Origin of the sequence: Methylobacterium sp. PvP105, from assembly GCF_017876975.1 — a bacterium.
Lineage (GTDB): Bacteria > Pseudomonadota > Alphaproteobacteria > Rhizobiales > Beijerinckiaceae > Methylobacterium > Methylobacterium radiotolerans.
Genome location: NZ_JAGIPA010000001.1, coordinates 1,841,500 through 1,894,890, shown reverse-complemented (window position 1 = coordinate 1,894,890; position 53,391 = coordinate 1,841,500). Strand labels below are relative to the sequence as shown.

At 71.9% G+C, this 53,391-nt stretch carries 56 protein-coding genes (1 of these 56 only partly in view); 23 read left to right on the top strand and 33 right to left on the bottom strand.

Annotated elements, in window-relative coordinates; genetic code table 11:
- Positions 1–717: 717 nt before the first annotated feature.
- Positions 718–2,097 (bottom strand): RsmB/NOP family class I SAM-dependent RNA methyltransferase, encoded by a 1,380-nt coding sequence (locus J3A75_RS09080; protein ID WP_209650029.1) that lies wholly within the window; start codon positions 2,095–2,097, stop codon positions 718–720.
- 56 nt (positions 2,098–2,153) lie between these two features.
- Between J3A75_RS09080 and J3A75_RS09075 the strand changes: the two genes are divergently transcribed.
- On the top strand, positions 2,154–2,402 hold the full coding sequence (locus J3A75_RS09075; protein WP_245364346.1) for a DUF1674 domain-containing protein: 249 nt from the start codon (positions 2,154–2,156) through the stop codon (positions 2,400–2,402).
- 19 nt (positions 2,403–2,421) lie between these two features.
- On the opposite strand, the gene J3A75_RS09070 is transcribed toward J3A75_RS09075, so the two are convergent.
- Positions 2,422–3,432 (bottom strand): 2-keto-3-deoxygluconate permease, encoded by a 1,011-nt coding sequence (locus J3A75_RS09070; protein WP_024830833.1) that lies wholly within the window; start codon positions 3,430–3,432, stop codon positions 2,422–2,424.
- Between the two features lie 239 nt (positions 3,433–3,671).
- Between J3A75_RS09070 and J3A75_RS09065 the strand changes: the two genes are divergently transcribed.
- On the top strand, positions 3,672–3,980 hold the full coding sequence (locus J3A75_RS09065; protein WP_012318026.1) for a cupin domain-containing protein: 309 nt from the start codon (positions 3,672–3,674) through the stop codon (positions 3,978–3,980).
- Positions 3,981–3,992: 12 nt separating this feature from the next.
- On the opposite strand, the gene J3A75_RS09060 is transcribed toward J3A75_RS09065, so the two are convergent.
- The gene (locus J3A75_RS09060) at positions 3,993–4,502 is read right to left on the bottom strand and encodes a L,D-transpeptidase (protein WP_012318025.1); all 510 of its coding nucleotides are present in this window, start codon (positions 4,500–4,502) and stop codon (positions 3,993–3,995) included.
- A 206-nt stretch (positions 4,503–4,708) separates the two neighbouring features.
- Complete coding sequence (gene bluB / locus J3A75_RS09055) at positions 4,709–5,347, bottom strand: 5,6-dimethylbenzimidazole synthase (RefSeq protein WP_024830835.1); 639 nt, start codon at positions 5,345–5,347, stop codon at positions 4,709–4,711.
- 357 nt (positions 5,348–5,704) lie between these two features.
- On the opposite strand from bluB, the gene J3A75_RS09050 reads away from it, so the two are divergent.
- Positions 5,705–6,079 (top strand): DUF2794 domain-containing protein, encoded by a 375-nt coding sequence (locus tag J3A75_RS09050; RefSeq protein ID WP_012318023.1) that lies wholly within the window; start codon positions 5,705–5,707, stop codon positions 6,077–6,079.
- 63 nt (positions 6,080–6,142) lie between these two features.
- On the opposite strand, the gene J3A75_RS09045 is transcribed toward J3A75_RS09050, so the two are convergent.
- The 3 genes from J3A75_RS09045 to J3A75_RS09035 form a co-directional block, all read right to left on the bottom strand.
- Positions 6,143–7,036, bottom strand: a complete 894-nt coding sequence (locus J3A75_RS09045; RefSeq protein WP_058608276.1) for a dihydrodipicolinate synthase family protein — start codon at positions 7,034–7,036, stop codon at positions 6,143–6,145.
- Between the two features lie 95 nt (positions 7,037–7,131).
- On the bottom strand, positions 7,132–7,902 hold the full coding sequence (locus J3A75_RS09040) for a Bax inhibitor-1/YccA family protein (RefSeq protein WP_012318021.1): 771 nt from the start codon (positions 7,900–7,902) through the stop codon (positions 7,132–7,134).
- A gap of 434 nt (positions 7,903–8,336) precedes the next feature.
- Complete coding sequence (locus tag J3A75_RS09035; RefSeq protein WP_029360557.1) at positions 8,337–8,924, bottom strand: PAS domain-containing protein; 588 nt, start codon at positions 8,922–8,924, stop codon at positions 8,337–8,339.
- Between the two features lie 160 nt (positions 8,925–9,084).
- Here J3A75_RS09035 and J3A75_RS09030 point away from each other — a divergent pair, with 160 nt between their 5' ends.
- Positions 9,085–9,399 (top strand): hypothetical protein, encoded by a 315-nt coding sequence (locus tag J3A75_RS09030; protein ID WP_012318019.1) that lies wholly within the window; start codon positions 9,085–9,087, stop codon positions 9,397–9,399.
- 366 nt (positions 9,400–9,765) lie between these two features.
- Here J3A75_RS09030 and J3A75_RS09025 read toward each other — a convergent pair whose 3' ends face one another.
- Positions 9,766–12,342: an ABC transporter permease gene (locus tag J3A75_RS09025; protein WP_209650027.1), complete on the bottom strand. Its 2,577-nt coding sequence runs from the start codon at positions 12,340–12,342 to the stop codon at positions 9,766–9,768.
- Positions 12,342–13,043, bottom strand: coding sequence for an ABC transporter ATP-binding protein (locus tag J3A75_RS09020; protein ID WP_245337818.1), 702 nt, complete (start codon positions 13,041–13,043; stop codon positions 12,342–12,344). Before J3A75_RS09020 ends, J3A75_RS09025 begins: the two co-directional genes overlap by 1 nt.
- A gap of 177 nt (positions 13,044–13,220) precedes the next feature.
- On the opposite strand from J3A75_RS09020, the gene J3A75_RS09015 reads away from it, so the two are divergent.
- Positions 13,221–13,832 carry an arylesterase gene (locus J3A75_RS09015; protein WP_409518657.1) on the top strand — a complete coding sequence of 204 codons (612 nt, stop codon included), beginning with the start codon at positions 13,221–13,223 and terminating at the stop codon, positions 13,830–13,832.
- A complete protein-coding gene (thpR, locus tag J3A75_RS09010) occupies positions 13,832–14,371 on the top strand; it encodes an RNA 2',3'-cyclic phosphodiesterase (RefSeq protein ID WP_024830842.1) in 540 nt (179 codons plus the stop codon). The genes J3A75_RS09015 and thpR overlap by 1 nt, the downstream gene beginning before the upstream one ends.
- An 85-nt stretch (positions 14,372–14,456) precedes the next feature.
- On the opposite strand, the gene coaA is transcribed toward thpR, so the two are convergent.
- The 3 genes from coaA to J3A75_RS08995 all read right to left on the bottom strand — a co-directional run bounded on the left by coaA (position 14,457) and on the right by J3A75_RS08995 (position 16,856).
- Complete coding sequence (coaA, locus tag J3A75_RS09005) at positions 14,457–15,446, bottom strand: type I pantothenate kinase (RefSeq protein WP_012318014.1); 990 nt, start codon at positions 15,444–15,446, stop codon at positions 14,457–14,459.
- Entirely contained in the window at positions 15,443–15,766 is a 324-nt protein-coding gene (locus J3A75_RS09000) for a phosphoribosyl-ATP diphosphatase (protein WP_024830843.1), read from the bottom strand. Before J3A75_RS09000 ends, coaA begins: the two co-directional genes overlap by 4 nt.
- 142 nt (positions 15,767–15,908) lie before the next feature.
- The gene (locus J3A75_RS08995) at positions 15,909–16,856 is read right to left on the bottom strand and encodes an aspartate carbamoyltransferase catalytic subunit (protein ID WP_041372515.1); all 948 of its coding nucleotides are present in this window, start codon (positions 16,854–16,856) and stop codon (positions 15,909–15,911) included.
- Positions 16,857–17,235: 379 nt separating this feature from the next.
- Here J3A75_RS08995 and J3A75_RS08990 point away from each other — a divergent pair, with 379 nt between their 5' ends.
- Complete coding sequence (locus tag J3A75_RS08990; RefSeq protein ID WP_209650025.1) at positions 17,236–18,099, top strand: cytochrome b/b6 domain-containing protein; 864 nt, start codon at positions 17,236–17,238, stop codon at positions 18,097–18,099.
- A complete protein-coding gene (locus J3A75_RS08985; RefSeq protein WP_209650023.1) occupies positions 18,096–19,055 on the top strand; it encodes a molybdopterin-dependent oxidoreductase in 960 nt (319 codons plus the stop codon). Before J3A75_RS08990 ends, J3A75_RS08985 begins: the two co-directional genes overlap by 4 nt.
- A 4-nt stretch (positions 19,056–19,059) precedes the next feature.
- Here the strand turns inward: J3A75_RS08985 and J3A75_RS37000 are convergent, their stop codons facing one another.
- A complete protein-coding gene (locus J3A75_RS37000) occupies positions 19,060–19,320 on the bottom strand; it encodes a BrnA antitoxin family protein (RefSeq protein ID WP_024830847.1) in 261 nt (86 codons plus the stop codon).
- A 28-nt stretch (positions 19,321–19,348) separates the two neighbouring features.
- Positions 19,349–19,621, bottom strand: a complete 273-nt coding sequence (locus J3A75_RS08975) for a BrnT family toxin (RefSeq protein ID WP_209650021.1) — start codon at positions 19,619–19,621, stop codon at positions 19,349–19,351.
- Between the two features lie 207 nt (positions 19,622–19,828).
- Here J3A75_RS08975 and topA point away from each other — a divergent pair, with 207 nt between their 5' ends.
- Positions 19,829–22,513 carry a type I DNA topoisomerase gene (gene topA / locus J3A75_RS08970; RefSeq protein WP_209650019.1) on the top strand — a complete coding sequence of 895 codons (2,685 nt, stop codon included), beginning with the start codon at positions 19,829–19,831 and terminating at the stop codon, positions 22,511–22,513.
- A gap of 175 nt (positions 22,514–22,688) precedes the next feature.
- On the opposite strand, the gene J3A75_RS08965 is transcribed toward topA, so the two are convergent.
- Positions 22,689–22,877, bottom strand: a complete 189-nt coding sequence (locus tag J3A75_RS08965; RefSeq protein WP_012318006.1) for a hypothetical protein — start codon at positions 22,875–22,877, stop codon at positions 22,689–22,691.
- A gap of 371 nt (positions 22,878–23,248) precedes the next feature.
- Between J3A75_RS08965 and parE the strand changes: the two genes are divergently transcribed.
- The gene (gene parE / locus J3A75_RS08960) at positions 23,249–25,309 is read left to right on the top strand and encodes a DNA topoisomerase IV subunit B (RefSeq protein ID WP_012318005.1); all 2,061 of its coding nucleotides are present in this window, start codon (positions 23,249–23,251) and stop codon (positions 25,307–25,309) included.
- 51 nt (positions 25,310–25,360) lie between these two features.
- On the opposite strand, the gene J3A75_RS08955 is transcribed toward parE, so the two are convergent.
- Both J3A75_RS08955 and J3A75_RS08950 read right to left on the bottom strand, forming a co-directional pair.
- Entirely contained in the window at positions 25,361–25,855 is a 495-nt protein-coding gene (locus tag J3A75_RS08955; protein WP_012318004.1) for a PRC-barrel domain-containing protein, read from the bottom strand.
- Positions 25,856–26,072: 217 nt separating this feature from the next.
- Positions 26,073–26,939, bottom strand: a complete 867-nt coding sequence (locus J3A75_RS08950) for an outer membrane protein (protein WP_209650018.1) — start codon at positions 26,937–26,939, stop codon at positions 26,073–26,075.
- A gap of 447 nt (positions 26,940–27,386) precedes the next feature.
- Between J3A75_RS08950 and J3A75_RS08945 the strand changes: the two genes are divergently transcribed.
- From J3A75_RS08945 to J3A75_RS08935, 3 genes are all read left to right on the top strand, one after another.
- The gene (locus tag J3A75_RS08945) at positions 27,387–27,776 is read left to right on the top strand and encodes a hypothetical protein (RefSeq protein WP_012318002.1); all 390 of its coding nucleotides are present in this window, start codon (positions 27,387–27,389) and stop codon (positions 27,774–27,776) included.
- A 209-nt stretch (positions 27,777–27,985) separates the two neighbouring features.
- On the top strand, positions 27,986–29,569 hold the full coding sequence (locus J3A75_RS08940; RefSeq protein WP_209650016.1) for a DEAD/DEAH box helicase: 1,584 nt from the start codon (positions 27,986–27,988) through the stop codon (positions 29,567–29,569).
- Between the two features lie 101 nt (positions 29,570–29,670).
- Positions 29,671–30,729 (top strand): sensor domain-containing diguanylate cyclase, encoded by a 1,059-nt coding sequence (locus J3A75_RS08935; protein ID WP_012318000.1) that lies wholly within the window; start codon positions 29,671–29,673, stop codon positions 30,727–30,729.
- Positions 30,730–30,774: 45 nt separating this feature from the next.
- Here J3A75_RS08935 and J3A75_RS08930 read toward each other — a convergent pair whose 3' ends face one another.
- Together J3A75_RS08930 and J3A75_RS08925 are read right to left on the bottom strand one after the other, a co-directional pair.
- Complete coding sequence (locus J3A75_RS08930) at positions 30,775–31,152, bottom strand: HesB/IscA family protein (RefSeq protein WP_012317999.1); 378 nt, start codon at positions 31,150–31,152, stop codon at positions 30,775–30,777.
- Positions 31,153–31,284: 132 nt separating this feature from the next.
- On the bottom strand, positions 31,285–32,301 hold the full coding sequence (locus J3A75_RS08925) for a threo-3-hydroxy-L-aspartate ammonia-lyase (RefSeq protein WP_029359951.1): 1,017 nt from the start codon (positions 32,299–32,301) through the stop codon (positions 31,285–31,287).
- A gap of 236 nt (positions 32,302–32,537) precedes the next feature.
- On the opposite strand from J3A75_RS08925, the gene J3A75_RS08920 reads away from it, so the two are divergent.
- Both J3A75_RS08920 and J3A75_RS08915 read left to right on the top strand, forming a co-directional pair.
- Positions 32,538–32,756, top strand: a complete 219-nt coding sequence (locus tag J3A75_RS08920; RefSeq protein WP_024830855.1) for a hypothetical protein — start codon at positions 32,538–32,540, stop codon at positions 32,754–32,756.
- A gap of 168 nt (positions 32,757–32,924) precedes the next feature.
- Complete coding sequence (locus J3A75_RS08915) at positions 32,925–33,098, top strand: hypothetical protein (RefSeq protein ID WP_208861836.1); 174 nt, start codon at positions 32,925–32,927, stop codon at positions 33,096–33,098.
- Positions 33,099–33,152: 54 nt separating this feature from the next.
- On the opposite strand, the gene lpdA is transcribed toward J3A75_RS08915, so the two are convergent.
- The 8 genes from lpdA to J3A75_RS08875 form a co-directional block, all read right to left on the bottom strand.
- Positions 33,153–34,592: a dihydrolipoyl dehydrogenase gene (gene lpdA, locus J3A75_RS08910; RefSeq protein WP_012317996.1), complete on the bottom strand. Its 1,440-nt coding sequence runs from the start codon at positions 34,590–34,592 to the stop codon at positions 33,153–33,155.
- Between the two features lie 55 nt (positions 34,593–34,647).
- On the bottom strand, positions 34,648–34,896 hold the full coding sequence (locus J3A75_RS08905) for a hypothetical protein (protein WP_012317995.1): 249 nt from the start codon (positions 34,894–34,896) through the stop codon (positions 34,648–34,650).
- A 45-nt stretch (positions 34,897–34,941) separates the two neighbouring features.
- Positions 34,942–36,375, bottom strand: a complete 1,434-nt coding sequence (locus J3A75_RS08900) for a pyruvate dehydrogenase complex dihydrolipoamide acetyltransferase (RefSeq protein WP_012317994.1) — start codon at positions 36,373–36,375, stop codon at positions 34,942–34,944.
- 4 nt (positions 36,376–36,379) lie between these two features.
- A complete protein-coding gene (locus tag J3A75_RS08895) occupies positions 36,380–36,973 on the bottom strand; it encodes a Uma2 family endonuclease (RefSeq protein ID WP_209650014.1) in 594 nt (197 codons plus the stop codon).
- Between the two features lie 15 nt (positions 36,974–36,988).
- On the bottom strand, positions 36,989–37,276 hold the full coding sequence (locus tag J3A75_RS08890) for a DUF5076 domain-containing protein (protein ID WP_012317992.1): 288 nt from the start codon (positions 37,274–37,276) through the stop codon (positions 36,989–36,991).
- Between the two features lie 60 nt (positions 37,277–37,336).
- Positions 37,337–38,779, bottom strand: coding sequence for a pyruvate dehydrogenase complex E1 component subunit beta (locus J3A75_RS08885; protein WP_012317991.1), 1,443 nt, complete (start codon positions 38,777–38,779; stop codon positions 37,337–37,339).
- Positions 38,780–38,835: 56 nt separating this feature from the next.
- Entirely contained in the window at positions 38,836–39,813 is a 978-nt protein-coding gene (pdhA, locus tag J3A75_RS08880) for a pyruvate dehydrogenase (acetyl-transferring) E1 component subunit alpha (protein ID WP_234742070.1), read from the bottom strand.
- 267 nt (positions 39,814–40,080) lie between these two features.
- The gene (locus J3A75_RS08875) at positions 40,081–40,392 is read right to left on the bottom strand and encodes an FtsB family cell division protein (RefSeq protein ID WP_012317989.1); all 312 of its coding nucleotides are present in this window, start codon (positions 40,390–40,392) and stop codon (positions 40,081–40,083) included.
- 112 nt (positions 40,393–40,504) lie between these two features.
- On the opposite strand from J3A75_RS08875, the gene J3A75_RS08870 reads away from it, so the two are divergent.
- The gene (locus tag J3A75_RS08870) at positions 40,505–41,707 is read left to right on the top strand and encodes an adenylate/guanylate cyclase domain-containing protein (RefSeq protein WP_029359948.1); all 1,203 of its coding nucleotides are present in this window, start codon (positions 40,505–40,507) and stop codon (positions 41,705–41,707) included.
- Between the two features lie 57 nt (positions 41,708–41,764).
- Here the strand turns inward: J3A75_RS08870 and J3A75_RS36440 are convergent, their stop codons facing one another.
- The gene (locus J3A75_RS36440; RefSeq protein ID WP_281068168.1) at positions 41,765–42,061 is read right to left on the bottom strand and encodes a DUF3574 domain-containing protein; all 297 of its coding nucleotides are present in this window, start codon (positions 42,059–42,061) and stop codon (positions 41,765–41,767) included.
- A gap of 104 nt (positions 42,062–42,165) precedes the next feature.
- On the bottom strand, positions 42,166–43,455 hold the full coding sequence (gene eno / locus J3A75_RS08865; RefSeq protein WP_012317987.1) for a phosphopyruvate hydratase: 1,290 nt from the start codon (positions 43,453–43,455) through the stop codon (positions 42,166–42,168).
- 194 nt (positions 43,456–43,649) lie between these two features.
- On the opposite strand from eno, the gene queF reads away from it, so the two are divergent.
- Positions 43,650–44,102, top strand: coding sequence for a preQ(1) synthase (gene queF, locus J3A75_RS08860; protein ID WP_029359946.1), 453 nt, complete (start codon positions 43,650–43,652; stop codon positions 44,100–44,102).
- A 65-nt stretch (positions 44,103–44,167) separates the two neighbouring features.
- Here queF and J3A75_RS08855 read toward each other — a convergent pair whose 3' ends face one another.
- Entirely contained in the window at positions 44,168–44,506 is a 339-nt protein-coding gene (locus J3A75_RS08855; RefSeq protein ID WP_012317985.1) for a hypothetical protein, read from the bottom strand.
- Positions 44,507–44,839: 333 nt separating this feature from the next.
- Between J3A75_RS08855 and J3A75_RS08850 the strand changes: the two genes are divergently transcribed.
- Complete coding sequence (locus J3A75_RS08850) at positions 44,840–45,529, top strand: class I SAM-dependent methyltransferase (protein WP_058607366.1); 690 nt, start codon at positions 44,840–44,842, stop codon at positions 45,527–45,529.
- Positions 45,530–45,534: 5 nt separating this feature from the next.
- Here J3A75_RS08850 and kdsA read toward each other — a convergent pair whose 3' ends face one another.
- Entirely contained in the window at positions 45,535–46,389 is an 855-nt protein-coding gene (gene kdsA, locus J3A75_RS08845; protein WP_024830864.1) for a 3-deoxy-8-phosphooctulonate synthase, read from the bottom strand.
- Between the two features lie 10 nt (positions 46,390–46,399).
- The gene (locus J3A75_RS08840; protein WP_059409607.1) at positions 46,400–46,888 is read right to left on the bottom strand and encodes a hypothetical protein; all 489 of its coding nucleotides are present in this window, start codon (positions 46,886–46,888) and stop codon (positions 46,400–46,402) included.
- 165 nt (positions 46,889–47,053) lie between these two features.
- Here J3A75_RS08840 and J3A75_RS08835 point away from each other — a divergent pair, with 165 nt between their 5' ends.
- Complete coding sequence (locus J3A75_RS08835; protein WP_209650013.1) at positions 47,054–48,073, top strand: alpha/beta fold hydrolase; 1,020 nt, start codon at positions 47,054–47,056, stop codon at positions 48,071–48,073.
- A 57-nt stretch (positions 48,074–48,130) separates the two neighbouring features.
- Here J3A75_RS08835 and J3A75_RS08830 read toward each other — a convergent pair whose 3' ends face one another.
- Positions 48,131–49,306, bottom strand: coding sequence for an amidinotransferase (locus J3A75_RS08830; protein WP_209650011.1), 1,176 nt, complete (start codon positions 49,304–49,306; stop codon positions 48,131–48,133).
- 210 nt (positions 49,307–49,516) lie between these two features.
- Between J3A75_RS08830 and J3A75_RS08825 the strand changes: the two genes are divergently transcribed.
- The 4 genes from J3A75_RS08825 to hpnJ form a co-directional block, all read left to right on the top strand.
- Positions 49,517–50,629, top strand: a complete 1,113-nt coding sequence (locus J3A75_RS08825) for a flippase-like domain-containing protein (protein WP_029359945.1) — start codon at positions 49,517–49,519, stop codon at positions 50,627–50,629.
- Entirely contained in the window at positions 50,620–51,243 is a 624-nt protein-coding gene (locus J3A75_RS08820; RefSeq protein ID WP_012317978.1) for a phospholipid-binding protein MlaC, read from the top strand. The genes J3A75_RS08825 and J3A75_RS08820 overlap by 10 nt, the downstream gene beginning before the upstream one ends.
- 86 nt (positions 51,244–51,329) lie before the next feature.
- Entirely contained in the window at positions 51,330–52,538 is a 1,209-nt protein-coding gene (gene hpnI, locus J3A75_RS08815; protein ID WP_209650009.1) for a bacteriohopanetetrol glucosamine biosynthesis glycosyltransferase HpnI, read from the top strand.
- Positions 52,539–52,595: 57 nt separating this feature from the next.
- Positions 52,596–53,391, top strand: partial view of a hopanoid biosynthesis associated radical SAM protein HpnJ gene (gene hpnJ, locus J3A75_RS08810; protein WP_012317976.1) — the 5' portion only. Its footprint extends 638 nt past the window's final position; 796 of the gene's 1,434 nt are visible here — the first part of the coding sequence; the start codon lies at positions 52,596–52,598; the stop codon falls past the right edge of the window.

Below are 53,391 nucleotides of genomic sequence, written 5' to 3'. Positions count from 1 at the left end.
CTCTCCCCCGGCCGCTGCCGTCTTTCTCGTCGCGGCGTCTCCGACGTCCCGGTCCTGCGACTCCCCGTTAGCGGTCTCGGGCGAGGTGCGCGCACGCCGTGCCCGCAACCCCCGGAACCCGCATCGGCGCCGTGGCCTTCCAGCCGTCCCCCGCCTCGTCGTGGGCGGGTCCGCAGGTCGCTCAGGGTCGGCCCAGAGGCGGGTCGGCGCGGGGGCATTTCCTCCCCCGCCGGGCAGAGTGCCGCCCGGTCTCACGCCCGCGTCCGAGGCACGCCCCGCACCGGTCCGCCGCCCGGGGCGATGGCGGCTGAGAGCCACCGACGCGGGCGCCGCCCCGTCCCCGGACCCGACCGGTCAGCCACCGGGCAGGCCCCCGAAGGACGCCCCGGGATCGCTCCCGAAACGCCGCGGACAGGTGCGGTCAGGAAGCACAAAATAGGAACATTGTCAAGGCTCGGGGCGCAGTTGGACGTGTCGACGCGCGAGAGTCAGGCGCGGGTCCCCTCTCCCGTGCGGGAGAGGGACAGGGTGAGGGATCAGGTCTGTCCGGACGTGGCTCGACGCGGACGCGCGGTGATGGTCCGCCCGATCCGGAAACGTCTTGTCCCTCACCCCAGCCCTCTCCCGCACGGGAGAGGGGGCACGGTGCGGGTCTGGGTTCCGGGCTCGGGTGCGACCCCCGGTCCGCCCCCAGAGAAACCCGGCGCGCGCGCCCGGTCAGTCCGCCCGCCGGAGGCGGCTCGCGAAGAAGCCGTCGAGGCCGCCGCGGGCGCCGGGGATCTCCGGCAGGTGGCACGGCAGGGTCCGCAGGTCGCCGTGGTCGTCGATCAGCGCCGCGGCGCCGCCGACCTCGTCGGGCCGGACCGGGACGCGCGCGTAGCGGGGCTCGCGGGCCAGGAAGGCCGCCACCTGCGCCTCGCCCTCCTCCGGCTCCAGCGAGCAGGTGCAGTAGACGAGGAGGCCGCCCGGCCGCACCAGCGCGGCCGCGTGGTCGAGGAGCCTGGCCTGGAGCGCGGCGAGCCGGCCGATATCGGCTTCCGCCTTCGTCCAGGCGACGTCGGGATGGCGCCGGATCGTCCCGGTGGCCGAGCACGGCGCGTCGAGCAGCACCGCGTCGTGGTCCTGCGGCTCCAGGGCGAGGGCGTCGGCGACCACGACGTCGACGGCGAAGCCGAGCCGCGCGACGTTCTCGCGCAGGCGCTCCAGCCGCGGCGCGGACCGGTCGACCGCGGTGACCCGGGCGCCGGTGGCGGCGAGCTGCAGGGTCTTGCCACCGGGCGCCGCGCAGAGGTCGAGGACGCGGGTGCCTTCCCGGGGGCCCAGGAGGCGGGCCGGCAGCGCCGCGGCGGCGTCCTGGACCCACCACGCCCCCTCCTGGAAGCCCGGCAGGTCGGGGATGGCCGGGCCGTTCTCCGGCAGGCGCAGGGAGCCGGTCGGCAGGGTCGCGGCGCCGAGCCGCGCGGCCCAGTCGCCGGCGTCGCCCCGCGGGGTCAGGTCGATGGCGGCCCCCGCGAGATGGGCGCGGGCGATCGCGGCCGCGCGCTCGGGCCCGTAGGCCGCGACCCATCGGCGGGCGAGCCAGTCCGGGGTGTTGACCGCCAGGGCGTCGGCGTCCGCGGCCAGGATCGCGTCCCGCTCGCGGGCGACCCGGCGCAGGACGGCGTTGACGAGCCCGGCGAGATGGGCCGTGCGGGTATCCGCCTTGGCGAGCCGCACGGCGAGGTCGACGGCGGCGTGGTCGGGGACCGCGAGGTCGAGGATCTGGGCGGTCGCGGTGGCGAGCAGGGCCGTGAGCTGCGGCTTGGCCGCGGGGAGCCCGCGCTCGAGCCGCGCGGCCAGGGCTGCCCGGATCAGCCCGTAGCGGCGGAAGGTCGCCACCGCGATGGCCCGCGCCAGCCCGGCATCGGCCGGCGCCAGCGCCTCGGCGCGGATCGCCTGGGCGAGGGCGTCGTCGAGGGCGGGGGGGCGCTCCTGGCCGATCAGGGACGCGACCGCCTGCATCGCCGCGCGGCGCGCAGCCAGTCCCGCGATGTCCGGACCGGTTCCGCCCGGTGCCGCTGCGTTCCGCGTGTTGCGGCCTGTGTCCCGCGATGCCACTTCTGCTCCAGATCCGACGTCTTCCGGACCCACGCCCTCACACCCGAGCGAGCGCGATGCAAGAGCCGACCGCACGAGACCCGCACCGACAGAACCCGACCGAGGAGGCCGGAGACGGCGCCGCGCCGCCCCGTATCCTCAGCCCGGCGGCCCAGCGCGCCCTGGCCGAGGCCGCCGAGCGCCGCGCGGCGATCGACGCCCGGGCCGCCGAGATCGGCGCCAAGCCCGAGCGCCAGGGGCGCGGCGGCCTGGAGCCGGTCCGCTACGACGACTGGGAGGTGAAGGGCCTCGCGGTCGACTTCTGAGGGACCTGTCGCGGGATGCCTACTCGGCCGGGACCGCCAGCGGCGCGCCGGCCTCGTCCTCGGCCCGGGCCTCCGCGACGCCCGCCCCGAACCGCCGGTACCAGAGCCCGGTCAGGATCGGCACGAGGATCGAGGTGACGATGATGCAGATCGTCACCAGCACGGTGGCAGTCTGCGCCGACGGGGCGAATTGCGGGGCGACGGCGGCGATCGCCAGCGGGTTGGCGGCGGCGGCCCCGGCCGTCGAGGAGGCCGCCAGCCCCGCCGTGCCGGTCCCGCCCCCGATCGCTCGGTCGGCCAGGATCAGCGGGATGCCGGTCAGGACGATCACCGCCAGCGCCAGCACGATGCCGAGCCCCGCGAGCGGCGAGAGCAGGTTGTTGAGGTCGACCGTGTTCCCGAGCGCGAAGGCGAAGAACGGGATCATCAGCTGGCCGCCCGGGGCGAACAGGGCGCGGAGCTTCGGGTCGAGGTTGCCGAGGGCGAAGCCGACGAGGAAGGGCAGCACCGCGCCCACGAAGATCTGCGGCTCGAAATGCGCCGCCCCGGAGGCCCCCAGGATGATCATGCTCATCAGCGGGCCGGACTCGATCGAGGTCAGGATGAAGGCGCCGGCCTCCTCGCGGCTGCCGTAGGTCTGCATCAGCGAGGCGTAGAGGCCGCCATTGGTCATATCCATCGCGCAGACGATCGCCAGGATCGACAGGCCGGCGAAGAAGCCGGTCCGGATCCCCTCGGGCGGGATGAACAGCCCGGCCACCAGCACGATCGCCCAGGCAGCCACGAGCTTGGTCGCCACCAGCGTGCCGGACTTGCGCAGCACCGTGCCGGTCGCCTTGAGGCTGACCGAGGCGCCCATGCAGAAGAACCAGACCGCCAGGATCGGGATCACGCCGGTCATGATCCCCTGCGTGAAGCCCTTGAAATAGGCCGGGGCGCCCGGCGCGAAGGTCTTGCACAGGGCTCCGAGCAGGAGCGGCACCAGCATCAGGCCGCCGGGAATCCTGTCGATCGCCGCCTTGATCTGCATGGCGCGTCCCTCCCGATCCGGGTCGTCCGCCGACGCGCCGGACCCGGGCGGGCCCGCGGGCGCCGTGCCGGCCCGCGCCTCTGTCGGGCGCCTCTCGGACCGGTGCGTCATCCTGTCGGGGCGCGGCGCGGGCCGTCAAGCGGCGCCCCGGCGCGGGGCTTGCCGAACGTGTCGCGCTGTCGGGCGCGGAACGTCGGGCGCCGGGCCCCGTTGGGCAGGTTCACCCGAGGGAGGACAAGATGGCGACGACAGTATCGGCCCGAAGCGCGGTCGCGGGACCGCACGGCGAGATCCCCCTCGCCCGCGGCGAGCGGCTCGGCATGCGCATGTGGCGGGCCGAGGAGCCGAACGCCGACAAGCCGATGACCACCTCGGCGCACGAGACGGTCGGCTACGTCGTTAGCGGCCGGGCCGAGCTCGTGCTGGAGGGCGAGACCGTGGCGCTCGCGCCGGGCGACTCCTACTGCGTGCCGGCCGGCGCCGCGCACACCTACCGGATCCTGGAGACCTTCACGGCCGTCGAGGCGACCGCTCCGCCGGCCGCGTGAGGCCCGCCCGCCTCAGTGGGTCATGTAGACCTGCGTGCCGACATCGACCCGCGCGTAGAGGTCGACCACGTCCTGGTTGTACATCCGGATGCAGCCGTAGGACGCGTAGGTGCCCACCGAGCTCGGCCGGTTGGTGCCGTGGATCGCGTACTCGCCGCCCGCGAGCGTCATCGCCGCCGCCCCCATGGGATTGTGCGGCGAGCCGCCCGCGATGAGGTTCGGCAGGCGCGGGTTGTCGCGCTTCACCTCCGCGGGGGGTGACCAGGCGGGGGCGACGTACTTGCCGTCGATCGGCTTGATGCCGAACCACTGCTTGCCGGGACGGCCCACCGCCACGGGATAGCGGATCGCCGTGCCGTCGCCGTTCACCAAGTAGAGCTTGCGCTGCGACACGCTGATCACCACCGAGCCCGGCGCGACGCCGTTCGCGAAGGGGACGATCTCGCGCGCCTGCGCAGCCTGGAAACAACCGGCCAGCATCGCGCCGGCCAAACCGAATAGAGCCGCCACCCGACCCGACATCACCGCGATCCTCGCAAAGCTAGACTTGACGCGGGCAAGTAATCCCCGGCCGAGCTTACCGTTCCGAGAAAAGCTATGGTTGATGCGGCGTCATACTGCGGATCCGCGGGCCACGGTAAAAGAGCAACCACGATCCAGGGTGTACGGGCGGTTGCCGGCCGGCCGGGCCGCCGCCCTGCGGGGGCCGGAGCGCGCCCGAGCGCGTCTCAGCGCTCGTGGAGCTCGCTGCCGCGCCGGTCCTCCGGCTGCCAGCCGTGGCGCTCCAGCTCCGGGTCGAGATGCTCCTCCACCGGGTACCCGACGCAGAGATAGGCCACGAGCCGCCACGTCTCCGGCACGGCCAGGATCCCCGTGACCGCCTCCGGCTCCAGGATCGAGACCCAGCCGACGCCGAGGCCGCGGGCCCGGGCGGCGAGCCAGAAGCACTGCACCGCCCCCACCACCGAGTAGGCCAGGGTCTCGGGCATGCTGGCCCGGCCGAGGCCGAGGCCGGTCTCGGTGGCCGCGTCGCAGAAGGCGGCCAGGTGGACCGGCGCCTCCCGCAGGCCGGCGAGCTTCAGCCCGCGGTACTGCGCGGCCCGGTCCGCCGCGTAGCCGGCGGCCGCGGCGGCGTTGCAGCCGGCGAAGTTCTCCGCGACCGCCCGGCGCCGTCCCGGATCCGCGACGCGCACGAAGCGCCAGGGCCGGCTGTTGCCGACCGAGGGGGCGTGGTGGGCCGCCGCGAGGCAGGCGCGCAGGGCGGCCTCGTCGACCGGATCCGTCCGGAAGCGGCGCACGTCGCGGCGCCACGCGAACAGCGCGTCGAGGTCGTGCAGGAAGGCGGCGTCGAAGGCGGGCGGGCCCATGGTGCGGCTGGCATAGCCGCAACTCCGGCCCGACGGGAAACAGAAAAAAGGCCGCCCGAGGGGCGGCCTGAAGTCTTGGGTCTCGAAACCTCGGAGTGCCGGATCCTGGGATCCCGAGCGGCGACCGATGGCTGGGGAGCTGGGTGTCGGTCGCCGACCGGGCAGAACCCGGCGAGGTTCGATGCCTGTTGTCGCGCTGCAACGCGGCCTGCAAAAGGCGTGAATCGGGCCAAACCGTGTTTTTTGTCGCTTGGGCGTGTCTCGCGGGACACGTCTGCCGCCGCCCCGGCCGCGACCCTTGCGGGCCGCGGCGGCGAGGCCCATCATCCGGCAAAGCATCGATGCACGGGAGCCGTGATGACCGAGAGGACGAGCGCCGGGTCGAGGCCCGACGAAGCGGCGGGCCATGTCATTCCCTTCCCCGCCCGCGCGGCCCCTCCGCAGATCGCCTTCAACCGGGACGAGCTCCGCACGATCTTCAATCTCTACGGCCGGCAGGTCGCCGCGGGCGAGTGGCGCGACTACGCCCTCGATTTCCGCCGCGACAAGGCGGTGTTCTCGATCTACCGCCGCTCCTCCGAGATGCCGCTGTACCGGATCGAGAAGGATCCCCGGCTCGCCCGTCGCCAGGGGGCCTACGCGGTCGTCGCCGCGAGCGGCCAGATCCTGAAGCGCGGCACCGAACTCGCCCGGGTGCTCGCCGTGCTGGAGCCGGCGCCGACGGCGGTCTGACCGCGCGCGCAGGCAGGCTCCGGGTGACGCGCGGGCCCGGAACGTCCGGCGCGACGCGGCCGCTCAGGCCAGGGACAGGCTCCGGACCGTCGCGGCGATCTCGGCCACCGCCTCCGGCGCGAGGGGCCGGATCGGCCGCGGCGGCTCGGCGCGGCACAGGCCCATGAGATCGGCCAGGGCGTAGACCACCCGCAGGCTCGAATGCGTCCGGAACAGCGTCCAGAGGGGCTCCAGCTCCGCGTTGAGGGCGCGGGCCCGCTCCGCCTCGCCCGCCGCGACGGCCCGGACGATCGCCAAGCAGGTCCGGGGGAACAGCCCGCCCGCCACGCTGAACCACGCCGCGCCGCCGGCGATCAGCGCCTCGGTCACGTTCCAGTCGCCGCTGAAGCCGACGGGGAACCCCGCCGGGACGGCCTGCCGCAGGGCCGCGACGCCGGACGCGGCCTGCGCCGGCTCCGGCGCCGCGCACTTGGCGGCCACGATCCCGGGGCGGCGGGCGATCCGGCCGATCAGCGCCGGCGTGAAGCGGAAATGCGTGGTCGCGGGGTTGTCGTAGAGGACGAGGGGCAGGCCGCCCGCCTCCGCCACGGCGGCGAAATGCGCCTCGACCTCGGCCTCGGTGAGCGGCGTGTAGGAGACGGGGGCGAGGAGCCCGGCATCCGCGCCGGCCGCCCGCGCGTCCTGCGCGAGGCGGACGGCCTCGTCGGTGCGCAGGGCGCCGATGCCGACGAGGAGCGGCACCCGTCCGCCCACGGTCTCGGCGGCGATCGTCACCGCCCGGCGCCGCTCCTCCCGGCTCAGATACGCGTAGGTCCCGGTGCTGCCGAGCAGGCCGATCGAGTCGACCCCGGCGGCCGCCAGGGGCTCCAGCAGCCGGCGCAGCGCGCCGGCGTCGACGCGGCCGTCGGCGTCGCTCGGGGTGATCGGGAAGGCGGAGAGTCCGGAGATCGCGGGCATGGCCCGAGCCTAGCGCGTCCGCGCGCGGGGGCCAGGCAAAAAGAGACCCCGGCGGTCGCCCGCCGGGGTCTCCACGTCTCGCCGTTCGGGCTGGCTCAGCGGCGGTCGCCGATCAGGCTCAGCAGGAACTGGAACATGTTGATGAAGTCGAGATAGAGCGTCAGGGCGCCGTTCACCGACATCTTGGCCGCCATCTCGCCGTCGAAGCCGCCGTAGAGATACATCTCCTTGAGCTTCTGGGTGTCGTAGGCGGTCAGCCCCGCGAAGATCAGCACGCCCAGCACCGAGATGGCGAACTGGAGGGCCGACGAGGCGAAGAAGATGTTCACCAGCGACGCGAGGATGATGCCGATCAGGCCCATCATCAGGAACGAGCCCATGCCGGAGAGGCTGCGCCGGGTGGTGTAGCCCCAGAGGCTGAGCGAGCCGAAGGCCGCCGCCGTGATGAAGAACACCTGCACCACGCTGCCCCCGGTGAACACCAGGAGAAGCGAGGACAGAGAGGCGCCCATCACCGCCGCGAAGGCCCAGAACATCGTCCGCGCGGAGGAAGCCGACATCCGGTCCATCCGCATGGAGAAGACGAAGATGAACGCCAGCGGGGCGAGCATCAGGACCCACTTCAGCGGGCTGAGGTAGAGGGTCTGACCGAACGGGGTCAGGATCGGGCGGGTGCCCTGGTAGGCCGCCACGGAGGCCATGTTCAGGCCGAGCGCGACGAGACCCGAGATGCCAAGCCCGACGACCATGTTGTTGTAGACGCCGAGCATGAAGGTGCGCAGGCCCTGGTCGACCTCGACCTGGGTGCCGGCGTAGCCGGTCGGCTGCTGGGCGCCGTACCGGAAGGGGCTGTTCTCGAATGCCATGGGAGTTTCCTTGCGGAGGCTCTCTCAGCGTGGTGTTCGGGCGAGGCCCACGCAGGACCTCTGGCGCCAGGCTGGCGCCTCGCTGTGGAATATGTTGCGCCCGCCGCCGCGACACAAGTCCCCGGCCACGGTTCCGGGACCGCTTTTCCGTGTCCGGTTGATGTATTTTTGTCCATCCGGGCCGGGATTAAAATGCATTCCGCTCCGTCGCCGGGTTGTTCGACTGACCGTTGCCGCCATCCAGGCGTTTCGACGCCCCTGCGCGAAGTCTTAACGGCTTCCTTATGCCACGTGCGCCCGCGCGCGTGCCGATTTCTCCGGTGCGGACCGCCGCGGCGCGGCGGGTTCGAGCCTGCGCGGGCGACCCGCGGCCGCCGAGAACCGGTCTCCGGCGCGCGGAATCTGGCGGAGGCTGGCTTGTCCGGAGGGGCGGCTCAGTGCGTCATCCGGCGGGCGAGGGTGCGGCCCAGACCCAGCAGCATCAGGTCTGCGGCGGCCCGCACCTCGGCGGGCATGTCGTCGGTGAGCGTCTCCTTGAGCGCGACGGCGAGGGCGGCCGCCCGCTCCAGCGGGTCTCCGCCCGCCATGGGCTTGCCGACCACGTAGCGGTCGCCGCCGTCGCGGATCTCCGTGATGTCCATCAGGATGCCGTGCGAGCGCTGCGGCTGGCCGTCCCCGTTCCGGTGGGTCCGCCCGCGGCTCAGGAGCCAGCGCACGGAGCCGTCCGCCGTGAACACGCGGTACTCGGCCAGGACCAGACCGCTGGACCAGACGGCCCGGAGCATGTGGTCCATCAGCCACGTCATGTCCTCGGGGTGCACCGCGGCCAGGGCCATCGGTCCGTTGATCGGACGGTCGGCGAGGCCGGGATTGCCGGTCAGCAGCCGGGCCGCGCCCGCGTCGTAGACGACCACGCCGCGGACGTGGTCCCACTCCCAGGCTCCGACGACGCACGAGGCGTCGAGGGCCGCGCGGAGACGGTCGGCGTTCTCCGCGGTGCCGTCGATGACGTTGATGCGCATTCTGGGCGCCCCCCCTGACCGGCCGAAGCTCGAATGTCCAGCTCCGTACCGATCTTGCTGCAGAATGACAAAGAGTTCACTTGCGAATATTCCTTCAGCAGGGCACCCCTTGTCACGGTTGGGAAATTATCCTCCGTCGCGAGTGATTCGAGGGACCGCCATGGATGAGAACGGGCTCGAATTTCTCCGCACGATTGCCGACAGGAAGACGGAATCCTCCGCCGCGCGCGCGCTGAACAGGATTGCGCAGTCCCTCGATTTGCCGGTCGAGGCGTTCTACGAGTCCGAGCGCCGCGGACCTGCGGACCGGCTGACGGTCGAGCGGGAGACGGAGCGGCTGCTGACGCTGGTCGGGGCCCACCTGCGCCGCCTCGACCCGGGCGCGCGCAGGCGTTTCGGCGAGGCGGTCCTCGCCCTGGTCGGCCCCGAATCGGCGGAGGACTGCGCGCGGACCGCCGAGCGCGACGATCCGTGAGCGCCGCGCCCGACGGCGGGACGCCCCTCCCCTGCGGACCGAGGGCACCGACTCCCGGCCGGACCGCCGTCGACCGGGCCGCCGTCGACCGGGCGCTGTCCGCCGCGACGATCGAGGGCCCGCGTCCCGCGCACACGGACGAGGCGCGGTTCATCGCGCGCCATCGCGCTCCGCGGCCCCGATCGCGGCCCCGATCGCGGCCTTCGCCGGATACGGAGCGGCTGCGGCGCCCGCAAGACCGGCCCGCGGCTGGACGGCGAGGCCTGTCGCGTCGTGCCGGCGCTCCGCGCGGCGCCGGCGCTCCGGACGCGCGGCGGTGATCCTCGGGTCCGGCACCGAGGCCGGGCCCGCGCGCGCCGGCGCGCGTCAGATCTGCCGGAGATACGGCGCGGGCTTCTGCCCCAGGATCCGCCACGTGCCGGCGAGCCCGAGGAGGATCGCCAGCGCCACGGCGGCCACGGCCGCGACCAGCGCGCCCGAGAGGTCGAGGCGGAAGTCGAGGTGCATGACCTTGGCGACGATCACCCAGCCGGCGAGCGACCCGGCCAGCAGGCCGAACAGGGCCGTGGCGAGCCCCAGCGCGGCGTATTCGAGGGCGTAGGCGGTGAGCAGCCGCGCCCGGCTCGCGCCCAGCACCTTCAGCACGACGGCGTCGTAGAGCCGCGCCCGGTGCCCGGCCGCGATGGCGCCCGCCAGCACGAACAGGCTCGCCAGGACCGCGACCGCGCTCGCCCCGCGGATCGCCAGGACCAGCCGGCCGACGAGGTCCCCGATCGCGTCCAGCGCGTCCTTCACCCGGACGGCGCTCACCGACGGGAAGGTCTTCGCGACGTCGCGCAGGACGCGGTTCTCGGCGGCCGCGTCGGTGCCGCCGGGCAGCGTCAGCGTGGCGAGGTCCGAGTGCGGCGCGCCGCGGAAGGTGCCCGGCGAGAACACCATCACGAAGTTGATGCCGAGGTTGCGCCACTCCACCCGGCGCAGGTTGAAGATCGTCGCGGTGAGGTCGCGGCCGAGCACGTTGACCGTCACGGTGTCGCCGAGCTTCAGCCCGAGCTGGCGGGCGAGGTCGGCCTCGAAGGAGACCAGAGGCTTCGCGCCCTGCTCGGCGCTCCACCACGCACCCTCGGTGAGGCTGGAGCCGTCCGGCACCGTGTCGGCGTAGGTGATGCCCCGGTCGCCGTCGAGCACCCAGGCGGCGTCCTCCGGGGGCCGGATCTTGCTCGCCGGCACGCCGTTCAGGGCGACGATCCGGCCGCGCATCATCGGCACGTCCTCGATCTTCCCGCTGGGGGCCGCGCGGGCCAGGAACTCCCGGAACTGGGCGGCGTCCCGCGAGGGGATATCCAGGAAGAAGAGATTGGGCGCCCGCGCCGGCAGGGTCGCGCTGATCGTGCGGCGGACGTTGGCGTCGATCAGGCTGAGCGTCACGAGGAGCGTCACGCCGAGGCCGAGCGACAGCACGATGGCCGGCGTCAGCGCGCCGGGCCGGTGGAGGTTGGCGAGCGCCATCCGGGGCGCCGGCCAGCGCGGGTGCGGCATGCGGCGGGCGAGCGCCATCAGCCCGAGCGCCACCAGATGGAGCAGCCCGAACGCGATGGCCGCGGCCGCGATGAAGATCAGCGCCACGCGCCGGTCGAAGGCGGTCGCCACCGACAGGCCGACCAGGGCCGCGAGGCTGGCGGCGAGCCAGATCCGGTAGCGCCAGCGCGGGCTGACGCGCGCCGGGTCGACCGTGTCGCGGAACAGGCCGGAGACCGGCACGTCGTGGGCGCGGCCGAGCGGCGTAATCGCGAAGGCGAAGGCGGTGATCAGCCCGTAGGCGGCGGCGAGCGCGAGCTCGCCCGGGGCGAGCGTCGGGTTCAGCGGCAGCGGCAGGTCGGCGGCGAACAGGGCGTCGAGCAGGAAGGGCAGGCTCGCGCCGATGACGAGGCCGATCAGGGTGCCGAGGCCGGCGATGAGCATCACCTGCGTCAGGTAGAGGGCGACCACCTGCGAGCCCGGCGCGCCGACGCTCTTGAGGGTCGCGATCGAGGGCCGCTTGCGCTCCACGAAGGCGTGGACGGCGTTGCCGACCCCGACGCCGCCGACGATCAGCGCGGTCAGCCCCACCAGGGTCAGAAACTGGGTGAAGCGCTCGATGCTCTTGGCGAAGCGCGGGTCGGCGTTGGTCCGCGAGCGGATCTCCCAGCCGGCCTCCGGGGTCGCGGCGCGGATCCGGGCCTGCGCGGCGTCGAGATCGGCGTCCGGCGTGCCGGGCGGCAGGATGAGGCGGTAGCTCCAGCGGTTGAGGCTGCCGGGCTGGACGAGGCCGGTGGCGCGGAGCGTCGGTTCGGAGACCATCAGCCGCGGCCCGAAGCCGATGCCGCCGGCGATCTTGTCGGGCTCGGACACGATGGTGCCGCGGATCGCCACGGCGTGCCCGGCGAGCGCGATCCGGTCGCCGACCTTGACGTCGAGGCGGGTGAGCAGCGCCGGGTCGGCGAGCGCCCCCGGCACCCCGTCGCGCTCCGCCAGCAGGTCGGCGAGGCGGCCCGGCGGGTCGGTCGCGAGGTCGCCCGCGGCCGGGTAGGTGGCGGGGTCGACGGCCTTCAGCTCGACCAGGGCCGCGTCGCCGCCCGGCGCCACCGCCATGGCCCGCAGGGAGGCGACCACGTCGAGGCGGCCCTCCCGCGCGAGGGTCTGCTTCTCCGCGTCGGTCGCCTCGCGGTTGATGAGGTTGAAGGCGAGGTCGCCGCCGAGGATGCGCCGGCCCTCCCGGCCGAGCCCGTCCGAGAGCGAGCGCGAGATCGAGGCCACCCCCGCGATGGCCATGACGCCCAGCGCGATGCAGGCGAGGAACACCGCGAAGCCGTTGAGCCCGGCCCGCAACTCGCGCAGCGCGAGGCGCAGGGTCAGCGGGATCCGGCGGGGCGCGGGGTCGGGACGGGCGATCGTGCCGTGCATCAGGCCGCCACCGCCTCCTCGATCCGCCCCGAGCGCAGGCGCACGGTGCGGTCGCACAGGCGGGCGAGGCCGTTGTCGTGGGTGACCAGCACCAGCGTCGCGCCGCGGTCCCGCTTCAGCCGGAACAGCAGGTCGACGATCTGGCGGCCGGTGGCCTCGTCGAGGTTGCCGGTGGGCTCGTCGGCCACCAGGATCGCCGGGTCCGGGGCGACCGCCCGGGCGATGGCGACGCGCTGCTGCTCGCCGCCCGAGAGCTGCGCCGGGTAATGGTGCAGCCGGTGGCCGAGGCCGACCGCCTCCAGCTCGGCGCGGGCGCGCTCCAGGGCGCCGGGCCGGTCGGCGAGTTCCAGCGGCAGCGCCACGTTCTCCAGCGCCGTCATGGTCGGCACGAGGTGGAAGGCCTGGAACACGATGCCGATCCGCCGGCCGCGGAACCGGGCGAGGGCGTCCTCGTCCAGCCGGACGAGGTCGGTGTCCTCGATGACGACGCCGCCGGAATCCGGCCGCTCCAGCCCGGCCATGACCATCAGCAGCGTCGACTTGCCGGAGCCGGACGGGCCGACGAGGCCGACCGCCTCGCCCCGGTCGACGGTCAGCGAGATGCCGCGCAGGACGTGGACGCGGGCGGCGCCTCGGCCGAGGCTGAGGTCGATGTTCGACAGCGCGATCGCGGGCTCGCGCAGCACCTTGCCTTGGCTCACCGGTGAGCCGATCTGTGGGCGATGACGAGCATGGCGCGCGAGGTCCTCACGTGGGGTCGATCCTGGCTGTACCGGCCGCGGGTGCACCGCGATATGGGTCCCGCATTGGGGCCACGCCATGACGGGCGCGGTGTGTTCCGGCGCACGGCCCTGTATGCCGCAGCGCTAGCGCTCCTGATGGTCCCTTTCATGACAGTTTCGCGGGCTGCCCCGGGCGGCCCGATCAAGCTCGTCGCCCTCGGCGACAGCCTGACCGCCGGCTACCGCCTCCCCGCCGACGCCGCTTTCCCCACCGTGCTGGAGCGCCTGCTCAAGGCCAGGGGCCAGGACGTGACGGTGGCCAACGCCGGCGTGTCCGGCGACACCGCCACGGGCGGCCTCGACCGGGTCGACTGGTCGGTCCCGGACGGGACCGCCGGCGTGATCCTCGAGCTCGGCGCCAACGACATGCTGCGCGGCACCGACCCGAAGGTCACCGAGGGCGCGCTGGCGGCGATCATCGAGCGGCTGAAGGCGCGGGGCATCCCGGTCCTGCTCGCCGGCATGCAGGCCGCGCCCAATCTCGGGCCCGACTACAAGGCGCGGTTCGACGCGATCTACCCGGCCCTCGCCGAGCGCTACGGCCTGACCCTCTACCCGTTCTTCCTCGACGGCATCATCGGCGACCGGGCGCAGCACCTCGACGACATGATCCACCCGAACCGGCAGGGCGTGGAGACCATCGCGGCCCGCATGGCGCCCACGGTCGAGACTTTTTTGGGGGGCCTCCGGCAGGGGGCGTCGCGGTAGTGCCACGCCTGTTCACCGGGCTCGCCGTGCCGCCCGCGATCGCCGACGCGCTGAGGGCCTATCAGGGCGGCCTGCCGGGGGCTCGCTGGATCGAGCCCAGCGACTTCCACGTGACCCTGCGGTTCATCGGCGACGTCGACGCGACCACGGCCGACGACGTGGTGGAGGCGCTGTCCGAGATGCGGGTCCGCCCGGCCCTGACGGTGACGCTCGACGGACTCGGCATCTTCGGCGGCGACAGGCCCCGCGCGCTCTACGCGTCGGTGGTGCCGGAGGCGGGGCTGATGGATCTGCAGGCCGAGCAGGAGCGGCTCGTGCGCCGCGCCGGGGTCGAGCCGGAACGGCGGAAATTCACCCCGCACGTGACCCTGGCCCGGCTGCGGCGCGACGCCACGCCGGAGGCGACCGCGATGTACCTGTCGCAGGCGCCGGTCTTCGCGCCGCTGACTTACACGTCAGACCGGGTGACGCTGTTCTCGGCGCGGGACTCGACCGGGGGCGGGCCGTATGTGGCGGAGGCGGAATTTCCGTTCGCGTGAGCGGGCTGCTCCCACCCGCGCCCTCATCCTGAGGTGCCGGAGCGGAGGCCTCGAAGGAGGGTGCGGTCTGGAGCCCCGAACCGGCCTACAGCCGCCGCAAAGCCACGCTCTCGATCCGGTGGCTCGCGCCCTTGGTGAGGATCAGGCTCGCCCGCTGGCGCGTCGGGACGATGTTCTCGCGCAGGTTCGGCAGGTTGATGGTCGTCCAGAGCCGGTCGGCGATGTCGAGCGCCTCGGTCTCGGGGATCCCGGCGTATTTCCGGAAGTAGGAGCGCGGATCGCGGAACGCCGTCTGGCGCAGCTTCATGAAGCGCGTGACGTACCAGCGGTGCAGGTCGTCCTCGTGGCCGTCGAGATAGATCGAGAAGTCGAAGAAGTCGGACACGAACGGGATCGCGGTCCCGTCCCGCGGCAGCCGCGCCGGCTGGAGCACGTTCAGGCCCTCGACGATCAGGATGTCGGGGCTCTCCACCACCCGCTCCTCCCCGGGCACCCGGTCGTAGACGAGGTGCGAGTAGAGCGGCGCGGTCACGCGCTTGTGGCCGGCCTTCACGTCGTGGAGGAAGCGCAGCAGCGCGGCGGTGTCGTAGCTCTCCGGGAAACCCTTCCGCTCCATCAGCCCGTTGGCGGCGAGTTCGGCGTTGGGCAGCAGGAACCCGTCGGTGGTGACGAGGTCGACCTTCGGGGTGTTGGGCCAGCGCGCCAGCAGGGCGGTCAGGATGCGGGCGGTCGTCGACTTGCCCACCGCCACCGAGCCGGCGAGCCCGATGATGTAGGGCGCCTTGGTCTCGCGCTCGGCCAGCAGGAAGCGCTGCGTCGCCTTGAACAGCCCCTGCGTCGCCGCGACGTAGAGGGCGAGCAGGCGGGACAGCGGCAGGTAGATCGCCTCCACCTCCTCCAGCGAGATCGGGTCGTTGATCGATTGCAGCCGCTCGAGATCCTCCTGCTTGAGGGTCAGCGGCGTGTCGGCGCGGAGCTGCGCCCATTCCTCGCGGCTGAAGCGGCGATACGGCGAGAGCCGGTCCGACGCTTCGAGGATCGCCTCGACCGAGCCCGGCAGCGCGGCCGCGTTCACGCGGGGCGCCTCGCGGCCTTCTCGGCGATGCCGCTCTGGGCTGTGCGGCGCTCCAGCTCGGCCATGACGGCGTCGAGCTCGACGCCGCCGGCCCGGAGCAGCACGACGAGGTGATAGAGCACGTCGGCGGCCTCGTTCCGCAGCCCGGTCTTGTCGCCCTGCACGGCCGCGATCGCCGCCTCCACCGCCTCCTCGCCGAGCTTCTTGGCCGCCTTGGCGGGTCCCTCGGACAGGAGCTTGGCCGTGTAGGAGGTGGCCGGATCGGTCCCGGCGCGGCTCGCCACGAGGGCGGCGAGGTCGGCGAGCGTGTAGGCGGTCATGAAGCGATCTGCATGTTACGACGGCCCCTTATACGGATCAGGGCCGGATTTCGGCAGGAAACTGCGCTACGGCCGCCCCGCGGGCAAGCGGGGCGGGTGAAGGCCGCCCGGCTTTGTCCGGGGTTCACCCGTTGTCGCGGCCTCACCCGTTCGGCAGGTGCCGCGCCAGCGCCTCCAGCACGGCCATGCGGACGGCCACGCCCATCTCGACCTGCTCGCGGATCAGCGACTGCGCGCCGTCGGCGATCTCGGAGGAGATCTCGACGCCGCGGTTCATCGGGCCCGGATGCATCACCAGGGCGTCGGGCTTGGCGAGCGCCAGCTTCTCGCCGTCGAGGCCGAAGTACCGGAAATACTCCTTCACCGAGGGCACGAACGAGCCGTTCATGCGCTCCCGCTGGAGGCGCAGCATCATCACGATGTCGCAGCCGACGAGGCCCCTGCGCATGTCGGTGAAGGTCTCGACGCCGAAGCGCTCGATGCCGGCGGGCAGCAGCGTCGAGGGCGCGATCAGGCGGACCCGCGCGCCCATCGCCTGCAGCAGGATGATGTTGGAGCGCGCCACCCGCGAGTGCAGGACGTCGCCGCAGATCGCCACCTGCAGCCCCTCGATCCGGCCCTTGTTGCGGCGGATGGTGAGCGCGTCGAGGAGCGCCTGGGTCGGGTGCTCGTGGGCGCCGTCGCCGGCATTGACCACCGCGCAGTCGACCTTGCGGGCGAGCAGGTGCACGGCGCCGGCCGATTCGTGGCGGACCACGATGATGTCGGGCCGCATGGCGTTGAGCGTCGCGGCGGTGTCGATCAGGGTCTCGCCCTTCTTCACCGAGGACGAGGCCACCGACATGTTCATGACGTCGGCGCCGAGTCGCTTCCCGGCGAGCTCGAAGGACGATTGCGTCCGGGTCGAGGGCTCGAAGAACAGGTTGATCTGCGTGCGGCCCCGCAGGGTCGTGCGCTTCTTCTCCACCTGCCGCGAGATGTCGACGGCGGATTCGGCGGCGTCGAGCAGCACCTCGATATCGGGCCGGGTCAGGCCCTCGATGCCGAGGAGGTGCCGGTGCGGGAAGGCCGGGGGCGGAGGCGTCGTCATGATGAGGCCCGGGTGTAGGTGCGGCGCGCCCGGCGGGCAAGGCTGTGTCGCGGACATCTCGGTTCTATCCGCGGCGTCTGCTCCGTCCCGGAAGGGCTGCGGGTGACAGGCGGGTGACAGGGTTGTGAGGCCCCGGCAGGCTCGACCGGCGGCGGGCGGAAGCGCGGGTCCCTCTCCCGCAGGGGGAAGGAACGCTCGCGCTCCGCCATCGACCGCGCGCCCCCACGGGCGCAGCCGTGTCCCGAGGGGAGGCTTAAGGGGCGGCTGCGGCCTTTTTTCCGGCGGATGGTAACCGGACGCCCCTGCGCCACGTATTCGCCCGAACGGTCGGGTTCCAGACGATTCCCGGCCTCGCGATGCTTGTCCGGGACCGTGAAGCTTGGCCGCCTCCCCTGCCCTCGAAGCCCCCGAGACCGTCGACCGGCAGGGGCGCCGCTGGTTCTACCGCCACCCGCTGGTTATCCGGCTGGCCCACTGGATCAACGCCGCCGTCCTGCTGGTGCTGCTGATGAGCGGCCTGCAGATCTTCAACGCGCATCCGGCGCTCTACTGGGGCGCGACCTCGACCTTCGACACTCCGGCGCTCGCCATCACCAGCGAGCAGGGCCGCGACGGCACGGCTCGCGGCGTCGTGACGGTCGGTTCCCACACCCTCGACACCACCGGCGTGCTCGGCCTGTCGAAGGAGTACGGTACCGAGGTGGAGCGCGCCTTCCCGTCCTGGGCGACGCTGCCGGCCAGCCAGGACCTCGCCACGGGGCGGCGCTGGCACTTCCTGTTCGCGTGGCTCCTCGTGCTCAACGGCGCGGTCTACCTCCTCTACGGCCTGTTCAGCGGTCAGCTCCGCCGGCGCCTGATCCCGGACGGCGACCAGATCCGCGACTTCGGCGGCTCCGTGAAGGAGCACCTGCTCCTGCGCTTCCCCGAGGGCACCGAGGCCAAGCGCTACAACGTCATCCAGAAGCTGACCTACCTCGTCCTCGTGCTCGGCCTGCTGCCCGCGATGGTGCTCGCCGGCCTCGCCATGTCGCCCGGGATGGACGCCGCGTGGCCCTGGCTCACCGAGCTGTTCGGCGGCCGGCAATCGGCGCGCAGCGTCCACTTCATCGCCGCCGGGCTGATCGTGCTGTTCGTGGTGGTCCACGTGCTGCTCGTGATCGTGTCCGGGCTCGTCAACAACATGCGCGGCATGATCACCGGCTGGTTCAGCCTCGGTCGTCCCGAGAAGGAGCCCGCCCGATGATTCTCCACCGCCGCAAGCTCCTCACCGCGGGCGCGGGCCTGATGGGCACCGCCCTCCTCGGCGGCTGCGACCGGTTCGCCGGGAGCGAGACGGGGCGGCGCACCCTCCAGGTCGGCGAGGACGCGAACCAGTACGTCCAGCGCCTGCTGATGTCGCCCGCGACCCTGGCCCGGGAATTCCCGGCCTCGATGATCTCGCCCTGGTTCAAGCCGAACGGCACCATCGACCCGCCGGACCGCGCCTACCGGGCGCTGGCGGCGCAGAAGTTTTCGGACTTCAGGCTGATGGTGGACGGGCTGGTCCAGACCCCGCTGTCGCTGAGCCTCGCGGACCTGCGCGCCCTGCCCGCGCGCACCCAGATCACCCGTCACGATTGCGTGGAGGGCTGGAGCTGCATCGGGCAGTGGAGCGGCGTGCCGCTCGCCGAGGTGCTGAAGATGGCCGGGCTGAAGCCGCAGGCGCGCTTCGCGGTGTTCCACTGCGCCGACACGCTGGAGTTCGAGGCCGGTCCCAAGGGCGGCGGCAAGGGGCGCGATCAGGGAGCGTCCCTCTGGCGCCCGAGCCATCCGGGCGCGGTGCGCGCGGCCTATATCCAGCTCGCCGCCGCCGACGACTGGGGCGGCCCGGCCACCGCCACCGACGCCCCCAAGGACGATTGGGGCCAGGGCAGCCCGGCCCCGGAGCCCGAGCCGGCCGGGATCCCGATCCGCTACTACGAGAGCGTCGACCTCTACGACGCCGTCAACCCGCAGACGATCCTGGCCTACGACCTCAACGGCAAGCCGCTGCCGGTCTCGAACGGCGCGCCGCTCCGCCTGCGGGTCGAGCGCCAGCTCGGCTACAAGCAGGCCAAGTACGTGATGCGGGTCGAGATGGTGGAATCGCTCGCCGGGATCGGCCAGGGCAGCGGCGGCTACTGGGAGGATCGCGGCTACGAATGGTACGCGGGGATCTGAGCGCTCAGCGAGACTTCGCCGCGCGCTCGCGCTCGATCGCCTCCATCAGCGCGGCGTTGATGCGAGCCTGCCAACCCGGACCCTGAGCGCGGAAATGCGCGACGATCTCCGGCAGGAGGTGGATCGCGACCATCTCGTCCGACCTGCCGGTCGGCCCACGCGGCACGAAGCGATCGCCGACATAGAAATCGGCGCGCGCGAGCATCGCGTCCGTCAGCTCGGGAATCTCGTCGTACTCCTCCGGCGTGATCGTGTGCGCGTCCACCTTGGCCAGGTCGCTCTTGATCGCGGCGTCAGCGGATGAGCGGTGCGTAGCGCTTCTGCTCTCTGACATTGGCCTTCCTCATCGGGAAAACGTGACGGTCCTGCCCGCGCGGAGTCCAGATTATGATCGTCATGCGGCCGGCCAGGAAGCCTACGGTGACGGTACGGCACTCGCCGTAATCCTGGCGGATATCCTCGAACGTAAACACGGGGCCAGCGAACACGACGGCCGCGTCCTCGAAATCGAGTCCCCGTTCCGCCAGGGTTCGACCGCGCTTCGGGGGATCGTATGTGATCGCCATCGCACACGACTCATATAAGCCCTGTGCGCGGCTTACGCCGGCTCCCTCGGGCGAGGCTTGCGTCACCCCCGCCATTTGACATCCCGCCGCCCGTGACCCACTTGTCCCCGGCGCGCGGCCCCGGCCCGACGGCGGGCATACGTCCCACGCGAATCTCGAACAGAATTCGTCCGTCGCGCCCAGGCCCCGTCAGGGGCAGAGGTCTGAATGAAAGTCGTCGTCGTCGAGTCGCCGGCCAAAGCCAAGACGATCAATAAGTATCTCGGCCGCGACTATGAAGTCATCGCCTCCTTCGGGCACATCCGCGACCTGCCGCCCAAGGACGGCTCGGTGGATCCCGAGCAGGATTTCCGCATGGTCTGGGAACTGGCCGACCGCGGGGCGAGCCGGGTCTCCGAGATCGCCAAGGCGGTCAAGGGCGCCGACAAGCTGATCCTCGCCACCGACCCGGATCGCGAGGGCGAGGCGATCTCCTGGCACGTGCTGGAGGCGCTCACCGCCCGCAAGGCGCTCAAGGGCATCCCGGTCGAGCGCGTGACCTTCAACGCCATCACCAAGGCGTCGGTCGAGCAGGCGATGCGCAAGCCGCGCGAGATCGACCAGGCGCTGGTCGACGCCTACCTGGCGCGCCGGGCGCTCGACTACCTCGTGGGCTTCAACCTCTCGCCGGTCCTGTGGCGCAAGCTCCCGGGCGCCCGCTCGGCGGGGCGCGTGCAGTCCGTGGCGCTCCGCCTCGTCGTCGAGCGCGAGATGGAGATCGAGCGGTTCAAGCCGCGCGAGTACTGGACCCTCATCGCCACGCTGACGACCGCGGACGGCGCCACCTTCGAGGCCCGCCTCGTGGGCGCCGACGGCAAGCGCATCCAGCGCCTCGACGTCGGCACCGGCGACGAAGCCGCCGCCTTCAGGCGCGACCTCGAACTCGCGACCTTCCAGGTGGCGAGCGTCGAGGCCAAGCCCGCCAAGCGCCACCCGCAGCCGCCCTTCACCACCTCGACCCTTCAGCAGGAGGCCTCGCGCAAGCTCGGCATGGCGCCGGCCCAGACCATGCGGGTCGCCCAGCGCCTCTACGAGGGCGTCGACATCGGCGGCGAGACGGTCGGCATCATCACCTACATGCGGACCGACGGCGTCGACATGGCGCCGGAGGCGATCCAGGACGCCCGCCGGGTGATCGGCAAGGAGTTCGGCGACCGCTACGTGCCGGACGTGCCGCGCAAGTACAGCGTCAAGGCCAAGAACGCCCAGGAGGCCCACGAGGCGGTGCGTCCCACCGACATGGGCCGCCTGCCCAAGACGGTGGCGCGCCACCTGGAGCCCGAGCAGGCCCGGCTCTACGAGCTGATCTGGACCCGCACCATGGCGAGCCAGATGGAATCGGCCGAGCTGGAGCGGACCACCGTCGACGTCACCGCCAAGGTCGGGCCGCGGACCATCGACCTGCGCGCCACCGGCCAGGTGGTGAAGTTCGACGGCTTCCTGACCCTCTACCAGGAGGGCAAGGACGACGAGGAGGACGAGGAGAGCCGCCGCCTGCCGCCCATGAAGGCCGGCGACCCCCTCACCCGCGAGCGCATCAGCGCGACCCAGCACTTCACCGAGCCGCCGCCGCGCTACTCCGAGGCGAGCCTCGTGAAGCGCATGGAGGAGCTCGGCATCGGCCGGCCCTCGACCTACGCCGCGGTGCTCCAGACCTTGCGGGACCGCGAGTACGTCAAGATCGAGAAGAAGCGGCTGCAGCCGGAGGACAAGGGGCGGCTCGTCACGGGCTTCCTGGAGAGCTTCTTCCGGCGCTACGTCGAGTACGACTTCACCGCCGGCCTCGAGGAGCAGCTCGACCGGGTCTCCAACGCCGAGATCGACTGGCGGGCGGTGCTGCGCGACTTCTGGCGCGACTTCTCCGCGGCGATCGGCGAGACCAAGGAGCTGCGCGTCGCCGACGTGCTGGAGGCGCTGAACGGCCTTCTCGGGCCGCACATCTTCCCCGACAAGGGCGACGGCTCGAACCCGCGCACCTGCCCGACCTGCGGCTCGGGCCAGCTGTCGCTGAAGCTCGGCAAGTTCGGCGCCTTCATCGGCTGCTCGAACTACCCGGAGTGCAAGTACACCCGCCAGCTCTCGGCCACGGGCATCGACGGCGACGGGGACGGCTCCTCGGCCGAGGGCGGCCAGCCGGGCGTGCGCGTGCTGGGCGACGATCCCGCGACCGGCCTGCCGGTGACGCTCCGCGACGGCCGCTTCGGGCCGTTCCTCCAGCTCGGCGAGGCCTCCACCGAGAAGGGCGCGGAGAAGCCGAAGCGCTCGTCGCTGCCGAAGGGGCTGAGCCCCTCGGACGTGGATCTGAACAAGGCGCTGGCCCTGCTCGCGCTGCCCCGCGAGGTGGCGCGCCACCCCGAGACCGGCGAGCCGATCCTGGCCAATCTCGGCCGGTTCGGGCCCTACGTGCAGCACGGGAAGACCTACGCCAATCTCGGCAAGGACGACGACGTGCTGGAGATCGGGGCCAACCGCGCCATCGACCTGATCGTCGCCAAGGAGCAGGGCGGCGGCCGCGGCCGCCCGGCCGCCGATCCGGGCCGGCCGCTCGGCAAGGACGAGGCCAGCGGCCGAGACCTCGTGGTCAAGGCCGGCAAGTACGGACCCTACGTCACCGACGGCGAGGTCAACGCCACGCTGCCGAAGACGATGAGCGCCGAGGCGCTGACGCTGGACGAGGCGATCGCCCTGGTGAACGCCAAGCGCGCCGCGGGCGGCGGCAAGCCGGCGAAGCGGGGGGCGGCCCGGAAGAGTTCGGCGCGCGCCGCGAGCGGCGACAAGCCGGCGGCGAAGAAGACCGCCACGAAGAAGCCGGCGGCCAAGAAGGCGCCGACCAAGAAATCGAGCTCGGGCTGAGGGGCTCGCGGGCGGGGGCCGGGAGCGGCCGCCCCGTCCTCGCGCGCGGAGCGGGGCGATCCGGGACAGCCCGGGGCCGCCGAGCGTGGCGCCGACCGGTTGCCTCGCTGCGCGCGCGCGGACGTCGGTGGGGGCTCGCCGCCCGCTCAGCGTGCGCCGCGGTCGGCGATCGGGATCAGACCAGGTAGGTGATGGTCGCCGCCAGCGCGGTCGCGAAGGTCGCCAGCGCGAGGGTGGTGGAGTTCATCAGGGCCCGGCCGGGCGGCACGCCGGCCGCATCGTCGTCGCAGCCGAAGGCTGCGCCGGCCGCGTGCTCGAATCGGATCAGCGTGAGGCGGCGGGCCTCGATCGCGGCGTCGCTCATGGACTGCGGCTCCCTGACCACGGTCAAGATTTATCTCCGCCACTAACGTCGATCGTCCCGTTCTGTTCCGGTCGTCGCCTATGGAAGCCGGGCCTGCGGGTCACGAGAAAGCCTTAACCCATCGTTGTGCAACGTCGTGATGACGGCCCGGCGCGCACAACCGTGTCCCGTTGCGGCCGCGGCCCTCGCTCGCGGCGGCGCAGCATGCGATGATGCGACCGCTTCGCCGCAGGGCGAACGGCTTTGATGTTTCCGTTTTGTTCCGATATCATGCGGGGATGAAGGCGCATGCTCCACGACCCGAGACCCGTCCCAAGACCCGTCCGCGCGATTCCGAGCCGGCCGACGCGCCGCGCGCGCGGAGGCCGCGCGTGAGCGACCCGGCGCGGGACCTGTTCGGGCCGGGCGGCAAGGGCGCGGCGGCCCGTCCGCCCGAGCCGCGGCGGCGCCTGGACGCCTCGGCCTCCGTGGCGACGCTCGCGGCCGCCGAGCCCGAGGGCGGCTACACCGCCTCCGACATCGAGGTGCTGGAGGGGCTGGAGCCCGTCCGGCGCCGGCCCGGCATGTATATCGGCGGCACCGACGAGCGGGCGCTGCACCACCTCTTCGCCGAAGTGATCGACAACTCGATGGACGAGGCGGTCGCCGGCCATGCCAGCTTCATCGAGGTGGAACTGGAGGAATCCGGCGCCCTCGTGGTCACCGACAACGGCCGCGGCATCCCGGTCGACCCGCACCCGAAGTTCCCCGGCAAGTCGGCGCTCGAGGTCATCATGACCACGCTGCACGCCGGCGGTAAGTTCGACTCGAAGGTCTACGAGACCTCGGGCGGCCTGCACGGCGTCGGCATCTCGGTGGTGAACGCGCTCTCCGACCTGCTGGAGGTCGAGGTCGCGCGCAACCAGACCCTCTACCGCCAGACCTTCTCGCGCGGTCACGCGCAGGGCGCGCTGGAGCTGGTCGGCCGAGTGCAGAACCGGCGCGGCACCCGGGTCCGTTTCCACCCGGACGCCCAGATCTTCGGCTCGCTGAAGTTCGACCCGCGCCGCCTGTTCAAGATGGCGCGCTCGAAGGCCTACCTGTTCGGCGGCGTCGAGATCCGCTGGCGCTGCGCTCCCGCCCTCCTCGAGGGGCTGGCGGATGTGCCGGCCGAGGCGGTCCACCGCTTCCCCGACGGGCTGCGCGACTATCTGGCCCGGGACATCGACGGCAAGGAGCTCGTCACCGAGGCGATGTTCTCCGGCAAGATCACCAAGCCGGGCTCGCACGGGTCGCTCGAATGGGCGGTGGCCTGGATGGTGGCCGAGGACGGGTTCTCGCACTCCTACTGCAACACCATCCCGACCCCCGAGGGCGGCACCCACGAGGCGGGCCTCCGCGTCGCGCTGCTGCGCGGCCTGCGCGAGCACGCCGAGCGGGTGAACCAGGCCAAGCGCATGACGGCGGTAACCACCGACGACGTCATGGCGACCTGCGCGTCGATGCTCTCGGTGTTCATCCGCGAGCCCGAGTTCCAGGGCCAGACCAAGGACAAGCTCGCCACCGTGGAGGCCCAGCGCATCGTCGAGACGGCGGTGCGCGACGCCTTCGACCACTGGCTCGCCGCCTCCCCGGCCCAGGCCAACAAGCTCCTCGACTGGGTGATCGACCGGGCCGAGGAGCGCCTGCGCCGCCGCCAGGAGAAGGAGGTCGCCCGCAAGAGCGCGACCCGCAAGCTGCGCCTGCCCGGCAAGCTCGCCGACTGCTCGGCGGCCGGCACCGCGGGCTCGGAGATCTTCATCGTCGAGGGCGACTCGGCCGGCGGCTCCGCCAAACAGGCCCGGGACCGGGCGACCCAGGCGATCCTGCCGCTGCGCGGCAAGATCCTGAACGTCGCCTCGGCCTCGCGCGACAAGCTCGGCGCCAACCAGCTGATCTCGGATCTGACCCTGGCGCTTGGCTGCGGCACCGGCACGGCCTTCCGCGAGACGGACCTGCGCTACGAGAAGGTGATCATCATGACGGACGCCGACGTGGACGGCGCCCACATCGCCTCGCTGCTGATCACGTTCTTCTACCGCCAGATGCCCAAGCTGATCGACCGCGGCCACCTCTACCTCGCGATCCCGCCGCTCTACCGACTGCAGCAGGGCTCGAAGGTGGCCTATGCCCGGGACGACGCGGATCGCGAGCGGATCGTCAAGACGGTGTTCAAGGGCGGCAAGGTCGAGATCGGGCGGTTCAAGGGCCTCGGCGAGATGATGCCGGCCCAGCTCAAGGAGACCACCATGGACCCGAAGAAGCGCACGCTCCTGCGCGTCGCGGTCCTAGACGAGGCCCGGGAATCGACCGGCGACACGGTCGAGCGCCTGATGGGCAACAAGCCCGAGGCGCGCTTCGCCTTCATCAGCGAGCGCGCGGCCTTCGCGGAGGGCGCCGACCTCGACATCTGACGCAGTCCCGACGCGGCCCCGCCGCGTCGGGCGACGGCCTCCGGTCGCGGCCTAGCGCGGGGCCGCGATCGCCTTGGCCGGGTCGAAGGGCTGGGCCGCCGCCACCGCGTCCTTGCCCATGTTGAGGACCGCCGAGAACCGGTCGCCGCCGGGCCGCAGAACCAGGGCTCCCGGCTCGACCGCGATGAGCTTGCTGCCGAGGCCCAGGAAGCCGCCGACGTCGATCACCACCGCCCTGAGCGTCCCGCCGTCGGTGATCAGCAGATCGTCGATCTTGCCGACGCTGTCGCCGGCGGCGTTGCGCACCGTCACGCCGATCATCTTCGTGGTCAGGAAGCTGACGGGCTTGAGTCCCTGCCGCTTGGCGGCGTCCTCGGCGTTTGCCGCCTCCATCAGCCGCCCCACCCCCTTGCCGTCCGTCGAGGTGCCCGGCCCCGTGCCCGGCAGGATCGTGTCCTTGCCGATCACACTGGCGTCCTGCGCGGAGGCCGGCGCGCCGGCCAGGCCGAGGGCGGCGAGCGACAGGAGAAGGATTCGGCTTCGCATGGCTGATCGCTCCGCGCGCCCGATCCCTGCGTGGAAGGCCCCGTCCGGGTCCCCGTGGGGCGCCGCGGTCTCAATCGCGGGCGGCGCGCCCGGTTCCGGCCTTCCCTGTCGCACCCGGACCGGCCGAACCGCGGCCCCGAAACGCGAGAAGGGCCCGGCCTTGCGGCCAGGCCCTTCCCCTGCGCGGAGCCGGCAGGGCCGGCTCCGGAGTTCGATCTCAGTACGAGCCGAACTTGTAGTTCAGGCCGGCGCGGACGACGGCGAACTCGGTCTTGGCGGCGGCGCCGTTGAGGTAGGCGATGCCGTTCGGGGGCAGGAGGTTGCCGTAGAACACGCCGCCGGCCGAGTTCTTCTGGCGGTCGAGGCTGACGTACAGGCCTTCGACCTTCAGCGTGACGGCCGAAGAGCGGAAGAAGTTCAGGAACGAGTCGGTCGGGAGCGCGTACTCGACGCCGCCGCCGGCGGCCCAGCCGGTGCGGAAGCTGTCGCGGAAGCGGTTGCCGGCGAAGTTCTGGTCGTCCTGGCCCGAGCCGTAGGCGAAGCCGCCGGTGCCGTACACGAGGGTGCGATCGAAGGCGTAGCCGAGGCGGCCGCGCACGGTGCCGAAGTAGTCCAGCCCGTTGCCGCTCGTGGCGACGAAGGCCGGCGGGTTGCTGAAGGCGACGCCGGGGAAGCCCAGGAAGCTGTAGTTCTGGGTGGCGTTGGCGCGGCGGGCGAAGTCGACGTACTGGGCGTCGGCCTCGAAGCCGATCACGACGCCGGAGCCCGGGGTGAACTGATAGTTGTAGCCGATCTGGGCGCCGCCCGAGAAGCCGTCGTTGTTGTTGCGGTTGCTGACGCTGACGACGCCGGCGGTGCCGGGCGAGTTGATCAGCGAGCCGCCGGGCAGGGCGTAGCTGGTGGTGTTGCGGCTGTTGGCGTCGAAGCCGTAGCCGGCATTCACACCGACGTAGAAGCCGGTCCAGGTGAACACCGGCACCGGCGTGAACACCGGCGGCGGCGCGGCGCGGCGCGGCAGGTCGGCGGCGGACGCCGCGGCGGTCATGCCGGCGAGAACGGTGGATGCGAGGAGAAGCTTCTTCATGGTGGTGTTCGGTCCTGGGGTTAGCTTGAGCCGGCAGCCTTCTAGGCGCTCTCGGATGGCGGGTCTGTCGCTTTCCTGCAACAAGCCTCCTCAGGCTAGGGACATCCCGTCAACGAAAGATGAAGACTAGCCGGCCCGCCCCACAGCAGAGGGCCGGGTCGCGGCCCCGCACGGGGCGCGGACAGTTGCAAAACCCCGGATGACGAGCTGCGTTGCGCGCCGCGCATATTGTCGGAAGCCGGCGTGTGCCGGGCGAGATCGCCCGAGGTCTCTGCGGGGACGGGTAAGGGCGGATGTTTTATTCCGGCACAACTTTGACGAGAGGCCGCCGCCTCGTAAGCGATCGGTTAACCCTGTTGACCGATGGTCCGGCGCTCGCGGGCTCGCCCGCGAGCGCCATCGCGCCCCGCACCGAACCCGGTCCCCGGCCGGTGGAGAGAACCGTCCATGCAGAGCCCCGACGATCGGAGCCGGACAACCTTCGGCAAGCGCCGGACCGTCGAGACCGCGCCCGGCGCGCAGGCCGGCGCGCAGGTCGGCTCGCAGGTCGGCTCGACTGCCGCGCGGGTCGCGCGCGCCAAGCCGAGCCGGACAGCGGGCCCCCTGCCCTGGGCGTTGCGCGTGGCGGGCTTGGCCGGGATCGTCGCGGTGATCGGCGCCTACCAGCTCGCGCGGCTGAGCCGGCCCGACGCGGCGCTGCCCGGGGCCGCCCTCGCGACGGCGGCGCTGCCGCCGATGGCCGAGCCCGAGACGACCGGCGCGCTGGCGGCACGATCCGCCCGGTCCACCCGTCTGGACCCCTGCGCCGTGCCCGCGGTCGACCGTCTCCGGCCCTGATCGGGGGCCGCTCCCGGGGCCGATCCCCTGTGCGCGGACGCGCGCTGTCGCGATTGCGAGATTGACAAGTCGCGCCAAGGCCCTAACTGACGGGGACGATGCGCCCCGCGGCCCCGGGAGCGTCCGAGCGCCCCGCGCGAGCCTTTCCCAGCCGTTGCCGCGACGGTGTCCTTCGCGCCGGCCGGGCGCGCAACGGTTCCTGAACGCAAATGCCTTTTTCCGACCTGGGACTGAGCGAGAAAGTCCTGAACGCCGTCGAAGCGGCGGGTTACACAGAGCCGACGCCGATCCAGGCCGAGGCGATCCCCCACGTGCTGGCACGCCGCGACGTCCTCGGGATCGCCCAGACCGGAACCGGCAAGACCGCGGCCTTCACGCTGCCGATGCTGACGCTGCTGGAGAACGGCCGCGCCCGCGCCCGGATGCCGCGCACGCTGATCCTGGAGCCGACCCGCGAGCTGGCCGCCCAGGTGGTCGAGAATTTCGACCGCTACGGGACCAACCACAAGCTCAACGTGGCGCTGATCATCGGCGGCGTCTCCTTCGCCGACCAGGACGCCAAGCTGATGCGCGGCACCGACGTGCTGATCGCCACGCCCGGTCGCCTGCTCGACCATTTCGAGCGCGGCAAGCTGCTGCTCACCGGCGTCGAGCTCCTGGTCATCGACGAGGCCGACCGCATGCTCGACATGGGGTTCATCCCCGATATCGAGCGCATCGTGAAGATGGTGCCGTTCACCCGGCAGACCCTGTTCTTCTCGGCCACCATGCCGCCGGAGATCGAGCGGCTCGCCGACATGTTCCTGCACAACCCGCAGCGGGTCGAGGTGGCCCGGCCGGCCTCCACGGCGACCACGATCACGCAGCGCCTCGTCGCCACCGGCGCCGAGGGCCACGCCAAGCGCGAGCGCCTGCGCGGCCTGATCCGCGGCGAGGAGGATCTGAAGAACGGGATCATCTTCTGCAACCGCAAGCGCGACGTCGCGCTGCTGCAGAAGTCCCTGGTCAGCCACGGCTTCGACGCCGCGGCGCTCCACGGCGACATGGACCAGCGCGCCCGCACGACGGCCCTCGACGGCTTCCGCAACGGCGAGACCGCCCTGCTGGTCGCCAGCGACGTGGCGGCGCGCGGCCTCGACATCCCCGCGGTCAGCCACGTCTTCAACTTCGACGTGCCGCATCACCCGGAGGATTACGTCCACCGGATCGGCCGCACCGGCCGCGCCGGCCGGAGCGGCACGGCCTACACGCTGGTCGCCCCCGACGACGCGCGCTCGCTCGGCGCCATCGAGGCGCTGATCGGGCAGCCGATCCCCTGGCTGGACGGCGACCTGACGAGCGTGGCCGACGCGTCCGGCGACACCGGCACGCGCCACCGCGGCCGGTCGAGCGACGGGCGGCGGGGCGGGCGCTCCGCGAAGAGCGGTGGCAGGAGCGGCGACAAGGGCAGCGACAAGGGCGGCGACAAGAGTGCCGACAAGGGCGTCGTCGAGAAGAGCACCCGGAGCGCCGGCGAGGCCGGGGAGGTCCGCGAGCGCCCGACCCGGTCGCGCGGCGGCCGCGGCGCGGCGCGCGCGGAGAGCCGCCCGGACGACCGTCCCGAGAGCCGCTCTGAGACCCGCCCCGAGAGCCGTCCGGAGCCGCGCGCGCCGGGCCGCGCGTCGGGCCGCGGCGAGTCCGCGCGCGAGGAGCGCGGGCGCCGGATCGACGCCGACGGGGACACGCCCGTCGGCCTCGGCTCCCACGTTCCGGCATTCCTGCTTCGACCAGTCTTGGCGAAGAAGGATAAGTAACAGACGTCTGTTCGGGCTTAACTGTCCGGCTACCAGGCGGCCGTATATCAAGTCTGGGTGACGTCGCATGCGCGCCGGTCGCCCCGGACCGCGGGATACGGATGAGCCAGGAGACCTATTCGGATCGCGATCGCAGCTTCGCGCTGGCGAAGCGCAGCCACGATCTGATTCGCGACTACGGCCCCTCCGCGACGCCGCGCGCCTACGCCGTCTGGTACGCCTACGTCTCGGGGGAGCTGCCGCTCCTCGCCGACGCCGTGAAGCGCCTCACCACCCAGAATGGCTGCCTCACCGAGGGCGACATCGACGACCTGCACGAGACCTATCTCGACGGGCGCCGTCTCGCGAGCACCACCGACGACGTCAGCCGCGTCGTCCTCAGCGAGATCGCGGCCGTCACCGAGATCCTGGACCTCTCCCTGGGCTCGACGGCGCAGTACAGCGAGTCCCTGCGCGGGGTCGCGCAGGATCTCTCCCAGGGCGTCCCGAGCCGGGCGCGGTTCGGCGAGATCGTCGCGACCCTGGCCGCGACGACCCGGGAGGTCGCCGCCAACAACCGGATCCTCGAAGCCCGCATGCGCGAGACGCGCAGCGAGATCGAGACCCTGCGCGAGAAGCTCGACGCGACCCGGCGCGAGAGCCTGACCGACGCCCTGACGGGGCTGGCGAACCGCAAGCATTTCGAGGAGACGCTGAAGGCGTCCATGGAGACGGCCCGGGCGCGCACGACGCCCATGAGCCTGATCATCCTCGACATCGACTTCTTCAAGCGCTTCAACGACCTGTACGGTCATCTCACGGGCGACCAGGTCCTGCGGCTCGTGGCGATCGTGATGCGCGAGAACGCCGGCAAGCAGGCGCAGCTCGCCCGGTTCGGCGGCGAGGAGTTCGGGATCATCCTGCCCGGCGTCGACCGGGCGGTGGCCAAGCAGGTGGCCGAGACGGTGCGCACCAGCGTCATGGGGCGCGAGCTCGTCAAGCGCTCGACCGGCGAGTCGCTCGGCAAGATCACGATCTCCCTGGGTGTCGCGGTGCTGCGCCCGGGCGACACGCCGGCCTCGCTGATGGAGCGGGCCGACCTGTGCATGTTCGCCGCGAAGCGCGCGGGCCGGAACCGCTTCCTGGACGACGCCGCCGAGTCGCTGTCGCAGGTGGCCTGAGGGCGCGGCGCGCCGCCGGCTCGCTGCGCGCCGGGGCGCTCCCGCTCAGGCCTGCGCGGGCAGGCGGTCCGCCGAGACCGGCGTGATCGCCACGGATTCCCCGCAGCCGCAGGCCGAGGTCTGGTTCGGATTGTTGAACACGAACTGCGACGCCAGCTTGTTGGTGGTGAAGTCCATCTCGGTGCCGAGCAGGAACAGCACCGCCTTCGGATCGACGAACACGCGCACGCCGCGATCCTCGACCACGTCCTCGCCGGGCTTGGCCGCCTCGGCATATTCCATCGTGTAGGACATCCCGGCGCAGCCGCCGTTCCGGACGCCGACGCGCAGCCCGGCGATCGGCCGGTCGGCCTCCGCCATGATCGCCTTGATCCGATCGGCGGCGCGATCGGTCAGCGAGAGAACCTTGAAACCAGCGGACATCGTCACCCTCCCGCCCATCCGGGTTCAAGGCCCGGGGACGCGCATTCCGACGCGCACAAGATAAGCATTGGCTCGGGGCCGGTCCACCGCGGCGGGGTCACACCGGCCCGGCAATCGGCGCCTGAGGCCGCCTCAGGCCGCCTCGCCGGTCAGCCGCGCGAAGGCCGCGAGATCGACGTTGCCGCCGCTGATCACAACGCCGACGCGCTTGTCCGTCACGTCCACGAGGCCGCTCAGCACCGCCGCCGCCGCGAGGCAGCCGGTCGGCTCGACCACGAGCTTCATCCGGCTGGCGAAGAACCGCATGGTCTCGACGAGCTGCGCGTCGGTGACGGTGAGGATCTCGGACACCTGCGCGCGGATGATCGCGAAGGTCAGGTCGCCCAGCGCCGTCGACTGCGCCCCGTCGGCGATGGTCCGGGGCACCGGGATCGTGACGATCCGGCCCTCGCGGAACGAGCGCTGCCCGTCATTGCCCGCCTCCGGCTCGACGCCGATCACCCGGCAACCCGGCGACAGCGCGGCGGCGGCGAGCGCGCAGCCCGCGAGCTGGCCGCCGCCGCCGAGGCAGGCCACCAGCACGTCGAGGGGACCGACCGTCTCGATCAGCTCCTGCGCCAGCGTCCCCTGCCCGGCGATGACGTCGGGATGGTTGAAGGGCGGGATCAGCGTCAGGCCGCGGGCCTCGGCGATCTCGCGGCCGAGCGCCTCGCGATCCTGGGTGTAGCGGTCGTACAGGACCACCTCGGCGCCGTAGCCGCGGGTGGCGGCGATCTTCGCCGCGGGGGCGTCGCCCGGCATGACGATGGTGGCGGGCGCCCCGAGCAGCCGGCTCGCGAGGGCGATCGCCTGGGCATGGTTGCCCGAGGAGTAGGTGATCACTCCGCGTGTGCGGGCCGCCTCCGGCAGGGCGCTGATCGCGTTGTAGGCGCCGCGGAACTTGAAGGCGCCGGCCCGCTGCAGGTTCTCCGCCTTGAAGAACAGGCGGCCGCCGGTCATCGCGTCCGCCGTGCGCGAGGTCAGGACCGGGGTGCGGTGCGCGGCCCCGGCGATCCGCTCCGCGGCGCGGGCCACGTCGGCGAAGGTGGGGAGGCCGCCGGCGGTCCCGCCGGGTTCGCCCTGTTGGGTGTCGTGCGTCGTCGCCTGCATCGTCGCCTGCATCCCATCCGCCCGGGCCGCGCCCGAAGAAGCGGGGGCGCGGGAGCCTCTCATACGGGCGTTTCGGCCCGCATGCATCCGGCCGATCCACATGCGCAAGCGGAGCCATTCGCCGACTCGCCGCTTATACCCAGCGACAACTTGGCAGGAACGCTGGGGGGCGGCATCGCCATGGCCATCGAGACCACGTGCGGACCCGTACCGCGGCCACGCCACGGAGGCACGCCGTGAGCGCCCTGGACCGCGCGTCGGGCGACGCGGCGACCGAGGTCACCTTCCGGGGGCGCGGGCTCGCGCTGCGCACCGGCTCGCGGCTGATCCTGCTCGTCTGCCCGCTCTGCTCCCAGCGCAACGCGCAGCGCGGCGCGGAGCGCGGGATCTGCCAGTGGTGCGCCTACGTGCCGTCCCCGGACCAAGCCGAGCCCGTGGAGCGCGGGCATAGCTGAGGTTCGGGATCGCCTCTGACGCCTCAAAGCGGCCTCAGATCCATGATCTGGGATTGTGTTTCGACTAAGTACTATCTTCGGTTGCATAATCGGGCGCGCCTCGCCAGACTCCCGACGGAAGCCTGATTTGGAGCGCGCATGCAACCGTCCGAATGCTGCATCTTTCGGATGACCATCGCCTCCGTGATCGGCAGCTGCATCACGCTCCTGCTCGTCCGGGGGCTCGATCCGGTCGTCGCCCTGCTGCTGATCCCGATCGGCGGCAGCGCGGCGACGGTTCTGGTGATCCTGCTGTTCCAGGCCGTGAGCCTGACGCTCGCGGCGCGGTCCCGCCCGCACTGACCGCTCGGCGGCGCGCGGGTCCACGTCCGACCCGCGCGCCCCGTCGGCCGCCGATCAGGTGTGGATCACCTTGCCGTAGGCGTCTAGCACGCTCTCGTGCATCATCTCGCTGAGCGTCGGGTGCGGAAACACCGTGTGCATCAGCTCCTCCTCGGTGCTCTCGAGGTTCATCGCCACGACGTAGCCCTGGATCAGCTCGGTCACCTCGGCGCCGACCATGTGGGCGCCGAGCAGCTGGCCGGTCTTGGCGTCGAACACGGTCTTGATCAGCCCGTCCGGCTCGCCCAGCGCGATCGCCTTGCCGTTGCCCGCGAAGGGGAACCGGCCGACCTTCACCGAGAATCCCTGCTCCTTGGCCTTGGCCTCGGTCAGCCCGACGCTGGCGATCTGCGGCTGGCAGTAGGTGCAGCCCGGGATCTTGGCCTTGTCCATCGGGTGGGTGTGCAGGCCCTTGATGGTCTCGATGCAGATGACGCCCTCGTGCTCGGCCTTGTGGGCGAGCATCGGCGGGCCGGCGACGTCGCCGATCGCGTAGAGGCCGGGCACGTTGGTGCGGCCGAGCCCGTCGGTCACCACGATCCCGCGGTCGATCTTCACGCCGAGCTTCTCGAGGCCGATATTCTCGATGTTGCCGACGACGCCCACCGCCGAGATGAGCTTCTCGGCCGTGATCTGCTGGCTCTTGCCGTCGCCGCCCTCGACGGTGGCGGTGACGGAGTTCGCGCCCTTCTCGACCTTCGTGACCTTGGCGCCGGTGAGGATCTTGATCCCCTGCTTCTCGAAGCGCTTGCGCGCGAGGCCTGCGATCTCGGCATCCTCCACGGGCAGGATCTGCGGCAGCAGCTCCACCACGGTCACCTCGGCGCCCATGGTGCGGTAGAACGAGGCGAACTCGATGCCGATGGCGCCCGAGCCCATCACCAGCAGGCTCTTGGGCATCGTCTCGGGGACCATGGCCTCGTAGTAGGTCCAGATCAGCTTCTTGTCGGGCTCGATCCCGGGGATGGCGCGGGGGCGCGCGCCGGTCGCCACGATGATGTGCTTGGCTTGGTAGGTGCCGGCGCCCTTGGCGCCCTTCGGCGGCTCGGCGCGCTTGGTCTCCTTCACGGTGACCTGGCCGGGCTGGTTGCCCTGCGCGACGCTGTCGACCGCGGCCTCACCCCAGATCACGTCGACCTTGTTCTTCTTGAGCAGCATGCCGACGCCGCCGTTGAGCCGGCCCGAGACGCCGCGGGAGCGCTTCACGATCGCCGCGGTGTCGAACCCGACCTTCTCCGCGGTCAGCCCGTAATCGCCGGCGTGCTGGAAATAATGAAAAATCTCGGCCGAGCGGAGCAGGGCCTTGGTGGGGATGCAGCCCCAGTTCAGGCAGATGCCGCCCAGGTGCTCGCGATCGACCACGGCGGTCTTGAAGCCGAGCTGCGCCGCGCGGATCGCCGTGACGTAGCCGCCGGGCCCGGCGCCGATGATGAGGACGTCGTAGGTGTCGGACATCGTGTCTCAGCTCTCCGCTGTGGGGCGCGCGACCGCACCGTCGTTGAGGAGGCGATCAAGGCGAGGTCTCCAGCGCGCTCAGCCGCTGCTCCATGGCCTTGATCGTCTTCTTGATCGACTGAAGATCCGCCTTCGCCTGCGTGCCGAGGCCGGTCTCGTAGGCGACGTAAATCTCCAGTTCTTCCAGCTTCTCGGTATGACCCGTCAGGGTTGTCTTGATCGCTGCGACATCGCGCTTCACCTCGGCGATGTCGCTCTGCATCCGCTGTAGGACTGGCAGGACCAGATCGGTAACTTCCGACACGCGACTCTCCTTTGATCGCTCAGGCGATCATGGCAGAGTCGCTCCTCACACCAGCATGCCCATCGGGTTCTCGATCAGCCCCTTGAAGGCCGAGACTAGCTCCGCGCCGAGCGCCCCGTCGAGCACCCGGTGGTCGCACGACAGGGTGCAGGTCATCACCTGGACCACGGCCGGCGCCCCGTCCTTCACGACGACGCGCTTCTCGCCCGCGCCCACCGCCAGGATGCTCGATTGCGGCGGGTTGATCACCGCGGTGAAGTGCTTGATGCCGAACATGCCGAGGTTCGACACCGAGGTGACGCCGCCCTGGTACTCCTCGGGCTTCAGCTTCTTGGCGCGGGCGCGGGCCGCGAAGTCCTTCATCTCGTTGGAGATGGTCGAGAGCGTCTTCTCGTCCGCCCGGCGGATCACCGGGGTGAACAGCCCGCCGTCGATCGCCACCGCGACGCCGACCTCGGCGTGCTTGAAGCGCAGGATCCGGTCCTCGGCCCAGACCGCGTTGGCGGCGGGCACGCGGGTGAGTGCCAAGCCCATCGCCTTGATGACGAAGTCGTTCACCGAGAGCTTGAAGGCGGGCTTGCCGTCCTTGTCCTTGCCGGCGGAGCCGTTCAGCGTCTCGCGCAGCTTCATCAGCGCGTCGAGCTCGCAATCCACCGTCAGGTAGAAGTGCGGGGCGACCTGCATCGCCTCGGTGAGGCGCTTGGCGATGGTCTTGCGCATGCCGTCGAGGGGGACGTCCTCGTAGGCGTCCTTGGCGAAGAAGCCCTTGACCTGATCGGTCGTGAGCCCGGCCGGCGCCCCGCCCGCGGGGGCGGTCTTCGGGGTCGGGGCTGCCGCCTTCGGCGCCTCGGCGGCGGGCTGCGCGGCGGCGGGCGCCTGGGTGGCGCCGGAAGCCTTCGCGGCCTGCACGTCGCGGGCGATGATGCGGCCGTGCGGCCCGCTGCCCCGGACGGCGCCGAGATCCACGCCCTCCTGCTTGGCGATCCGCCGGGCGAGCGGCGAGGCGAAGACCCGGCCGCCCGAGCCGGCCTGCGCGCCGGCCTGCGGGGCGCCGCCGGGCTGCGCGCCCTCGGGCGCCGCGTTCACCCGCTCGTACGCCATGTGGCCGCCGCCGGGCGTCGTGTTCTGCCCGGCCGCCGAGGCGTCGGCCTTCGGCTCGGGCTTGGATTCCGCCTTGGCCTCGCCGTTCGAGGCGGCCTTCGGCGCGCCGCCGGCCTGCACGCTCGACGGGTCCTCGCCCTCGCCGGCGATGATGGCGATCAGGTCGTTGACCGGAACGTCCGCGGTGCCCTCGGGCACGAGGATCTTGGCGAGCACGCCCTCGTCGATGGCCTCCACCTCCATGGTGGCCTTGTCGGTCTCGATCTCGGCCAGCACGTCGCCGGACTTGATCGGGTCGCCCTCCTTCTTCAGCCACTTGGCGAGGTTGCCCTTCTCCATGGTCGGGGAGAGCGCGGGCATCAGCACGTTGATCGGCATGGCATCAGGTCTCGGGCAAGGCCGGGGCGGCCGGATCGTCGAAGGGGAAGAGGTCGTCGAGGGGGAACGGGACGGCGTCGAAGGGCGGCAGGGCCACGGTCTCGCCGCGCTGGATCGTGGCGAGGAGCACCCAGCGCCCGTCCGCGAGGGCGAAGCCTTCCAGCACGCCGGCCGCCGGGTCCAGCAGCCAGAGGTGGTCGACGCCGGACCCGGCGTAGATCCGGCGCTTCGGCCCGCGATCGAGGCGAATCGTCGACGGCGAGAGGATCTCGCAGACCCAATCCGGAGGCGTCTCGAGGAAGGCATCCTCGGGTTCGGTCGGCATCCGCTCGCGGCGCCAGCCCGCAAGATCGGGCACGACCACCTGGGATCCGAGGTGAAGCTCAGGCTCGGTGATGAAGACCCATCCGCCGGGACCACCACGGCCGCGTGCGAACGGCCGATCCAGCTCTCCAGACAGGCGGGCCGCGGCGATGCCGTGCCGGGGTCGCGGCCGCGGATACGTCTCCAGCACCCCGTCGATGATCTCGGCGACGCGATGCTCCGGGACTGCCTCCAGATCCGCGTAGATCGCCTGCCGGACAGCCGCCTCAGCCATGGTCGGCCGCCATCGTCAGTTGAGGCCGCCGGGGTCGAGCCCCTCGGCCTCCCAGCCCGCGCGGATGCGCTCCAGCGCCTCCTCCTCCGACATGTCGGTTTCCAGCGCGTAGGCGCGGGCCGCCTGCCGGGCGAGGTCGATCAGCAGCCGGCCCCAGGTCGCCGGGTCGTCGAAGGAGCGGCGGAGCGCGACGCTCACCGCGCCGTCCACCACGGCCGCGCGCAGAACCTCGATACCGCCCTGCTCCAGGGCGTCGGGCGGGATGGCGAGTTCGGCGAAGTCGCTGCTGGGATCCTGGCTCATGGCGCGCCGGCTGTTCCTCGATCCTGGCCGGGGCGGGCGACGGCGTCGCCCGCGCGCCGGTCACTTGTAGCAGACGCTCTTGGCGGCCTCGACGACCTCCGCCACCGTCGGCAGGGCCAGCTTCTCGAGGTTGGCCGCGTAGGGCATCGGCACGTCCTTGCCGGTGATCCGCAGGACCGGGGCGTCGAGGTAATCGAAGGCGTCGACCATCAGGCGGGCCACGATCTCGGCGCCGACGCCGGATTGCGGGAAGCCCTCCTCCACGGTGATGCAGCGGCCGGTCTTCTTGACCGACGCGACCACCGTCTCGGTGTCCATCGGCCGGATCGTGCGCAGGTCGATCACCTCGGCCTCGATGCCCTGCTCGGCGAGGGCCTGGGCGGCCTTGAGGGCGTAGGTCATGCCGATCGCGAAGGACACGATGGTCACGTCGCTGCCGGTGCGGTGTATCTTCGCCTTGCCGATCGGCAGCACGAAGTCGTCGAGCTGCGGCACCGGGAAGGACTGCCCGTACAGGATCTCGTTCTCGAGGAAGATGATCGGGTTCGGGTCGCGGATCGCGGCCTTCAGCAGGCCCTTGGCGTCGGACGCCGTGTAGGGCGCGATCACCTTGAGGCCCGGCACGTTGGAGTACCACGCGGCGTAGTCGTGGCTGTGCTGGGCGGCGACGCGGGCGGCGGCGCCGTTCGGGCCGCGGAACACGATCGGGCAGCCGAGCTGGCCGCCGGACATGTACAGCGTCTTGGCCGCCGAGTTGATGATGTGGTCGATCGCCTGCATGGCGAAGTTGAAGGTCATGAACTCGACGATCGGCTTCAGGCCGGCCAGCGCCGCGCCGACGCCGATGCCCGCGAAGCCGTGCTCGGTGATCGGGGTGTCGACCACCCGCTTCGGCCCGAATTCCTGCAGCAGGTTCTGGGTGACCTTGTAGGCGCCCTGGTACTCGGCGACCTCCTCGCCCATGACGAAGACGTCGCCGTCGCGGCGCATCTCCTCGGCCATGGCGTCGCGCAGGGCCTCGCGGACGGTCTGCGTGACCATCGGCGTGTCGGCCGGGAACTCCTCCATCACCGGCTCCTGGGCCTTGTTGGTGATGACGGCGGGCGCGGCCGGCGCCTTCGGGGCGTCGTCGCCGGTCTTGGCCGCGGGAGCCGGTCTGTCGGCCATGCCCTCGGCCTGCATGTCGGGGGCGGGGGCGGGTTGCCCGCCCGCGCCGTTGGGCTTGGCGCCGCCGCCGGACTGGACGCTCGCCGGGTCCTCGCCCTCGCCGGCGATGACGGCGATCGGCGTGTTCACCGCGACGCCCTCGGTGCCCTCGGCGATCAGGATCTTGGCGAGGACGCCCTCGTCGATGGCCTCCACCTCCATGGTGGCCTTGTCGGTCTCGATCTCGGCCAGCACGTCGCCGGACTTGATCGGGTCGCCCTCCTTCTTCAGCCACTTGGCGAGCTTGCCCTCCTCCATGGTGGGCGAGAGGGCGGGCATCAGGATGTCGGTCGCCATGCTCAGCTCTGCGGTCGTTTATTCGTTGGGGGGGCGGCCAGCGGTGTCGTCCGCGCTCAGGCGTGCGCGTCCAGGAGGATGTCGGTCCACAGCTCGGACGGATCCGGCTCGGGGTCGTTCGTGGCGAACTCGGCCGAGGCGTTGACGACCTCGCGGACCTTGGCGTCGGTGGCCTTCAGCTCGGCCTCGGGCACGGCGTGCAGCTCGAGCAGGCGCTTGCGCACCATCTCGATCGGGTCGTGCTCGTCGCGCATCTTCGAGACCTCGTCCTTGGTCCGGTACTTGGCCGGATCGGACATGGAGTGGCCGCGGTAGCGGTAGGTCTGCATCTCCAGGATGTACGGGCCCTGGCCGGTGCGGGCGTGCTCGATCGCCCGCGTGGCCGCCTCGCGGACGGTGCGCACGTCCATGCCGTCGACCTGCTCGCCGGGGATGCCGAAGGAGAGGCCGCGCTTCGAGAAGTCGGTCTGCGCCGAGGCCCGGGCCACCGAGGTACCCATGGCGTAGCGGTTGTTCTCGATCACGTAGACGACCGGCAGCTTCCAGAGGGCCGCCATGTTGAAGCTCTCGTAGACCTGCCCCTGGTTGGCGGCGCCGTCGCCCATGTAGGTCAGGCTGACCTTGCCGTTCTCCCGGTAATGGTCGGCGAAGGCGAGGCCGGTGCCCAGCGAGACCTGCGCGCCGACGATGCCGTGGCCGCCGAAGAACTGCTTCTCGCGGCTGAACATGTGCATCGAGCCGCCCTTGCCGCGGCTGTAGCCGCCGCGGCGGCCGGTCAGCTCGGCCATGACGCCCTTCGGATCCATGCCGCAGGCCAGCATGTGGCCGTGGTCGCGGTAGCCGGTGATGACCTGGTCGCCCTCGACCGAGGCCATCTGCATGCCGATCACCACGGCCTCCTGGCCGATGTAGAGGTGGCAGAAGCCGCCGATCAGGCCCATGCCGTAGAGCTGGCCGGCCTTCTCCTCGAAGCGCCGGATCAGCAGCATCTCGTGATAGGCGTGGAGATCCTCGTCCCGCGTGAACTGCGGCATGTTCGGCGCGGGGCGGTGCGCCTCGGCGGCCTGAGGGCTCGCGGCCTGCACCGGCGCGGACGACGCGTCCGTTGCGGGCTCTTTGGCAGGCTCCTTGGCGGCGTCCATCGGCGCTCTCCCCGTGATTCCACGCGACTGCGTGGGGGTGTAGGACAGCGACGATTGGAAAGCGAGGGCTGCCGCTCTGACAGGAAGCCGCTCTTGTCAGAGCACTTTCAGGACTGCGGAAAACCGTCCCGGGACTTCCGCGGGGCGCTCGCGCGACGGTCAGGGCGTGATGATGACCACGTCGTTGGCGTGCACCCGGCCCAGGACGATCCGGGCGCGCTCCTCCAGGAGGTCGCGGTCGATCTGGTCGCTCTTGAGCAGGTTCACCCGATGCTCCCAGACGGCGCGCTCGGCCTTCACGGCGGCGAGTTCCTGGCTGAGGCCGTAGGCGCGGATCTTCAGGGCCTTCTTGGCCTCGAGGCCGCGGTTGCCACTCTCGGCCTGCCACACGAAATAGCCGACAACGAGCGCCGACAGGGTCCAGAGACCCAGCGGCAACACGACCATTCTGACTCGGCGGCGCACGACCATGGCGCGACCCTCGCGCGGAAAGGTTAACGGTTCTTTTCGATCGCGCCGCGGTCGGGACAGGGCCGGGTCGGGGCCGGACCGCGGCCGGCACGGACAGGGGCGAGCCTGAGGCATGGACCTGACGCATCTGGGGCGCTGGATCGCCGCGCACGCCACGGCGACCGACGACCACGACACCCTGCTCGCGGGCTTCTGCGAGTCGCTGGTCGAGGCCGGCCTCCCCGTCTGGCGGGTCAGCGTCATGGCGCCGGCCCTGGACCCGACGCTGCGCGGCGTCAGCCTGAACTGGCACGCGGGCGAGGGCATGTCCTTCGTCGCCAACGCCCACGGCGCCGACGAGGAGAGCGACTGGCTCCTGAGCCCGGTCTACGCCCTGGTGGAGAAGGGCGAGACCTTCGGCCGCTGGCGCCTCGACGCGCCCGGGCTGGCGGTGGACTTCCCGGTCCTGAACGCCCTCGGGGCGCAGGGCGGCGTCGACTACGTGCTGCACATCGCCGAGTTCGCCCCCGGCACCGCGCTGCGGGGCATCGCGGTCTCGTTCTGCACCCGCGCCGCCGCCGGCTTCACCGGGGCGGACCTCGCCGCGATCGCCGAGGTCCTGCCGTTCCTGACGCTGGCGATGGCCAAGATGGGCCTCGCCCACACGTTCCGGGAAGTGTCGGCCACCTATCTCGGCCGGTCCACCGCCGAGCGCATCCTCGACGGCCAGATCCGCCGGGGCGAGGGGCGGGCCGTGCCGGCGGCGATCCTGCTGACCGACCTCCGGGGCTTCACGGCCCTGGCCGACCGGGTGGATCCCGCCGACATGGTCACGTGGCTCAACGAGCACTTCGACGCCCTCGGCGACCCGGTGGCGCGGCACGGCGGCGAGATCCTGAAATTCCTCGGCGACGGCTTCCTGGCGATCTTCCCGGTCCCGGACGCCGACACCCTGCCCTGCCCGGTCTGCGGCGGCGCCCTCGACGCCGCGACCGAGGGGCTCGCCGCCAACGCGGCGCTCAACGCCCGCCGCCGCGCCGCGGGGCTGCCCGAGCTCCCGGCCGAGTGCGTCGTCCATTTCGGGACGGTCATCTACGGCAATGTCGGCACCGAGCGGCGCCTCGACTTCACGATCATCGGGCGGGCGGTCAACGAGGCCAGCCGGATCGAGAGCCAGTGCGCGGCCCTCGGCCACGAGCTCCTCGTGTCGGACTCCTTCGCCGAACGGTGCGCCCGGCCGCTGGAGCCGGTCGGGACGATCGAGCTCCGGGGCCTGTCGCGGCCGATGCGGGTCTGGACCGTGCCGGGCGAGCCGTCCGGTGCGGCGACGGCCTGAGGAGGCGGAGATCCTCCGTCCGAGTCGAGCGGACGAGCGGACGGATCGGCGCCGCCCTCAGAACAGCGCGCAGCTCCGCTGCAGCACCAGGCCGACCGCGCCCTGCGCGAAGCGGGTCCGGTACGCCTCCTGCACGGCGCGCAGGGAAGCGACCGCCTCGGGCGTGGGTTCGGTGACGATCAGGACGATGCGGGCGGCCTCGTGGACGATCCGTCCGTCCGGTCCGCGCCACTGGCCCCGGCCGGCGAAGACCGTGAGCCCGTCCGGGAAGCGCGGGGTGATCCGCTCGGCCAGGAACCGGTCGAAGGCCCGGCCGGAGACGCGCCCGCCGTCCGGCCGCGACAGGCCGAACAGCAGCTGCGCGCTGAGCGTCGGGCGGGCCCCGTCGCAGAGCGGGTCCGCGCGGGCGGGGCCGGCCGCTCCGACACCGAGCAGGCCGGCCAGCAGGATCCGCCGGATCAGCGGCGGGCGAGCTGCTTGAGCGCCGACGGGCCGGCGTAGAGCGCCTGCGGGCCCAGGCCCTCCTCGATGCGGATCAGCTGGTTGTACTTGGCCAGTCTGTCCGAGCGGGCGAGCGAGCCGGTCTTGATCTGCCCGCAATTGGTGGCGACCGCGAGGTCCGCGATGGTCGAGTCCTCGGTCTCGCCCGAGCGGTGCGACATCACCGCGGTGTAGCCGGCGCGCTGGGCCATATCGACCGCCGCCAAGGTCTCGGTGAGCGAGCCGATCTGGTTGACCTTGATCAGGATCGAGTTGGCCGTGCCCTCGGCGATGCCGCGGGACAGGCGCTCGACGTTGGTGACGAACAGGTCGTCGCCGACGAGCTGGCAGCGGTCGCCGATCTTGTCGGTCAGGAGCTTCCAGCCGGCCCAGTCGTCCTCCGACATGCCGTCCTCGATCGACACGATCGGGTAGGTGGCGACGAGCTGCGCGAGGTAGTCGACCTGCGCCTCGATGGTGCGGGTCTTCCCCTCGCCCTCGTACGCGTAGGCACCGTCCTTGAAGAACTCGGTGGCGGCGCAGTCGAGGGCGAGCGCCATGTCCTGGCCGGGCTTGAAGCCGGCGGCGCTGATCGCGTCCATCACGAAATCGAGGGCGGCCTCGGCGGACGGCAGGTTCGGGGCGAAACCACCCTCGTCGCCGACGTTGGTGTTGTGGCCGGCCTTCTTCAGCTTGCCCTTGAGGGTGTGGAACACCTCGGAGCCCATGCGCACGGCCTCGGCGAGCGAATCGGCGCCCACCGGCATGATCATGAATTCCTGGAAGTCGATCGGGTTGTCGGCGTGCGCGCCGCCGTTGATGATGTTCATCATCGGCACGGGCAGCACCCGGCCCTGCACGCCGCCGACGTAGCGGTAGAGCGGCAGGCCCGAGGCCTCGGCCGCGGCCTTGGCCACCGCCAGCGACACGCCGAGGATCGCGTTCGCGCCGAGGCGCGCCTTGTTGGGTGTGCCGTCGAGCTCGATCATCGCCTCGTCGACCGCGACCTGGTCCTCGGCCTCCATGCCGCCGATCGCGTCGAGGATCTCGGTCTGGGCCGCCTCGACCGCCTTCAGCACGCCCTTGCCGAGGAAGCGGTTCTTGTCGCCGTCGCGCAGCTCCACCGCCTCGTGGGCGCCGGTGGAGGCACCCGACGGCACCGCCGCGCGGCCGAAGGAGCCGTCTTCCAGGATGACGTCGACCTCGACCGTGGGGTTGCCTCGGCTGTCGAGGATCTCGCGGGCGCTGATATTGGTGATCGCGGTCATGGAACGTCCTCTCGCGGGGGCCGCGGGTCGGCGACCGCGCCCCGATCGGGGGTGCGGCGCATCGCGGCGGCTTATCCGTCAAGCCGCGGCCGGCGGCAAGCGCCGGGACGGGCGGCGCACAGCCGGGTTCAGCCGGGAAAGCGTCGCGGATCAGGCGGATGCGCGCGGGGCCGGCAGGCTCTATATGGCCGGCCATGACCTCCACCGACGATCTCCAGCTCGGCCAGCCGACGCCCTTCCCCGCCTCGCCCCAGGAAGCGCGGCTCGACCGGGTCCCGAACCCGCACGCGGACACCGACTACGTCGCCCGGTTCACCGCGCCCGAATTCACCTCGATCTGCCCAGTCACCGGGCAGCCGGACTTCGCGATCCTCGTGATCGACTACGTGCCCGGCGACTGGCTCGTGGAGTCGAAGTCGCTGAAGCTCTACCTCGGGTCGTTCCGCAACCACGGCGCGTTCCACGAGGATTGCACGGTGGCGATCGGCAAGCGGCTCCGCGACCTCTTGGAGCCCCGCTACCTGCGCATCGGCGGCTTCTGGTATCCCCGCGGCGGCATCCCGATCGACGTCTTCTGGCAGACGGGCGAGCTGCCGAAGAACGCGTGGCTGCCGGACCCGGGCGTCCCGCCCTACCGCGGACGCTGACCGGACAGACGAAAAGGGCGACCGGCTCGCGCCGGTCGCCCCCCGATCCTCTCGGATCTCCGATCTCAGTAGCCGTAGCCGTAGTAGCCGTAGCCCGGGGCCGCGTAGCCGTAGCCGCCGTAGACCGGGGCGTAGCCGTAGCCGTAGGACGGGGCGTAGCCGTAGCCGCCGCCGTAGTAGCTGTCGCGGGCCGCGCCGGCGGCAATCGCACCGGCGGCGAGGCCGGCGATGCCGAGGCCGATGGCGGCGCCGGTGCCGATGCCGCGACGGCCGCGGTAGTAGCCGTGGCCGTAGCCGCCGTAGCCGCCGTGGTAGCCGTAGGGACGCGCCTCGGCGCTGGTCGTGACGGCGACGCTGCCGAGAGCCATGGCGGCAGCGGTGGCGATGATACCGATCTTGCGCATAGTGTTCCTTCTCGATCCTCGATCGAACATGCCCAATAACGTGGCCGCACCCGGACAGTTCCAGATTTCATGACGTGCTTGCGTGCGGATCCGCACGCGGGCAGGATTATGAACCGCCGTTCATCGTTCCCGCCTCTCCGTCGACTCTGGTCAAGCTTGGGCGCCTCTGCGGGAACTGCCTCCGAACTCTTGCGCGGCGCCGTTCAGGGCGGGCGTGACGACTGCGTCGCGCGAGACTTCTGTCCTGAGGCCGCGACGGCCGCCCGGCGCGCGCGGAGGAAACCCCTCCTCTCCCGGCCCGGCCGTGCTACGGATCCTCGCGGAGGACCGACGATGGATGCCCTGACCCTGATCCGCGAGAGCCTCGCGCCGCTGGCCGGCAAGCGGATCGTCGATATCGGGTGCGGCCCCGGGGCGCTGGCGCGGCGGCTGGTCGACGCCGGCGCGCGCGTCACCGGGATCGACCCCGGCGCGGCGGCGCTCGCCCGGGCGCGGGACGCCGTGCCGGAGGCGCGCTTCGAGGCCGCGACCGGCGAGGCCCTGCCCTTCCCCGACGCCAGCTTCGACGGCGCCGTGATGCTGAACGCCCTCCACCACGTCCCGGACCCGGCTGCGGCCCTCGCCGAGGCGGCCCGCGTGCTGGTCCCGGGCGGACGGCTCGTCGTGGTCGAGCCCCTGGCGGAGGGCAGCTTCTTCGAGGCGCTGCGGCTGATCGAGGACGAGACCGCGGTCCGCGCCGCCGCCCAGGACGCCATCGCGGCCGCCCTCGCTCGCGGCGCCTACACGTGCCGCCGCGACGCGACGATCGAGCGGCGCGAGCGCTTCGACTCCCTCGACGCGTTCCTCGCCCGCGTCAGCGCCGTGGACCCGGCCCGCGAGGCGACCATCCGGGACCGGCGGCCCGTCGTCGCGGAGGCCTTCCTCGGCGCCGCGGCGCGCGAGGCCGACGGGACGTTCGGACTCGTCCAGCCCCTGCGGATCCACGTCCTGGAGCCGGCGGCCGCAGGACGTGGATCCGCCTGATCCGGTCAGGCGGTCCGGCGCTTGGCGAGGCGGTCGAAGGCGAGGAGCTCCTCGAGCAGGGCCGGCATGTCCCTCAGCGCCACCATGTTGGGGCCGTCGGAGGGCGCGCGGTCCGGGTCGGGATGGGTCTCGATGAACACCCCCGCCACGCCCACCGCCACGGCGGCGCGGGCGAGGACGGCGACGAACTCGCGCTGGCCGCCGGAGCTCGCCCCCTGCCCGCCGGGCTGCTGCACCGAGTGGGTGGCGTCGAACACCACCGGCGCGCCCTGCGTGACCTGCGCCATGATCGGCAGGCTGCGCATGTCCGAGACCAGGGTGTTGTAGCCGAAGGAGGCGCCGCGCTCGGTGACGATGACGTTGGGGTTGCCCGCCTCCGTCACCTTGGCGGCGACGTGCTTCATGTCCCAGGGCGCCAGGAACTGGCCCTTCTTGATGTTGACCGCCCGGCCGGTCGCGGCGGCGGCCAGCAGCAGATCGGTCTGGCGGCACAGGAAGGCGGGGATCTGGAGCACGTCCACCGCCTCGGCGGCGCGGGCGCACTGCTCGGCGGCGTGCACGTCGGTCAGCACCGGCAGCCCGAGGGTCTCGCGGATCTCGGCGAAGACCGGGAGCGCCCCGTCGAGGCCGATGCCCCGGGCGGCGCTGCCCGAGGTGCGGTTGGCCTTGTCGAAGGAGGTCTTGAACACGAGGCCGACGCCCAGGCCCGCGGCCATCTCCTTGAGGGCGGCGGCGATCTCCAGGGCGTGCTGGCGCCCTTCGAGCTGGCACGGGCCGGCGATCAGCGTCAGCGGCAGGTGGTTGGCGAAGCGCGCGTCGCCGACTTGGACGACGGGGCCGGGTGTCTCGATCTTCGACATGCCGGCCCGTCTAGCCCGCGCGGCGGATCCGCGAAAGCCCGGGCCGGGGCGCGACCCGGCAGACCGTGCGGTCGTCCCGGAGGGCGTCGGTGCGCGGGCCGGTCTCGCACAGCATCAGGATCCGGCCGGCGCCGCCCCGGCGCGGGGCATCCGCCAGCAGGCTGGCCTGGTGAAGGTTGAGCGCCAGCACCTCGACCGCGGCGGCGTCCGCCCCGGCTAGCGCCTGCGCGGCGCGGCCGATCAGGACGAAGTAGGCCGGCGCCGGCTCGCGGTCGCGGGAGGCCACGGTGATCCGGGCCGGGGCGCGGCAGTCGAGGCTCAGCCGCTCGGCATCCTGCGCCCGGAACACCGCGACGGGCCCGGCCCGGCCGGCCAGGGAGGCGCCGGTGGTGCGGATCACCCGCGCGGCCAGGGCGTCGCAGGCATCCGCCGCCCGGGCCGGGGCGGGCCCGAGGAGGAGCGCGCCGGCGAGGGCGGTCAGGGTGGTGAGGCGCAGCATCGGGACATCCGCGGCGGGAGACGGTCGCCCCCGGGAGATAGCGCGCGCCGCGGCGGGCGCGAAGCCGCGGCGCTCCGCGGGGCGTGGACAGGGGCGCCCGGATGACCGATCTGAGCGGGCGGCGCGGCGCCGCACGCCGCTCGCAGACCAGGCTCCGACGCGGCCATGCTCCGAAACCTCCTCGCCTCCGTCCTGCTGGCCCCGCTGGCCCTGCTGCCGGCGGGACCCGCTTCCGCCGAGCCGCTGCCGCAGCCGACCTACGGGCCGGAACTCGAGGGCTTCGCCTACCCGTTCCCGGTGGAGCGGTTCCTGTTCACCTCGCAGCGCCAGCCGCTGCAGATGGCCTATCTCGATGTCCGCCCGGCGACGCCGAACGGCCGGACCGCGGTGCTGCTGCACGGCAAGAACTTCTGCGCCGCCACCTGGGAGAGCCAGATCCGGGCGCTCAGCGCGGCCGGGTACCGGGTGATCGCGCCGGACCAGATCGGCTTCTGCAAGTCGAGCAAGCCGACGGCCTACCAGTTCACCTTCCGGCAGCTCGCCGAGAACACCCACGCGCTCCTGGCCAAGCTCGGGATCGAGCGCCCGATCCTGGTCGGCCACTCCACGGGCGGCATGCTGGCCGCCCACTACGCCCTGCTCTACCCGAAGGCGGTGGAGCAGCTCGTGCTGGTCAACCCGATCGGCCTGGAGGACTGGGCCGCCAAGGGCGTGCCGCCGACCTCGGTCGAGCAATGGTACCAGCGCGAGTTGAAGGTGACGGCGGCCTCGATCCGGGCCTACGAGACGGCGACCTACTACGCCGGCGCCTGGGAGCCCCGCTACGAGCCCTGGGTCACGATGCTGGCGGGCCTCAACGGCGGCCCCGGCAAGGAGGCGGTCGCCTGGGACTCGGCGCTGCTCTACGACATGATCCTCACCGAGCCGGTGGTCTACCGGTTCCCGCAGATCGCGGTGCCGACGCTGCTCCTGATCGGCCAGAAGGACAGCACGGCGATCGGCAAGGACCTCGCGCCGCCGGAGGTGCGGGCGAGCCTCGGCAACTATCCCGAACTCGGCAAGGCGGCCGCCAGGGCCATCCCGGGCGCGCGGCTCGTGGAGTTCCCGGATCTCGGCCACGCGCCGCAGATGTCCGACCCGGACGGGTTCAACGCGGCGCTGATCGCGGGCATCGCGGCGCGGTAGGCGCCGCGCGATGTCGCCCGTCGTCCCGGGGCGCCCCGGGACGACGGCGGGCCGGTCCTAGAAGTACGACTTCAGCACGCCCCGGCGGCGGACGTCGAGGGTCGCGCAGTGGAACGAGCCGCCGAACGGGCCGTAGCTGAGGAACGGCGCCGGGATCGGGTCGAAGCCCCAGTCCTTGAGCGCCTTGATCAGCGTCGGCTGGCTCTGGTCGACGACGATCTTCCTCTCGGTGATCGCCAGGACGTTGATCGAGGTCCAGGGCGAGCACATCGAGATCTTGCTCATGAAGCCCTCGACCGGGTCGGGGCGCGGGGCGATCAGCACGTCCCACTTCTTGAGCACGGCCGGCAGCTTCTCGACGTCGACGTAGTCCGGGTTCACCAGCACCTTGCCGGGCGCCAGCGGCATGAACGACGAATCGATGTGCATCGGCTGCGGGCAGCGGCTCTCGATCTCGTGGATGCGGAAGCCCGGGCCGAGGTGGCGGCGCAGCCACTCGATGCCCATCAGGTTGGTCACGTTGGAGCGGGTGACGAACAGGTCGCGGCCGCAGCGGACGAAGTCGGCGGCGTCGAAGACCGGCTCGAACTCGTTGACCGTGAACTGCATGGGCTCGCCGGCCTTCAGGTTCGGCACCCGGTAATCGTAGTTGTAGAGGTCGTCGGTCAGCTGCGGGCGCGGCGCGGAGGTCCAGCGGGCGCCGGCGCGGAAGTACTCCTTGAACAGCGACCGGTAGGCGTCGCCCTCGAAGTAGCGCGAGCGCCAGCACATCGGGCTCTCGATGATCTCGTCGCCGATGACGAGGTACGGGTCGCGCGGGCAGGCGACGCAGAAGCCGCGGGAGGACCAGCGCGGCGCCTTGAACTTCTTGGAGAAGTCCACCGCGTCGGGGCGGCGGACCTTCACGCCCTCGCCGGCCAGGATGGTGATGAAGTTGTCGAGCTCGGCCTGGGCGAGCTTCTTCATGAACTTCGGATACTTCCAGCCGCTCGCCAGCCGGTAGAACGGCTGCGCGGCGCGCGGCAGGTTGAAGATCACCGTCAGGTGGTGGGTCGGGATCGTGGCGCCGTCGAGCGAGCCGACGATCACCTCCTCCAGCGGATCCCACTCGTTCCAGGCCATCACCGGCGACTGCGGAGCCGGCACGCCGGGTCCGGTCCCGCCCGGAAAGCCGCCCGCATGCGTGTCGTCGGTCACGGCCTCCAGGGCCGTGATCGGTGATTCGCGCTCCATGACGTGTGCCCCTTCTGCGACGTGCCGCGGCCTTCTGCGCGGGCTTCTCGGCCCGGCCGCCGCTTTGGCCCCCGGTGTGTCAAACGGGTGATAGACACCGCTAATCCGTGCTGCAACGTGACAGAAACGTTCCCGGCCCGGCGGACCTATTTCTGCCGCGACCGTGACCGATTTCCCGCATCAAGCCTTACGCGAGCTTGAAAGACGACAATGAAGCGCCTGACGACCTTGGCCTCGATCGCCGGTCTGTGCACGGTCGTCGGCCTGTTCATGTCCTCCGGCCTGGAGGACGTGTCGGCCGCCGTCGTGAGCGCCGGCTGGGGCGCCGCCCTCGTGGTGCTGGCGCGCCTCGTGGCCGTCGCCTGGGCGGGACTCGGCTGGTACGTCGTGTTCCCCGCCGGCGCGACCAAGCTCGCCGACTGCGTCTCGCTCCGCTTCGTCCGCGAGGGCATCAACACGCTGCTGCCGGTCGCCACCGTCGGCGGTGACTTCGTCGGCGCCCGCCTGCTGTCGAAGCGCAACGTCCCGGGCGCGCTCGCGGGCGCCAGCATGTTCGTCGACCTGATGACCCAGGCGCTGACGCAGCTCCTGTTCACGGTGGCCGGACTCGCCCTGCTGGTCCTGATCTCCGGCGACGGGCCGATCGCCCACACGGTCGAGGGCGGGCTGGCCCTGGCGGTCCCGGCCCTCGGCGCGTTCTACCTGATCCAGCGCCGGGCCGGTCACCGCCTGATCCAGGCCCTGCTCAGCCGCTTCGCCTCCGGGCGCGAGTGGCGCGCCTTCGGCGCCATCGACCAGCTCTACGACAGCCTGCGCCGGCTCTACGGCAACCACGGTCGCTTCGCGGCGGCCCTCGCGGTCCACCTCGCCGGCTGGGTGATCGGCACGCTCGAGGTCTATGTCTGCCTGCGGTTCATGGGCTACCCGATCGACTTCGCGCAGGCGCTCATGATCGAGAGCCTCGCCCAGGCCGTGCGCGGCGCGGCCTTCGCGGTGCCCGGCGCCCTGGGCGCGCAGGAGGGCGGCCTGATCGCCCTGTGCGGCCTGTTCGATATCCCGGCCGAGGCGGCGCTCGCCCTCTCGCTGGTCAAGCGCTTCGCCGATCTCGGCGTCGGGCTCCCGAGCCTCCTGCTCTGGCACCGGATCGAGTCCAGGCTCCGGTCCGAGGCGCCCGAGGAAGAGGCGCGCGAGCCGGAGCCGGAGGCCGGGCGCAAGGCCAAGAGGGTCGCGCAGCCCGCCACCCTCGGCCCGTTCTACAGCTACGCCCCGCCGCGCATGGGGGCGCGGCTCGGCGACGGCGAGGAGTTGAAGAAGTGCGCCTGACCCGCCGGCTCGCGGCCGCCCTCGTCGCCGCACCCCTGGCCCTGACCCTGCTCGTCCCGGCCCCGTCACGGGCCGCGGACGATCCGGCCGTTCAGACCGTGCGCGACCTCTACGCCGCCTTCTCGGCCGCGCTGAAGGACGGGCCCGGCCCCCTGCCGGCCCGGGTCGAGGCCGTCGGCCCCGCGCTCGACAAGGCGTTCGACTTCCCCGCCATGACCCGCATCGCGGTGGGCTCGAAATGGTCGAGCTTCACCCCCGAGCAGCAGGCGGCGGTGATCGACGCGTTCAAGCGCAGCCTGACCGTGACCTACGCCAACCGGCTGGCCCGCGCCGCCGGCGGCAAGTTCGACGTGACCCCGAAGGTCGAGGAGCGGGGCGCCCAGCGCGTGGTGCCGACCCGCGTCACCGCCGCGGACGGCGACGATTCGGCCGTGGACTTCGTCGTCAACGCCGACAATCGCATCCAGGACGTCCTGCTCAACGGCGACGTCAGCGAGATCGCCGCGCAGCGGAACGCCCTGTCGGCGCCGCTGAAGTCCGGGGGCGCCGACGGCGTCGTGAAGTTCCTCCGGGCGCGGACCGACGGCATGCTCGCGGCCAAGCCGACCCCCTGAGGATCGCCGGCGCCAGCGCCGACCTGAACCGGCCGCTCGCGGCCATCGCCGCCTCGGCGGCCGGACGACCGCACGGACCCGACCGGATGGATGTCTCCTCGCTGGCGCTGCACGGCCTCTCGTGGCTCTCGCTGCTCTGCCTGATCCTGGCGGCGGCGGGCTGCGTCTACGGGCTGGCCGCCGCCATCTGCGCGGGCCGCTACGCGGGCCGAGGCCCGCCGGCGCTCCCCGGGGGAGCCCCGCGGCCCTCCGTGACCGTGCTGAAGCCGCTCTGCGGCCTCGAGCCCAACCTCTACGCGAATCTCGAGACCGTTCTGCGCCAGGACTACGCCGGGCCGGTCCAGGTCGTGTTCGGCGTCCAGAAGCCCACCGATCCCGCGATCGGCGTGGTCGAGCGCCTGCAGCAGGCCTATCCGGAGGCCCGCATCGACCTCGTGATCGACGGCCGGCAGCACGGATCGAACCGCAAGGTCTCGAACCTGATCAACATGGCCGAGGCCATCGCCCACGACGTGGTGGTGCTGGCCGACAGCGACATGGTGGTCGGCCCCGACTACCTGGAGCGCCTCGTCGCGGAGCTGTCGCAGGACGGCGTCACCGGCGTGACCTGCCTGTACCACGGCGTCCCGGCCTTCCGGGGCCTGTACGATCAGCTCTCGACGCTCGCGATCGACACCCACTTCCTGCCCAACGTGGTGATGGGCCTGAGCCTCGGGCTGGCGAAGCCCTGCTTCGGCTCCACCGTGGCCTTCACCCGGGCGAGCCTGGAGGCGGTCGGCGGCTTCCGAACCTTCCGCAACGATCTGGCGGACGACTACGCCATCGGCGCGGCCCTGCGCGGACTCGGCGGCCGCGTGGTGATCCCGAGCTTCACGATCGGCCACACCAGCGTCGACACCGATCTCTCCGGGCTGTGGCGGCACGAGCTGCGCTGGAACCGGACGATCCGCACCGTCGACCCGGCCGGCTACGCCGGCTCGATCGTCACCCACGCCTTTCCCCTCGCCCTGCTGGGCGCGCTCCTGCCCGGCGCCGGGACCGGCGCGCTCTGGGTCGCCGCCGCGGCGCTGGCGAGCCGCGTGCTGCTCTGCCGGCAGCTGGAGCGGGCCTTCGGCCTCGCCCCGCACCCCTACGGACTGTTGCCGATCCGCGACATCCTCTCCTTCCTGAACTTCTCCTGGGCCTTCGTGTCGGGGGCGGTGACATGGAAAGGTCACGATTATCACGTGGTTGCGGATGGCACCCTGATCCCGGACGCCGAACTCGGCCGCGATGCCGGCGCGCCGCTCCGCTGAACCCGGCTCCCTCGTCCTCCGCCCTCCCCCCGGCATTGCCCTGAGGCCTTGAACCCCATGCGCACGCTCTTCCTCCAGGCCCCCACCTTCGACGGTTTCGACGGCGGTGCCGGCTCCCGTTACCAAGCCAAGCGCGAGATCAAGTCGTTCTGGTACCCGACCTGGCTGGCCCAGCCGGCCGCCCTGGTGCCGAACTCGAAGCTGATCGACGCGCCGCCGCACAACATCAAGCTCGCCGAGATCGTGGCCCAGGCCAACGACTTCGACCTCGTCGTGCTCCACACCTCGGTGCCGTCGTTCAAGTCCGACGTGAAGACGATCGAGGCGCTCAAGGCCGCCAACCCGAAGCTCATCGCCGGCCTGATCGGCGCCAAGGTCGCGGTCGACGCCGCCGGCGCGATGGCCCAGGCCCCGGTGGTCGATTTCTGCGCCCGCAACGAGTTCGACTTCACCGTCAAGGAAGTCGCCGAGGGCGTCCCGATGTCGGAGATCAAGGGGCTGTCCTATCGCGACGCCAACGGTGTCGTGGTCCACAACGAGGACCGCGAGATCATGACCGACATGGATCAGCTGCCCTTCGTCACCAGCGTCTACAAGCGCGACCTGGAGATGGAGAAGTACTTCATCGGGTACCTGAAGCACCCGTACATCTCGTTCTACTCCGGCCGGGGCTGCAAGAGCCGCTGCACCTTCTGCCTCTGGCCGCAGACGGTCGGCGGCCACACCTACCGCACCCGCTCGGTCGCCCACGTGATCGAGGAGATCAAGTACTGCCTGAAGGAGTTCCCGCAGACCAAGGAGTTCTTCTTCGACGACGACACCTTCACCGACAACCTGCCGCGCGCGGAGGAGA

What these genes read in the sequence shown, in the direction of transcription:
- J3A75_RS09075 (WP_245364346.1), top strand. Translation starts at nt 2,154, where the DNA reads ATGCAAGAGCCGACCGCACGAGACCCGCACCGACAGAACCCGACCGAG.
- J3A75_RS09070 (WP_024830833.1), bottom strand. Translation starts at nt 3,432, where the DNA reads ATGCAGATCAAGGCGGCGATCGACAGGATTCCCGGCGGCCTGATGCTG.
- J3A75_RS09065 (WP_012318026.1), top strand. Translation starts at nt 3,672, where the DNA reads ATGGCGACGACAGTATCGGCCCGAAGCGCGGTCGCGGGACCGCACGGC.
- J3A75_RS09060 (WP_012318025.1), bottom strand. Translation starts at nt 4,502, where the DNA reads ATGTCGGGTCGGGTGGCGGCTCTATTCGGTTTGGCCGGCGCGATGCTG.
- bluB (WP_024830835.1), bottom strand. Translation starts at nt 5,347, where the DNA reads ATGGGCCCGCCCGCCTTCGACGCCGCCTTCCTGCACGACCTCGACGCG.
- J3A75_RS09050 (WP_012318023.1), top strand. Translation starts at nt 5,705, where the DNA reads ATGACCGAGAGGACGAGCGCCGGGTCGAGGCCCGACGAAGCGGCGGGC.
- J3A75_RS09045 (WP_058608276.1), bottom strand. Translation starts at nt 7,036, where the DNA reads ATGCCCGCGATCTCCGGACTCTCCGCCTTCCCGATCACCCCGAGCGAC.
- J3A75_RS09040 (WP_012318021.1), bottom strand. Translation starts at nt 7,902, where the DNA reads ATGGCATTCGAGAACAGCCCCTTCCGGTACGGCGCCCAGCAGCCGACC.
- J3A75_RS09035 (WP_029360557.1), bottom strand. Translation starts at nt 8,924, where the DNA reads ATGCGCATCAACGTCATCGACGGCACCGCGGAGAACGCCGACCGTCTC.
- J3A75_RS09030 (WP_012318019.1), top strand. Translation starts at nt 9,085, where the DNA reads ATGGATGAGAACGGGCTCGAATTTCTCCGCACGATTGCCGACAGGAAG.
- J3A75_RS09025 (WP_209650027.1), bottom strand. Translation starts at nt 12,342, where the DNA reads ATGCACGGCACGATCGCCCGTCCCGACCCCGCGCCCCGCCGGATCCCG.
- J3A75_RS09015 (WP_409518657.1), top strand. Translation starts at nt 13,221, where the DNA reads ATGGTCCCTTTCATGACAGTTTCGCGGGCTGCCCCGGGCGGCCCGATC.
- J3A75_RS09000 (WP_024830843.1), bottom strand. Translation starts at nt 15,766, where the DNA reads ATGACCGCCTACACGCTCGCCGACCTCGCCGCCCTCGTGGCGAGCCGC.
- J3A75_RS08995 (WP_041372515.1), bottom strand. Translation starts at nt 16,856, where the DNA reads ATGACGACGCCTCCGCCCCCGGCCTTCCCGCACCGGCACCTCCTCGGC.
- J3A75_RS08985 (WP_209650023.1), top strand. Translation starts at nt 18,096, where the DNA reads ATGATTCTCCACCGCCGCAAGCTCCTCACCGCGGGCGCGGGCCTGATG.
- J3A75_RS08975 (WP_209650021.1), bottom strand. Translation starts at nt 19,621, where the DNA reads ATGGCGATCACATACGATCCCCCGAAGCGCGGTCGAACCCTGGCGGAA.
- topA (WP_209650019.1), top strand. Translation starts at nt 19,829, where the DNA reads ATGAAAGTCGTCGTCGTCGAGTCGCCGGCCAAAGCCAAGACGATCAAT.
- J3A75_RS08965 (WP_012318006.1), bottom strand. Translation starts at nt 22,877, where the DNA reads ATGAGCGACGCCGCGATCGAGGCCCGCCGCCTCACGCTGATCCGATTC.
- J3A75_RS08955 (WP_012318004.1), bottom strand. Translation starts at nt 25,855, where the DNA reads ATGCGAAGCCGAATCCTTCTCCTGTCGCTCGCCGCCCTCGGCCTGGCC.
- J3A75_RS08950 (WP_209650018.1), bottom strand. Translation starts at nt 26,939, where the DNA reads ATGAAGAAGCTTCTCCTCGCATCCACCGTTCTCGCCGGCATGACCGCC.
- J3A75_RS08945 (WP_012318002.1), top strand. Translation starts at nt 27,387, where the DNA reads ATGCAGAGCCCCGACGATCGGAGCCGGACAACCTTCGGCAAGCGCCGG.
- J3A75_RS08940 (WP_209650016.1), top strand. Translation starts at nt 27,986, where the DNA reads ATGCCTTTTTCCGACCTGGGACTGAGCGAGAAAGTCCTGAACGCCGTC.
- J3A75_RS08935 (WP_012318000.1), top strand. Translation starts at nt 29,671, where the DNA reads ATGAGCCAGGAGACCTATTCGGATCGCGATCGCAGCTTCGCGCTGGCG.
- J3A75_RS08930 (WP_012317999.1), bottom strand. Translation starts at nt 31,152, where the DNA reads ATGTCCGCTGGTTTCAAGGTTCTCTCGCTGACCGATCGCGCCGCCGAT.
- J3A75_RS08925 (WP_029359951.1), bottom strand. Translation starts at nt 32,301, where the DNA reads ATGCAGGCGACGACGCACGACACCCAACAGGGCGAACCCGGCGGGACC.
- J3A75_RS08915 (WP_208861836.1), top strand. Translation starts at nt 32,925, where the DNA reads ATGACCATCGCCTCCGTGATCGGCAGCTGCATCACGCTCCTGCTCGTC.
- lpdA (WP_012317996.1), bottom strand. Translation starts at nt 34,592, where the DNA reads ATGTCCGACACCTACGACGTCCTCATCATCGGCGCCGGGCCCGGCGGC.
- J3A75_RS08900 (WP_012317994.1), bottom strand. Translation starts at nt 36,375, where the DNA reads ATGCCGATCAACGTGCTGATGCCCGCGCTCTCCCCGACCATGGAGAAG.
- J3A75_RS08895 (WP_209650014.1), bottom strand. Translation starts at nt 36,973, where the DNA reads ATGGCTGAGGCGGCTGTCCGGCAGGCGATCTACGCGGATCTGGAGGCA.
- J3A75_RS08890 (WP_012317992.1), bottom strand. Translation starts at nt 37,276, where the DNA reads ATGAGCCAGGATCCCAGCAGCGACTTCGCCGAACTCGCCATCCCGCCC.
- J3A75_RS08885 (WP_012317991.1), bottom strand. Translation starts at nt 38,779, where the DNA reads ATGGCGACCGACATCCTGATGCCCGCCCTCTCGCCCACCATGGAGGAG.
- pdhA (WP_234742070.1), bottom strand. Translation starts at nt 39,813, where the DNA reads ATGCCGCAGTTCACGCGGGACGAGGATCTCCACGCCTATCACGAGATG.
- J3A75_RS08875 (WP_012317989.1), bottom strand. Translation starts at nt 40,392, where the DNA reads ATGGTCGTGCGCCGCCGAGTCAGAATGGTCGTGTTGCCGCTGGGTCTC.
- J3A75_RS08870 (WP_029359948.1), top strand. Translation starts at nt 40,505, where the DNA reads ATGGACCTGACGCATCTGGGGCGCTGGATCGCCGCGCACGCCACGGCG.
- eno (WP_012317987.1), bottom strand. Translation starts at nt 43,455, where the DNA reads ATGACCGCGATCACCAATATCAGCGCCCGCGAGATCCTCGACAGCCGA.
- queF (WP_029359946.1), top strand. Translation starts at nt 43,650, where the DNA reads ATGACCTCCACCGACGATCTCCAGCTCGGCCAGCCGACGCCCTTCCCC.
- J3A75_RS08855 (WP_012317985.1), bottom strand. Translation starts at nt 44,506, where the DNA reads ATGCGCAAGATCGGTATCATCGCCACCGCTGCCGCCATGGCTCTCGGC.
- J3A75_RS08850 (WP_058607366.1), top strand. Translation starts at nt 44,840, where the DNA reads ATGGATGCCCTGACCCTGATCCGCGAGAGCCTCGCGCCGCTGGCCGGC.
- kdsA (WP_024830864.1), bottom strand. Translation starts at nt 46,389, where the DNA reads ATGTCGAAGATCGAGACACCCGGCCCCGTCGTCCAAGTCGGCGACGCG.
- J3A75_RS08840 (WP_059409607.1), bottom strand. Translation starts at nt 46,888, where the DNA reads ATGCTGCGCCTCACCACCCTGACCGCCCTCGCCGGCGCGCTCCTCCTC.
- J3A75_RS08835 (WP_209650013.1), top strand. Translation starts at nt 47,054, where the DNA reads ATGCTCCGAAACCTCCTCGCCTCCGTCCTGCTGGCCCCGCTGGCCCTG.
- J3A75_RS08830 (WP_209650011.1), bottom strand. Translation starts at nt 49,306, where the DNA reads ATGGAGCGCGAATCACCGATCACGGCCCTGGAGGCCGTGACCGACGAC.
- J3A75_RS08825 (WP_029359945.1), top strand. Translation starts at nt 49,517, where the DNA reads ATGAAGCGCCTGACGACCTTGGCCTCGATCGCCGGTCTGTGCACGGTC.
- hpnI (WP_209650009.1), top strand. Translation starts at nt 51,330, where the DNA reads ATGGATGTCTCCTCGCTGGCGCTGCACGGCCTCTCGTGGCTCTCGCTG.